This is a genomic window from Pseudorhizobium endolithicum (assembly GCF_902153245.2).
GTDB lineage: Bacteria > Pseudomonadota > Alphaproteobacteria > Rhizobiales > Rhizobiaceae > Neorhizobium > Neorhizobium endolithicum.
The window spans coordinates 129,959-174,426 of sequence record NZ_CABFWF030000011.1; the positions used below are offsets into that span (position 1 = coordinate 129,959).

Consider the following 44,468-nt stretch of genomic DNA (forward strand, 5'->3'; position numbering starts at 1 on the left):
CGGGAGACGCCCAGCGTGTCGGCGACGGTCTTCATCGGGAACCGTCCTTCGGCAACAAGATCGGCCGCGATATCCCATGTTTGGAGCCGGCTTTGGACAGTGCTTCGCGGAGGATTTCGACCTCCATCGTCTTGCGGCCGAGCATGCGCTCCAGCTCGCGAACGCGATCCTCCAGCTTCTTCACTTCCGAATTGCCGACGACCGGCTCGTCAGAACCCACGGCTGCAGCACCCCCCTCGCTGAAGAGCCTGCGCCACCGGTAAAGCAGATTAGGCGGAAGGCCATGGCGGCGAGCGGTAGACGATACCGTCTCGCCTGGTTCGAAACTCTGCTCAATGATTGTCAGCTTCTGCTCGGTTGTCCACCGCCTGCGGCGGACATCACCCGTCAGCAATTCAATATGTCGGTACTCGTTAGACATAAGCCTATACCCAAGTCTGTGCTTGAGCCTTTCTGCTTATGCCGACTGTCCGGTCGAAACGGGGGGCAGTTCACGTCCGGTTAAGCGCAGCTATATGAGTGGCTGTCCTCACACCAAGAGCAGCAAGTTGCTCGCGCAGATTCCGTTTGTGGTCGATGACATGATGAGTCGGAGAGGGTTAGGCCTCGGCGGTAGGTGATGGCATTAATTTGATTATCTCCATGTGGCTATTGCGGAGATAGCTACAGCCGCCTACTTCCGGGATACGGTTAAAATGCGTAGTCGCTTCCCTAAGGGGTATTTTGATGATGAAAAGGAAGCGGTATTCGAATGTGCTCGGATGCTCGGTAGAGGTGACCTTGGACCTTTTGAGTGGCCGTTGGAAAGGAGCGACCCTTTACCATCTGCTCGACGCCGGTTGTCTCCGCTTCAACGAGATACACCGTCGTCTGCCAGGCGTAACGCCAAGACTTCTTACAAAGCAGCTTCGTGAACTGGAGGAATCTGGTTTGGTCGAACGAACAGTCTACGCAGAGATGCCGCCTCGCGTCGAATACCGCGCAACCGAGGAAGGGAAGAGCCTACAGCCAGTGCTGGACATGCTTGCGAAGTGGGGTGATGCCCGTTTGGCGCGTCAGCATTCCTGACCATCATTTGCAGATCAGCAGCATCTCCAACTGGCTCCTTTTGGCGCCATCCGCACGTCTGGGAGTGGCGTTTTGCCTGGCTTGCGGCAGCCATACCTAGATTCGCGACCACTCCGTTGCGAGGACTATATGGGTTGTTGCAGTGGCCACCCCTTGCACGGACGCCACGACATCTCTGATGCGGCTGAGCGCTGCGTTTGATTCGCAGGAGACGTTCACCATCAGGTCGATTGATCCAGCAAGGGAATAGCAAGCAACAACCTCGGGTAAGGCAGTGAGGGTGGGTACGATCTGTTTGCAGCGGTATCCAGGTTGAAAGACGACTGCGATGATGGCGCGTACGGCGGGATCCCCTTTGGACGCGAGATCGACCGTATACCCCTTGATGATGCCGTCCCGCTCGAGGCGACGCATTCGTTCCTGAGTCGCGCTGCGTGATAAGCCCACTTTACGTGCAAGACCAACCAAGCTCTCGCGAGCGTTCCTGCGTAAGGCGGCGATCAGGATTCCGTCTTTCTCATCCAGCATTAGGACCACCCTGTCCCTTTCTACCGGTCATATAGTCTGTCTGACCGACCTCTTGTCTAGTGAAACCGGCATTTCTTCGAGCGCACAATGTGGCGAAAGGAGACCCTAGTATGGACCTCGCGAACTCAGTTCTTCTCCCAGTAGATATGCAGCAGGCGTTTGACCTGCCCTCATGGCCCCGACGGTGGAACGACGCCGTCGACAGCAACGGACTGGCACTGCTCGAAGCATGGCGGGCGTGCGCTTTGCCAATCATCCACGTCAGGCATGATTCTATCACCCCGGGATCAACCTTAGCACCGGGAGAACCCGGCAACGCCTTTCGGCCGGGATTTGGTCCCCGAGGTCACGAAGAAGTAGTCTCTAAGAGCGTGAATTCGGCATTCATCGGAACAGATCTCGATCTGCGCCTAAGACGTCTCGGCATCAGGACGGTGGTGGTGTTCGGTATCACCACTGACATGTGCGTCTCGACCACCGTGCGAACCGGCGCCAATTTCGGCTACAATATCGTCTTGGTGGAGGATGCCTGTGATTGCTTCGACCTGCCCGACCGATTGCAGGGAACGATACCCGCCAGAGATAGCCACCTGGTCCACGTGGCAAGCTTAAGTTTCGAGTTTGCCCACGTCACGACTACGCAGATGCTGATAGCCCAGCTCGCTTTATCGGGCCGTAACGGGGGTGTCTTGGAGCACCAACAGAGCGCAGCCAGATGAATAATCGTCAATGCCCGCATGATCCTCTAGCGGGACCGCTCAATGGCCTAAGCCGGGCGTCTCCGCTCTTGAAAGGATCTGAAACCAAGCGCACGTCTTGGCGGCACGTCTCGGCAAGCGCGATTCGGCGCTAGGGGATGAGAACAGGCAGCGTCCAGCCTGGGAAATGCGCCTAGCCGAGTCGGTGAAGACAGAATCGCGCTCCGGGAGCGAGATCCTTTCTGGTGGATTGACGTGGAACCAGACCTCAACCGGCTCCTCGTCAACGATTCATCCTCTGCCACTGTTTGACTGGCAGCAAACATAGCAAAGTGCCGGGATCAATCAAATCCGGGCACCACCTGTCGCATCAATCTTCTGGCCCGTCGTCCAACGCGCATCGTTCGATGCGAGGAATGCGATGACGTCGGCGACGTCTTCCGCCTTTCCGACACGGGAGAAGACCGAGAGGGCTTCGGCACCCGCGCGCGCATCCGGTGATGCCAGCCACTCAGCATTCATGTCCGTCTCCGTCACACCTGGCAGCACGGCGTTGACCGTAATCCCGCGAGCAGCATATTCAGGTGCCAACGCCAGTGTCAACGTCTCCAGCGCCCCCTTGGAAGCCGCATAGGCGGGATGGGTCGGCGCGGCGATGCGCGTAAACCCGGTGGACACATTGATGATGCGGCCGTTGTCTCGAATGTGATCGGCCAGTGCCTGGATCAGGAAGAAGGGCGCCTTGTAGTTGATCGTCATCACTTCGTCGAAAGCAGCTTCGCTCGTCTGCTTCAACGGCAGTGCGGGCGCGATGCCGGCATTGTTCACCAGTATATCGAGAGCGGAAGAGCCCGTCTCGGTACGCGCGGCTTCGCTGAACTGCGCACAGAGGCTGTCGGCGGCGTCCTTGCCCTGTCTCAGATCAGCCCTCACACCGACGGCCTTGACGCCAAGTGCCTCGATGTCACGTATGGTGGTATTCGCCGCATCGGCATTCGCGGTGTAGTGCACACCAATCAGTGCCGCGCCTTCCTTCGCGAACGCAAGAGCAACGGCGCGGCCGATGCCGCGCGAACTTCCTGTGATGAGGGCTATCTTGTTTGCTAGTCTTTGGGACATGGATCACTCCGTTGCTAAATTAAATAGTGATCTCTATAATAAGAAATGAGATCTGCCTGTCAACGATTTAATAGGGGTCACTATTTTAATGACGAATCCAACCCGCAAACGAGGCAGACCGCGCCTGCTCGATCGGGACGTGGGGCTCGATATCGCGGCACGGCTTTTCTGGGAACGCGGCTACGAAGGAACCTCGACCGCCGACCTCACGAAGGCCATGGGTATCAAACCGCCGACTCTCTATTCGATGTTCGGCTCTAAGGAGGAACTATACCGTCAGGCCCTCGACTTCAGCATTGCCCGTGAAAACAGCCGCCGATCGGAAATCTTGGCATCCCCTCTTCCCGCTTACGAGGCCCTAAGCCTCTACCTCTACGATATCGCCGATGGCGACACCCAGCCGGATATGCCGCGAGGTTGCATCGTCTCGACGGCCGTCCTCCAGCATGCAGAAGAACATGCATCCGTCGCGCGGATGACGGCGTGCCTGCGCGAGGCGTCGATGCAGACCCTTAAAGCCCGCTTCGATCGGGCCGTCGAGGAAGGCGAATTGCCTGTTCAGACCGACACCGATACGCTCGCACGCTTCTATGGTGCGATTATTCAGGGCATGTCAGCCCAAGCCTGCGATGGCGCCTGCAATGCGCGGCTGAAACGGCTGGTCGATCTCGCACTCACGGCCTGGCCTGGGAAGCGCAGCACCTAAAAGCGAGTTGAGCCAAAGATGTCGCTTTGCACTTAACCCGGTTCTTCCTCACTTTGTGTGGTTCATTCGCCGTTAGCGAGGTTTTGGCTATGGGCGGGCATGCGAACGAAATCGAAATGGTCGCCCGGTCCAGGGGTCAAAGTACTGGGTGTCGCGCTCACCGTTGATCACGGTTGGGTTGTTTCCGCAGCTGGATCCAAGATCGGAGTATGCCCCGATTGTGGATGTCGAAGCCGAAGTCGGCATGGCTGGTCCTGCCGCAGCCTCCAGGATCTGCCAGTCCAGGGCAAGCCCGTGACAGTGAAGCTCCTGCTGAGCCGCTGGCGATGTGCACATGGGGAATGCGCACGACGAACGTTCACCGACCGTCTTCCGATGGTAGCTGATCCATACGCGCGTCGGACAAGAAGGGTCGGAGAGATTGTTGGCTTGCTCGGCCATAGCACTGGCGGCCGTCCTGGCGAGCGGTTGATGCAACGGCTCGGCATACCGGTCAGCGACGACACTATCCTGCGGCAACTGAAACGGGATGCTGCAGTTGCCCAACGCAATTCCAAGATACGGGTGGTCGGTATCGATGATTGGAGTTGGCGGCGCGCGACGAGCTATGGGACCATCATGGTCGACCTCGAGCGCCGCTCGGTTATTGACATACTGGATGACCGTAGCGTCGAGAATGCGGCCAAGTGGCTTCGGAGTCATCCTTCCATCGAGATTGTCAGCCGCGACCGCTGCGGCCTGTATGCGCAGGCCACCCGTGAAGGCGCACCGCAGGCCCGGCAGGTCGCCGATCGGTTTCATCTGGTCCAGAACCTTCGTTCGGCCATCGAAGAACAGATGAGCCTTTCCGGGCGTGCCACCGGCAGGGCCATTCTTTCGGAGGACGCAATTGTTGACGCTGCGACACATCGCCGGCGCGCCCGTCTTGCGCATAGGCAATCTCGCCAGGAGATATTCGACATGCTCCATGCCTTGCGCCAGCAAGGGCTGTCCTACAGCGAGATCGCCAGACGGACCGGCTATGAGCGTCGCAGCATAACGAAGTGGCTCAAGTTCGAGGCTCCACAAGACAGGCGACGAGCAGCACTGAACCCCACATCACCATGGTATTTCGAAGCCTTCCTTGCGCAATGCTGGAAGGATGGGAACCGGCGCGGACGGCATCTGTTTCACGACGTCAAGCAGCGCGGCTACACCGGCAGCTTCGCCAATCTGGAGCGGTTGCTCGGAGCTTGGCGGCGGGCCGAAAGGGGACAGGCCGATGATGTACCGCCCGCCGCGTTGAAGTCGGAACCGGTTCGAGATCCCGAAACCGGTCATGCAATCTCTCCGGTGGTTGCCGCGGCGCTATGTATCAAGCCGCGAGGCCTGCTGACGGACCGGCAGGCAAGGAAGGTCGACGCCCTGAAGCAGGGATCTGAGGCGTTTGTCCAGATGCGACGCCTGGCGATGCGCTTCAACGGCATCCTTCGCGGCAAGAGATCGCCACCACTGGATGCATGGATCGACGATGCGATCGACTCCGAGCTCATCCCTATCATGCGGTTCGCTCGCGTCCTTCGCAGGGACATCGATGCCGTCAACAACGCCATCGAGCTGCCCTGGAGCAACGGGCAGGCCGAAGGCCAGATCAACCGCCTCAAGACCCTCAAGCGAGCAATGTACGGTCGGGCAGGCCCTGAATTGCTGAAGGCACGAATGCTGCCGCGGCTCCACACAAAGTGAGGAAGAACCAGATAATGCTGAACGGTACGCGGCCTGATATTGCTCAGCTCCGCTATCTCGTGCCCCACCTTGCCCTTGCTCACCCACGTCAAGCACAGGAGCTCACGCGGTGATAGGGCAGGTGCAGAATGCCGCCCAGCCTCGAACTTGAGGCCCTGAAGACGATAGTGGATAGCCAGCGCCGCTTGCTCGGCTTTGCGAGGCTGGATTGGCTCCAAACGGCCGGCGTCGGTATTGCGCGAGGAGAAGGTAAGCATGATCCGGCTGCCGAAGCTCCCCTCCACCGGGATCGTCAGCCCTGACCGAATGCCGTGTCTGGCGACCTCCTCCCAGAAGTCCCGTCCGCTCGAGCCCCGCGGCCTTCCCCAGGTCTCGCAAGACCAGCGGAAGGGTTCCATGCGGCGTCTGGCCTCGCTGATCACCGGATCCACGCGCTGATACAACTTCGTCAGATAGACCTTCTGCCATTCCGCCGGATAATTGCTCATCGTTCGCAGGCGCGAGCCTTCGACATTGATGTAGGCGAACCAGGAGAAGCCGGATCCGAGTGCGAAGTTCCTGAGTACCTGCTTGATCATCCGCTCGTCGCTGGCCAGATCTATCATGTCGATCAACTGGCAGAGATCTCCCATCATCTCCCATTCTCCCCCTGAAGCACGTGATGTTTCGTCGGAAGAGTTGGCACATGACTGGTGGACGCGACAGCTGCATTTTTGCGGTTTCGCGCTCGCATCAGGAGCGGCACGTCTCACCGTCCGCCATATGCGCCAGGAAGAACAACGTCCTGATCGACCAGAACATTGAATTGATAGCCCGGCCTGATGCGCAGGGTTGGCTGCCTGTTCAGGTTCCTGGAGATGGACTGTTCCGCCAGTCGGCCAAAGCTCTCAGCGAAATTCCGTCTCGCCGCGTCGGATGCCGTCTCCCGCATAGCAAGCGCCGGGCCCTGTGGCATCGACATATCGATGCCACTGCCGATCAGTGCGATCAATGCGGCTGTTCCGAAGGTTTGCAACAGATGGCGATCGGTCTTGTCGGAAAACCCTCCATAGCCCTCCTGATCGGCCCCAGCCATGCCGGCGATCTGCAGGCTTGCCCCGTTCGGGAAGATAAGGTCTGTCCAGACCACCAGCACCCGCTCCTGTCCGAAGGACAGCTTGGAATCATACCGACCGAAGAGCTTCGCGCCTTGCGGGATCAGGAGATGCAGGCCGGTGGCGCTGTCATAGACGTTCCGGCTGACCTGGGCGATGATGCGTCCCGGAAGGTCCGAATTCACGCCGGTGATGAGAGTGGCAGGAATGACCGATCCCCGCTTCAGCTCATAGGGCGAGACGGGCGGCTTGACCCGGTTTGCAAGATAGCCCGCCTCCCTGATCTCTTCATTGAAGAACAGCTCCTTTGAGGCCTGCCCATTTTCGTCGAGCTTCGCTGCAAGGATCCTGGAGCCTGTTCCGGCCGCGGAGTGGTCGAACAAGCCAGGATCTGGCACTCCATCCCGCGCGGAATCTGCGCTCGTCGCAGTGCTTTGAAGGTTGGAGACATCGACTGTCAGCGGTGAATCAAGCGCCGTTGCCCGGGCCTGGAGGCGAGCAAGCCGCTGACGCTGAACCTCACGAAGATATTGCTCGTCCTCGTCTCGCTTCAGTCTGGCTCGCCACTCGTCTTCAGGCTCTAGGTCCCGCCAGCCTTGCCCGTGGTCGGGTTCTGTGCCTTCAGTCCGCCTCTCCTTCACCCGCTCTTGCTCAGGCAGAGGGACCGGCGCCGGCTGTAATTTCTGGTGCTCGACCGGTTCTTCAATGATCCCGTCCGACACACCGTGCTTGAGCTGGTCACGGAAACTGGTGGCGGGCCTGCCGGAGGGAAGGTCCACCTCGTCACTGCGGCTGAAGGGAAGGCCCCGCCATGACAGGCCGATCACGACGATCGCGCCAAACAGAATGACGAGGACAATGACGACGACGATCGGAAGGCGATTGAGCCGAGGCATGGCTTTCGGATCAGCTGGCAGAAGGGAGCCTCCAGGCTGCAGCGAATGAACCACAGGTCTTTCTCCTCAATTGATCAGCAGGACCGAGAGCGGGCTTGCCGGTGCCGCAGCTGCTGCCGTGCGCGTATAGGCGCGGGCGAGGACCATGGATGATGTCGAAAGGCGCACCAGCACCTGACCGTCGATCTCACCGATCGAATAGGTGAGCCTTCTCGGCGTCAAAGATCCGCCCGATGTCTTTTCTGTAACGAGCACAAAACCGCGTTGCCTCAACGCCTCCTCAAGCGCGACGGAGAATGATGAACCGTCGGGTTCCATTTCTATGGCCGTGGCGCTGGCAGGTCCAAGCTGGTCGGCAAGACCGCCTGCTAGGTCGGCGGCGATCATCCCTGCGGCGGCGTCTGTCAACGATATCTGTGAACTGCCGGCACTTGGGCCGTCACCTGCACTCTGGCAGCTGGAAAGAACCGCCAGGGCAAGAACAAGAATGAGAGGCTTGAACATGATTCAGCCCTTTCGCTCGATGATGACTTTCTTCCGGTGCCAACCGCTGCCGGACAGCAGGATGGCCCTGTCGATCGCATAGTCGGCGATCATCATGTCCCCGTTCATCCGATAGTTGACGATGCGGTTTTCTCCGCCGGAAATCACGAACAGTACCGGCGCGTCCTGACTGGAGATCGACTGTGGAAACTGGATGAAGGTCTGCACACCGTCGGAATAGACCCGCGTCGGTTTCCACGGTGCTCTCCCCCGAAGCGAATAGGAGAAGTTGGGCCGACCGGCCGCTGTGCGGGCATGGCCCCCAGCCTGCAGCCGCGCGCTGATGTTGCTGATCCGGGCCGAGATATCTGACGGGTAATCAAATCCGATGCGAGCCATATACTGGCTTGCATGAGACTTGAGCTGGATGTGATAGGTGCGACGAGACGTGGTCACCACCATCGAGGTCGCCAGCGAGGGCTCGGCCGGCTTGACGATCAGATGGACCGCTTGGCGGGCGGTGGCGCCGGATGTCGCAGCTTCCACCTTCCAGCGGACGCTGTCGCCGACCAGAACGTCGCGGACCTCTTCCCCCGGCTCCAGCTCAATATCACAGACCTGAAGGGGCGCACAGACGACGGACGGCTGCGTTGCTCCGAACAGGAACACCACCTTGCCGTCCGGTCCCGTCGTCATCACGCCCGGCTTGGTTCGCCACTGGCCGGATAGTGCAGTCCCCTTTAGCTCATTGGCCGTCATGTCCTGTGCGTTTGCACCGATTGCAAGCGCAAGGACAATCATGCAAGCGCCTGCCGTCATTCCCGTTCTGCCCATCTGATGGCCTCCCTATAGCTGTGCCGTCCAGTCGAAATCTCGAACGTAAAGTCCGATCGGATTGAGCCGGATCGTCGCCTCGTCTTGCGGTGTGGTCAGAGCCACCGTCGCGATCGCCCGAAACCTGCGGGTCCCGATCTGCTTGCCCTTGCGGTCGCGTTCGTACTCGGTCCAGTCGATCTGGTAGGTCTGCTTCGACAGCGAGACGATATTGCTGACTTCAATAGCAACCGTTGCGATCCTGGCTTTTTCGAATGGGGAATCGCCGCGAAACCAGGCGTTGATCTTCTCCGTCGAAGGATCGGCGGCACGAAGAAACGCATAGGTCCTGTCAATGTGCTGCTTCTGTACCACCGCGTCGGGGGTGACCGAACGGAAGCTGGTGATGAAGCTTCCTAGCGTGGCGCGCACGACCCGCTCGTCGGCATAATCGATCTGCTCGGGATAGCCGGCGGCGACGGCAGTCCCAAGCTTGTCGACCTCGACGATATAGGGCACCAGCTTGACCTGCAGGCTAAGATAGAGCGCAAAGCCAAAGCCGATGACTGCCATGGCGAGGGAGAGAATGCCGACGATCTGCCAGGCTGCAGCCGCTCTCACATAAGATCCATAGCGTTCGGTCCATTCCTGGCGCGCGGCAAGATAAGGGTTTTCAGGGGCACGTTCGTGGCCATGGCTCAATCACCTTTGCGCCTGTTGTTCACTCTTTGCGTTCGGGGAGGGATGGTCGGCGATCATGGTTGCCGCGGGCTTCGTCAAGCTTGGCATTGGCCAGCCCTAGAATTGATCCCGCATAGGCACCCGGCGACCCGATTGCCTTATCCTTTGCGGAACTGCCGGCGGCCCTGCCTACCGAAGCCAATCCGGCGCCGATGCCTCGCAAAGCCGCACCTGGAAGGCTCGACCCAGCCGCGGTTGCAGACCGGCCTGCCGCAAGGCCGATGCCTGCCCCACCTGCGGCAAGGAAGCCTGCACCTGTGGCGAAGGACGCTGCCTGGCCACCGTGCCGGATAGTCTCCATGCCGTTGGTCACCGAGGCTCCCTGGACGACACCCTGGAGGATGCTCGGCACGTAGACGGAAATCAGGAAAACCACGACGGCAATGCCGGCAATGGCCAGGGCAGTCTGGAATTCGTCGCCGACCTGTGGCTCATCGGCCAGACCGATGAGCACTTCCGACCCGATGCGGGAGATCATGACCAGAGCCATGAGCTTCATGCCGACCGAGAAGGCATAGACCAGGTAGCGGACTGCGAAATCCTTGGTATAGGACGATCCACCAAGGCCGAGCATGATCATTCCCGCCAGCAGGCCGAGATACATCTCGACCATGACCGAGACGAAGATTGCCGCCACGAGCGAAAAGGAGACGACCACGATTACCATGGCGAAGGCAGCCGAGATCGCTAGCGCATTGTCCTCGAACAGACCGAACTCGATCTTCTCGGACATTTTGGTCGCAACGCTGAGGCCGGCATTGAAGACGTCTGCCGGTGAGGCGGCACCGCCACCAGCACCAATCTGAAAGAGGCTATCGACGATCGCCTTGGCGAATTCGGGTCCTTGCGAAAGGACGAAGGCAAAGAAGCCGACGAACATGACACGCCGCACAAGTTCAGCAAACCAGCCGTCAAGGGTTGCCGCCTGAAGAGCGAGCCATACCGCAGCGATCCCGATCTCGATGGTCGCAAGAATCCAGAACAGCGACTTGGCTGCCTCCATGACCGCGGCTTCCCAACCTTTGGCGGAGGCCGCAAGCTGGTTTTGAAGCGATGTCAGGACGGAGCCGTCCTGGGCCCAGCTGGATCGTGCAGCCAAAGCAACCGAGATGAAGACGGAGATAGCGAGTAGACGGCCAAGAAATCGTTGACTGAGGAACATGGCTTCACCATTCCACTGCCATCTTCTGGCCGCCCGACGTTGGGTAGTTTCGGGACGTGGCAAAGAACCTCTCCCGCCGCGCCTGAGCCAGATCCTTCTCGGTCTGCTCGCTCTGAAGCCAGGTTCCCATCATCGTCATCTGCTGCGAGAAAAGGCCGCGGAGCTTCTGCATTTGCGCGACCTGCTGTGCCGCGATCTGGTGGCCGACTTGCAACGCCTTCATCTGGCCGTCAGCAGTTTCCGACATGGAGCGTAAGGACGAGAGTGTAGCCTCCTCGCTGTCAAACTGCCGGGACGTAAGTCCTGCGGCCTTCAGCGCCGCGGCAATGGTTTCGCGGTTCGTGTCTGACCAGAGTTGATAGGTCGAAGAGAAGCTCTCCTCGCCGGCACGGTCGGCCTTCAGCTTGGAATAGCTGGCAAAGCGCTGCTGCAGCACGTCATCGGCATTGCCGAGCGAGAAGGCGATGCTTTGCCCCTGCTGAACGATCCCGCGGAGATGATCGAGATCGCGCTCCACCTGTCCCCACATATGCCTGGGAAGGGTTGCAGTGTTCTGAAGCATGTTCTGGTAGATGTTGAGCTGCGTCTCGATCTGTTGCGCGAGCTGGCTGATCTGGGTGAGCTGGTGCTGGATCTGCTGACCGGACCTGCCGACGAGGGTGACGAGTTCACCATTGTTGAGCAGTTGCGTCCACTCCGTCGCCGCACCCGTCGCTGTGCCCGCCACCCCCGGTGCTGCCGGGGCGGTCAGGAAAGCGACTGCGGCCATTGCCGTCAGCAGCCTGCTTGAGGTTGAGCAGTGATACAGCATCATGAATTCCCCGCATATGAAGCCAGTGCACGGGCCAGTCCTGACCATGTTTGCAGTAGAGTGAGCGGATGCGCTTCAGGTTCTCCCGGTCCGACACGCCGACGAAGCTGAGGGCAACCGGGCCAAGCGCCAAGTCGAAGAGGCGTCGGCCTTCTGGCGTCGCGATATAATAGTCCCGCTTGGGGACAGCGCCTGAAACGATCTCGATCTGTCGCTCATTGAAGCCGATCCGTTCATAGAACTCACGCGTTCCAGGCTCGCGGGCAGCGCCGTTGGGGAGGCAGATCTTCGTTGGGCAAGATTCCTTCAGGACGTCGATAATCCCCGAGCGCTCGGCGTCGGAAATCGACTGGGTGGCCAGCAACACGGCACAGTTTGCCTTGCGTAGAACCTTGAGCCACTCCCGGATCTTGGTCCGGAACACCGGGTGAGCGAGCATCAACCAGGCCTCGTCGAGCACGATCAGGCTCGGCGAGCCGTCAAGACGCTTCTCGATCCGCCGGAAGAGATAGGTGAGGACCGGCACGACATTACGCTCGCCCATGTTCATGAGGTGGTCGAGCTCGAAGGTCTGGAAACTGCCAAGCCTCAGTCCATCCTCCTCTGCATCGAGGAGATGGCCCATGGGCCCGTCCACGGTATAGGGATGCAAAGCGTCCTTGATCGCACGCATCTGAACACCGCTCACGAAATCGGACAGTGACCGACCGGCCGCACTTGCCATGAGCGCTATCTGACGCGAAATTGCGTTGCGATGATCGGGCGTGACGGTAACGCCCTGCAGCGCGACCAGCATCTCGATCCATTCGGCCGCCCATGCCCGGTCAGCCTCGCCGTCGATATCCGATAGCGGGCAGAAAGCGAGTGCCGGGCGAGGCATTTCGCCCTCCCCCCCGATCTCGTAGTGATCTCCACCGACCGCAAGCGTCAGCGGCAGGAGCGATCCTCCCTTATCGAAGGCAAATATCTGTGCGCCCGGGTAACGTCGGAACTGTGCGGCGATGAGCGCAAGAAGCGTCGATTTTCCAGAGCCGGTTGGCCCGAACACCAGGCAGTGCCCGACGTCATCGACGTGAAGGTTCAGCCGGAATGGGGTCGAACCGCTGGCAACCTGCATCAGCGGCGGAGAGCCAGCCGGGTAGAAGGGGCATGGGGCGAAGCCGTTCCCCGACCAGACAGTGTTGAGGGGGATGAGATCGGCAAGATTGGCCGTGTGAATAAGTGGTTCGCGGACATTGCAGTACCAGTTGCCCGGCAAGCTGCCGAGATAGGCGTCCGTGGCGTTGAGGGTCTCGATTCTTGCCCCAAAGCCTTCGGCCTGGATCAGGCGGCGGATCGCTTCTGCCCGTTCCAGTAGTGCGTCGCGATCATCATCGAAAAGGATGATCACGGGTGTGTAGTATCCGTAGGCCACGAGCTGCGACGAAGCCTGCGCGATCGCGTCCTCAGTCTCGGCAACCATGGTCATCGCGTCCTGGTCGACGGAGCGGCTCTGCGTCTGGAACAACTGGTCGAAGAATGGCCGGACCTTCTGCTGCCATTTCTTGCGCGTCCGCTCCAGCCTTTGACGAGCCTCTTCTGCATCCAGAAAGATGAAGCGAGACGACCAGCGATAGCTAAAAGGCATCACGTCCAGACTGTTCAGGATTCCGGGCCAGCTCTCTGCCGGCAGTCCGTCGATGGCGACAACGCCGATGAAACGGTTTTCAACCCGTGGTGTCAGTCCATGCTCGAGTTCGGCCGTCACCAGCCAGTCAAGATACATGGGCGTGTCGGGAAGCCGTATAGGATGGTTCTCGCCGGAGATGCAGAAGCGTACGAACTGAAGCAGTTCGTCATAGCGAGCCACACGCTCCCCTCCCCTCTCGAATACTTCCCTGGTCTCCATACGCCGGATCGAAACGACGTTTGCCAAATACTGCTCGATCTCGCGAACAGCATTCTGGAAGACGAGCAGAACCGTGTCGGCATAGGTCTTCTTGCGGCTTCCTTCGTCGGAATAGACGTATTTGCGCAAAGCGGACTTCCTGGCTTCCGGCGGGCGAAAGGTCAGGATGAGTGCATGCCGGCTCTCGAAATGGTGCCGTTCGCGCGAAAAGAAGATGCGTCGCTCCTCGTCGATCGCTCGGGTTACCGGATCGGGAAAATGGCAGCTTTCAGTTGAGGGATAGTCGAGGGCGCGGATGCGCACGGCCTCGACCTGCAGCATCCAGCCGGTTCCGAGCCGCGACAGGATGGCGTTGATCTGGCGCGAGAGCTCGTTGCGCTCTGTCTCCGTGGCACTGTCGCAATCCGGACCGGCAAAATACCAGCCTGCCATCAGGCTCGCGTCCTTCAAGAGCAGCACGCCGTTGTCCACGAGACCTGCATAGGGAACCAGATCAGCGAAGGAGGGCCCCGTGTGGCGGAATGTCTTCAGAGTGACCATGCCAGACCCTCAATACCTGCGCCACGGTGTTGGGGTGGCCCTGTAATATGACCTGTAGGAAATGTGCCGGAGATAAACCTTGCGCATCAGAGGGTCGGACTTCGCCATCATGCGAAGAAACCCGACGATCAAAAGCCAGACGGCGATTCCGATCAGCGCCGAATAGATGGTTAGCACCACGAAGATCAGGATCGTCGCGACAAGACCCGTAAGGAGAACCAGCTCCCGATCAGCGCCGAGCAACAGGTTTGGGCGCGAAAGAGCCCGCTGGATCCGGTGGCGCTGCAGCCCCTGCATGACCTCAGCCACGAGCCCCCTCCCCTTCCCTCGCACGCCAGTCGGATGACGTCGTTGGGTCCACGGGCCCGATCGACGCTCCCGTCGCGCCGAAGAGGCCGACAATGCTCGTGGCTCCCAGAAGGATGCCGGCGACGAGGACGATATACATGAGCCGTCGCGCGAAATCGTTGAGCTCGCCGCCGAAGATCAGCATGCCGCCGGCAATCGCTACCGCCGCCAGCGCGATGGCGCCCGCAACTGGACCGGTGATGGATTCCTGGATCTGCTGCAGCGGTGCCTCCCATGGAAGGCCTCCGCCGGTGCTTGCAAGGGCTGGTCCGCAAAGGGCAAACGCAAGGGGGATTGCAAGCAGCGCACCTGCGAGGTTCGGCTTCCTACGCACCATCGCCGGCCTCCTGTGCCTGTCTGACCTGAAGGGGAAGGACGTCGTATTGTCCGTCGCGGTAGCGTTCCACCCGAAGGATGTCGCAGACCCTGCGCCCGTGGGCGCTCCGCTCGATGGAGATGATAAGATCAACTGCTTCCCCGATCACCTCGCGCATCGGCTGCTGGCTGACTTCCGAAGTCAATTGCTCGAGGCGGCGGAGCGTGGACATGGCCGTGTTCGCGTGAAGGGTGGCCAGGCCTCCGGGATGCCCCGTATTCCACGCCTTCAGCAGCGTCAGTGCTGCCCCGTCGCGGACTTCTCCAACGACAATCCTATCCGGCCGCAAGCGCATCGTGCTTTTCAGGAGCCGAGCCATGTCTACCCTGTCGCTGGTGTGGAGAATGAGCGTGTTGTCGGCCAGGCATTGCAGTTCTGCGGTATCTTCGAGGATCACGAGCCGATCCTGTGGCGCCGTCGCTGCAATCTCCGCGAGGACGGCATTGGCGAGCGTAGTTTTGCCGGATCCGGTCCCACCGGAGATGATGATGTTGAGCCTCGACGAAATCGCGCTGCGGATCGTGTCGGCCTGATGCTGTGCCATCGCACCTGAGCGCACATAGTCATCGAGCGGGATGACCTGCGAGGCGCGCCGGCGGATGGTGAAGGAGGGTTTGGTCACCACCGGTGGCAGCAGGCCCTCGAAGCGGTGGCCGCCGATTGGCAGCTCTCCGGAGATGATCGGCTGGTTGAGGTCGATCTGGGTCTTAAGCGCGTGGGCAACGGCCCCGATCACCAGTTCCGCAGCGGCCGTGGGCATCTCGCCGGCGAGCGCCATCCCCAGGCCCAACCTTTCGATGAAGAGCTTTCCGTCGGGATTGAGCATGATCTCCACCACGCATGGGTCCTCCAGCGCCGTGCAAAGTCGATCACCGAGTGCCTCTTGGAGCTTACGGATAAGCCGCGGGTGAGAGCGGGGTTGGGTCTCGGCCTCGGTCGTCCCTGCTCTGGATAGGTCGGTTGACCTCGGGAGGCCGCTTGCAGCTTCTGCCGGCTTTGCCTGGATTGGCCCTTCCCGATGGTTCATCAGCGATAGGATCTGCGTCATCAAGTTCCCCCGTCGTGCTCGGCAAAAAAACCATCACAAATAGGCCGGCAGGTGGAGCTGTATGATTCTGCAGGAAAGGCTTGGATGCCGCTGCAGGTGCCGAGGGACCTGCAGAACCTGAAGGATTCACCGGAGAACAATGAATGACCGGCTTTCCCGCGACATGTGTTAAGTCTCTGAAAGGGAAAGGATATCGCTGAGACCGCGGCGAGCGGGCTGAAGGCCGCTAATTCTTTGTTAACCCTAACCTTCTGGACCTCTTGGGAGAATCGTGTTCTACCTTTGGCGGGCAATAGCCGGTAAACCGGCGGAAAGCCGCCAAGAGGAAATGATGGCGATAGCGCACCGGTCAGAAACGATTGTCGGAACAAAGGAAGACGCCGGCGCAAAGATACTGCGCCATGCGGGCCTTTTGTCCGGCCAATTGCAGCAGCTTAGGACGCGCATGTATCCGCCGAAGTCGGAAAAGTCCCTGCGGCCTTTTCTGACGAGCGAAGTCTCCAAGCTCACCTCCATACCCGATTCGACGCTGAAGCTCATGTCGACGGAAGGCCGTGGGCCGGTCCCAAGTCGGCTTGAGAACAACCATCGGGTCTATACGCTTTCCCAGATAAACGAACTGCGTGAGCTATTTGCCGCGCAGAAGCCGGCAGAGGCCCTGCGGTTCCTGCCTCGCCGTCGCCACGGCGAACACCTCCAGGTGCTGGCGATTGCCAACTTCAAGGGTGGTAGCGCCAAGACGACGACATGCGTGCATCTCTGCCATTATCTAGCCCTGCATGGATACCGCGTCCTGGCTCTGGACCTTGACCCGCAGGCGTCGCTCTCGGCGTTGTTCGGTGCTCAGCCGGAGGTCGATGTCGGTTCAAACGAAACCATCTATGCCGCCCTTCGCTATGATGAGGCTGAACGCCGGCCGATCCGTGACATCATCCGCAAGACCTATTTCGATGGGATCGACCTGATTCCGGGCAATCTCGAAGTGATGGAATATGAACACGAGACCCCTCGCATCCTGGCAAGCAAGCAGGATGCGGGTGCAATCTTCTTCGAGCGGCTGAAGCTGGCACTCCAGGACGTCGAAAGCGATTATGACGTCGTTGTTCTCGACACGCCCCCGTCGCTCGGCTTCCTGACACTGAGCGCGATCTATGCTGCAACGAGCATGATCATCACGGTGCACCCGGCCATGCTGGACGTGGCATCGATGAGCCAGTTCCTCCTCATGATGGGTGACCTGATCAGCGTCCTGAACGAAACGGGAGCCCAGCTGGATCAGGACTTCATCCGGTATCTTGTGACGAGACATGATCCCAATGATGCGCCGCAGTCGCAGGTGGTGGCGATGCTGCGCCACCTCTTCGGGACGGACGTGCTTCTGCCGACGGCGATCGAAAGCACCGCCGTCGAGGCAGCGGGCCTTGCCAAGCGCTCGATCTACGAGCTCGAGATGGGGCAGATTGGCCGCGAAACACACAAACGCGCCCGCGAAGCCGTGGATGCTGTGAACGAGGCGATCATTCGCCTCATCAATGACAGTTGGGGGCGGACATGAGCAAGTCATCTCGCAAGTCGATTGTTGCAAGCTTCGGCCTCCTGTCCGCGGAAATTGAAAACAAACCGGAAGTCGAGGAACAGACCGTACGGTCGGGGCCATCCCCCGCCAACCGTGTCGGCGCCGGCGTGATCGGTGCGGCCCATCGGGCGATTGACGATATCAGGACGGAACGGGACCGCCTGAAGGCAATGATTGAGGCGGGTGCGGGCGCCGTTCGGGAGCTGGATCCGGCACTGATAGACCCCTCCCCTTTTCCCGACAGGCTGCCTGACGACGACACGACGAGCTTTGAGGAGTTCAAGCGCTCCATCGAGACCGACGGACAGAAGGTCCCGATTCAGGTGCGGCGTCACCCCTCCTCCGCCGATCGCTACCAGATCGTTTACGGGCATCGACGCTGGCTCGCTGCCCAGCAGTTGGGACGGCCGGTGCGCGCGCTGGAGGTGCAGATCTCCGATCTTGACCTCGTCCTTGCCCAAGGCATTGAGAATGCCGCCCGCCAGGACCTGACCTGGATCGAGCGAGCGCTGTTTGCATCAAGGATGGATGCCGCCGGTATCAAGCCACGAGACATCTACGCCGCACTTTCAATCGAAGACGCTGAGCTTGCGCGGATGAGGAGTGTCTACCGCGTCATTCCTGCGGATGTCATCGAGGCGGTTGGCCGGGCTCCAAAAATCGGACGACCGAGGTGGCTGGACCTTGCCAAGATCCTGGCAACCAATCCTGATCTTCTGGGACGGGTGCGGGAGATCCTGGCGGGCAATAGGAGCCCAGGGGAGACATCCGACCAGAGGTTTCAGAGGCTTCTCACCGCGATCAAGCCGGCAGGTGCAAGGAGCACGGACGCGGTTGTCATCTCTGACGGGCGGGGCACCCAGTTGGGTGCCTTGGAAAAGCGCCCGAAGGAGGTTCGCATTTCTGCGGCAGGAGCCCTGGGAATGGACTTTTTGAGATTTGTTGAAGCGGAGCTGCCGGCGCTTGCTGAACGCTTTGCTCAACAGCGTCAACAATAGGATTCCTGACAGCTGTCAGGCGTATCGGAGCAAGAAAGGACTCGTTGCAAAAGAAAAAGGCCCCCAAAACGTTGCCGTCGTGGAAGCCCCTCTCTGATTTAGCACCTCGAGAATCGCATTTCCACGAATCCTAGTCAAGAGTCTTTGGCACCCTTTTTGGTGAGCGGATTTCTTTTGCCTATCAGAGGTGAGGGAAATGCAGAGTGGAAACGTAACGACGCCCTTTGGGCGGCGGCCGATGACGCTTGCCCTGGTCCGGCGGCAGATCGAGGCAGCCGAGATAAAACCCGGCAAGTCGGCTGACAAATGGAAGGTCTTCCGAGACGCGTCAACGGCGCGGGAAGTACTGGGGTTGCAGGACCGTAGTCTTGCGGTGCTGGACGCGCTTTTGAGCTTCTATCCTGAAAACGAACTACGTCAGGACGGCCAACTCGTAGTCTTTCCCTCCAATGCTCAGCTGACCTTGCGGGCTCACGGGATTGCGGGGGCGACATTGCGGCGTCACCTGGCGATCCTTGTCGATGCGGGGCTGATCGTCAGGAAGGATAGCGCCAACGGCAAGCGCTATGCACGCAAAGGCAAGACGGGCGATATTGAGACCGCTTTCGGCTTCGACCTATCCCCGCTCCTGCTGCGCATGGAAGAGCTTGCCGCCATGGCCCAGCAGGTGGCTGCCGATCGCGCCGCTTACCGACAAGCCAGGGAAAGCCTCACGATCTGCCGCCGCGATATCCGCAAGCTGATCTCGGCTGCGATGGAAGAAGGCGCACCAGGCGACTGGGACGCGGTCGAAGACAGCTATATCGCTCTGGTGGCCAAAATCCCCCGGACGCCGCGCATGCAGGACGTGGCACAGGCGTTGGCTGAGATGGAGGCCTTGCGCGACAAGGTGATCAAGCTGTTGGATTTGCAACAGAATGAAGAGAATAATAGCACCAATGATGCCCATAATGGACGTCACATACAGAATTCAAACACCGAACCCTTCAATGAACTTGAACCATGCTCTAGAAAAGAGCAGGGGGAGCGACGGGCGGAGCCTGTGGGGGCGAAAGGGTCCTATACGGTGAAGAGCTTCCCCCTTGGCCTTGTTTTGAAGGCCTGCCCGGAGATTGCGATGTATGGACCCGATGGTGCCGTGGCGAGCTGGCGCGATCTTATGTCGGCGGCTGTTGTGGTTCGGTCTATGCTGGGCGTCAGCCCGTCTGCCTACCAGGACGCCTGCGAGGCGATGGGTGCCGAAGACGCGGCGATCGCCATCGCCTGCATTTTGGAGCGGGCCGGGCACATCAATTCACCTGGTGGCTATCTTCGCGAGCTCACACGAAAGGCGCAACGCGGGGAGTTCTCGCTCGGCCCGCCGCTGATGGCGCTGTTGAGGGCTCGAGGAGTGGGCGATCGCGCGGTCGGATAACGGGTCTTAGACCCTGACAGCTGTCAGGGTTTTTACCGGTCGGGACAGGAGCCTAAGCGTTCGAGCGGTTAGATCATCCTCGGGGAGGCAAACATTCAAATGTGAATGAGCCCGTGCCTCCAGTGTCGTAAGCTTTGTCCTTGCAGCCCGCGGGAGGAATGATGACACCGGAGAAAAGGCGAGAGCTATTTGAGCGGGTCGTCGGCCGCGCTGCTAAGATGGGTTATCCATTTGAAAGCAGTCCGGCTTTCCTGGCGCACGTGGACGACTGGATTCAGGGGAAGATCACTCCTCCCGAGCTCCGCAGACAGTATGTGCTTTTCCTCAAGCAACGAGCCGCGGGGGCACACGAGCAGGCCGGGCTAGAAGTCCAGGGTTCGAGCGGGTCCGACAAATAATTTGCTGCAAACCCTGACAGCTGTCAGGGTTTTTGCCTCGGTCGCAACCTGGATGGTTGCCGTTCCTTATGCCCGCTGCAACCGCGAGGAGGGGAAAGAGATACCCGAATGGGCCGCTCGGCATCAGATCTCAGCAAGAGGCCAGGGATGCGGCCGCCCACAGGGACCTTGAGATCCCTTGGCTGCCGCCTGGCGTTCGAGAAGAACTACTCCTCGGGGACGAGTCCATCGAAAACCTCGAGAAGCGCATCGACAATAGCCTGTCCGAGTGCATTGCCGGTCTCGGCGATCTTTACCTCGTTCATATCGCGGGCGGCCAGCGCGAGATTGCGCCACGATTGCACGAGAGCGTTCAATGGCCCATTGAGCGAAATCTGCGCGATTGCTGATCGTGATGGTTTCCATGGTTCCCCACTCTTAGGTCATCATCAAGTTGCGGATGATTGTCCGCATGCCCGACGTTCTGCATGCGCGGCTCTCTCTATCCCTGTTCGAGGCATCCTGAAAGCCAGCGCACACGAAGAAGGGTAGAAATCGGCTCTGCGAGCATCCACGTGTGAGAATTGTCCTTACTGGCACCCGTTCTCGTACCGCTATCAACTAGATGGACGTGCAGCGCGTCAATCCTGCCTGCAGGCGGTGTTGTAGGTGCTGCGCTCATGTCACACCCATGGATGGCCGACGGCTCCATCGCCTCAGCAAGGCTCATCTCCCGCCTCGCCGCTTCAACAAGAGATCGCCAGACCGCCGTCCATCCGCTCAAAATAATGCGGGGGCTGCCCCACATGACCCCGCTTTGCTCGAGGAATCGTGGTGACGTTGGATCAACCGGCCACCCGGTGATAGTCTCAAAGTGTCGATCGCCCGGACCCGACGTGGGCGCTAGCCTTGGTGCGATGATCAGGCATTTAGTGCTTCCCTCCGGGCAGCCGGTGAGACCGGCAATCTCATCACCTTCGCCACGCTCATCTTCGTTTGCGAGAAAAGGAGTAAGCGAGGGCAGGGTGCCTGAACCCCAAGATGATTGGCGCCGCTACAATCGGTTGTTCTGCGCAAGCCGGCCATCTCCCTACTAAAGGGTTCGGTCCGAGGCAAAGCCACGATAAGACCGCACGACCGCGGACATCCCGAGCGTTGCTGGTCCTGTGGGACGCCGGGCCTCTGATTGAGCGCATGGGTGAAAGTCACCCTGACGAAGGACCGATGGTTTCTGGGTGTATGGCTTCGCGTTCGACCAGAGGTGACAAGTCCACTCAAGCGGGTCGTCAGCGCTAAGCCGGTCGCTGACAATCCATCAGCTAAAGAAGCATAGCAGCTCGGCCACTTCGCCTGGTGGCATTGTTGTAGTAGCTCGATGCTTGCTGCACAGATCTATGCCGGGACTGCTCCATGGCCTCTGGCAGTGGGATTCCGCGGTTAGCTGCCTCGGTGAGATAGCCTGAACGGAGGCCATGGGCTGAGAACTGGGTAGGATCGAGGCCGGCCAGTTCGGCGCGCTGTTTGACGATATCATTGATGGCCTTTGGATCCAGCGGACGAGGCGAGACATTGCCCCACCGATCAATCGCCCGGAACACGCTGCCTTTGTCGATCTTCGCAGCCTCGAGCCAGGCATACAGCGCTTCAACTGGACGGCCGTTGAGGTAGACAACTTCGTCTTCGTCCGTACCGCTCGTTTTGGTGCGGCCGAGGTGAATGGAAAGCGAGGGCAGGGGAGGGCCGCCGTCCACCCTGATCGGTTCCTCCGGGCTCAACTGCTCCTTTCTCAAGGTTGCGATCTCGCTGCGGCGTCGCCCACCGGAGGCAAAGGCGACCATCAGGATCGCCCGATCGCGGGTGTCGCGCAGGCTGTCGGTCCTGCAGGTCGCCAGCAGCCTGGCCAGGACATCACCGGTCACAGCCTTGGCGCTTCTGCGTTTCCTCGGCCGTGGCGTTGCGCGAACCGCGAGCCGAAGCGCGGATTTGAGCGCAGGGGAGCTGAAACTGCCATCAAGGCCGCGCCATTTCGTCAGCGTCGACCAGGTGGCGAGCCGACGGCGCACCGTGTCCGGTGCATGCGGCCCGGTCGACCTCAGGAACCCTTGGAGGCGTAGCCTGTCCTCTACGTCCGTTGGTATTCCGTGCTGCGGGTTGATCACGCGCCGTTCCGGATCCCAAAGATGATGAGCGACGAATTTGAGCAGCAAGGCTTCCGGCGCCGGCCAGGGCAGGGAGGATCCGTTGGCCGCCAACGACCAGGCCTGCAGATAGGCCAGGTCGCTGGCAAGCGCGCGGAGCGTGTTCTCGCCCATCCCCTGGTTTACGAGGTGGCGGAGTGTCTCGACGTCCTGGTCGCTGAGCAGCTCGGCGAGTTCGTCGCGTCGCTCCATCGGCAGCACGGCGGCAATGGTGTCCAGGCTTTCTACCCGGCGATCAACCGCACTTCTCCCCGGGCGATCAGTCGCCATGGGCGAAGGGTCCAAGCACAGTAACGCCTTCCTTGCGCGCAGCGGCGGCAAGCTTGCGATCGAGCGTTGCCAGCGGGACATTTCGATTAAGGGCAATCGCCAGATAGGCGGCGTCATAGGCGCTGAGTGCGTGATTGGCAGCCAGCAGCAGGACAAAACTGTCGCCGCCAATGCCGGCATCGTTGAGCGGCAGGCGACGAACCCGTTCCATGTTGACCAGCGCGCCGCCGGCAGAGACGCGACGGCGGCGTTCGGCCATGGCTAAAATGTTGCGGATTTCGAAGAAGAACAGCGACGGCACCGGGCAGGGGGCGTTGATCGAAGCAATGACGAGTTCGGCGGCGTCCGAATATTCCTCCGGCAACAGCCAGGCAGCTGCCATCGAGGCGTCAATCACAAACGCCATCAGCGACGGCCTTCGTCGCGCCAGGAGAGGACTTCCTCATGGGTGGAGGCGGCAGCTTTCTGTCGGGCGGCGCGTACCTCTGCCAGCAGCAACTGCATATCAGTTTCCTTGGCGATGCGCGCCAAACGAATGATGGGGTCGTTGCCGCGGGCGATAACGATATCTTCGCCGGCTTCCGCGCGAACAAGCAGATCCGAGAGATGGGTTTTCGCTTCCGAGATTTTTACCGTGGTGGTCATCGTGCGCCTTTTCGGACTGAACTCCGTAAAAAATAGGCACATCCAGGCGGTTGGTCAACCGGCTGGTCTACTCACCACCGATAAGGGATACTTATCGGTGGCGAGCCGCCACGGGCTTCTTTATGCCAGGTGACGAACCAGAGCCGAACGCTAGCTTTCGTTTAAGAGATCGTTTACCATGAAAACAATGGTTTACGATCTCGCCAAACTGCCCATCCACACTCTGCTGAAACCCGTCGCCGACGCCAGCAGCGCCATCACGCGTCTCGACGAGCGCATCGCCCGCTCAGCCGTCGGAGCCGGATGGCTCGAACGGCAAAATTTCACCGACGCCTGCGCCTCCCTCTGGATCGACGGCGAACTCGTCCACCTCGAAGACCTCGTCCTCCACGACAGTCTCCGAGACATCCGCACCCCCACCCACGAACTCACCATCGCCCGCGACGTCCTGCGCACCCGCCGACGCATCGCGTCCCAACCGGCAGCTTGGGCCTTGTCGGAAGAGGGCCTGCGCAGCCTCCGCCAGGCCCGGGCGTGGCCCGGTGCATCTTTGGGAGATCCTGGCGCCGGTGTGGCTAGCGAGACCGCGGCGGGTGTGACTGTCGTCGGAGGGGAGGGTCCGGAGGGCAGTGGGGTGGACGGCGGGGATGAGCAAGAAAGCGCGCTGGATGCTGAGCTCGCCGCCATCGATGCGCTGCTTGCCCGCTCCGAAGCGGCCATCGAGCAGGCCAGGAAGCCAGGCCGGGCTCCGCCCCCGACCGCGGGCGCGGCCCGGGAACGGGATCCTCTCGTGTATGATCTCGACTGGGACGAGGACGAGCGGCTGGAGGAATGGCGTGCCGTGCTACGCCAGGCCCAGGATTTGCCGGCGGTGCTGCAGGCGATCGTCGCCCTTGATGCCTGGAACGAGATTGGCGTCCTCCAACATGCATCCTGGATGGGCCGGCTGCTCGCCGCGTCCATCCTGCGCCAGGGTGGTGTTACCACTGGCATCAATCTGGCCGCGGTCAACCTCGGCCTGAAAACCATTCCCGTCGATCGCCGTCGGCATCGCAACCGCGAAACCCGGCTGCTCGCCATCGCCCAGGGGTTTTTGGCGGCCGCCGAGATCGGCCTTAAGGAGCATGACCGGCTGGCGCTGGCCCGGCAGATGATGGAACGCAAATTGGCGGGAAGACGAGCGTCATCAAAACTGCCGGAGTTGGTCGAGCTGGTGATGGCAAAACCGCTGGTGTCGGCGGGGATGGTGGCAAAAACGCTCGACGTCACGCCGCAAGGGGCGCGGCGGATTGTTTTGGAGCTGGGGCTCCGCGAGATGACGGGGAGGGGGAGGTTTCGGGCGTGGGGTGTTATCTAGCGCACCTCACTTTCCCGTTCGGCATCCTAGTGCAGTGCCGGCTGCTTCCTTGCTCACTGGTCGGCCTCGAGGGCCAGATCAAGGACGTGGTGCACCAGGAACGCGTCAATCAATGAAGCTGCATAATCCCGCGAGATCGGCAGCATGTCCTCCGTCAGCAGCAGCTTGTCGACGTAGTACTCCGGGCTCCAGAGACTGCGGGTGAGGTCTTCGTTCTGCGGCTCCATGCGTTCGACAACACGCTCGAACGCGTCCTTGGCTGCCTCCACGAGCACAGCCCGGTCCTCCCCGCGCAAGGGCAGGGATGCAATGATGACATGGGTTTCCATGACTCATCTTCCTTCTTCTGGATGGCGTTATCTTGCATCAGCATTATCGGCCGCCAACCGACGCTGGTTCTTAATGGGGTGGCCTCGTCAAGGCGCCAAGCGCCACCTTATGCTCACATGCGCAGGGGGATACTAGGGGGAGATTTGGAGGACGTCCAGAGGTCTCAGGAACACAGAAAGGCAGAACGCTGCCTTTATGGTTTGGCAGAAAGAACGGCGGCAACCTGGCTCTGGCTATCCACCCAGCGAGCGGTATCGGGCGAAATATAACGGATCAACGTCAGGATCGACGCGTAGTCCGCTGCAATGTTGCGGTTCAGGATCGGCTCGTGGTGCGCGATGCGGTTGCGGAGCCGGCGCAGATCATCGAGCGGTTGGAAGATATCAGCGCGGGTGAGGGGACCGTCGGCGTGGAACACCTGACGGAAGTGCGAGCGCCAGAGCTGCTCGTAGCGTTTGGCGAGCAGGCCGGTCCAGAACCCCCAGTTCAACTCGGCCACCACACGCCCATGGTCGGGAATGCTGCCGTGACGCCCGAGCTCGGTGCGGACCTTCAGCAGCATGTCGGGGAGCGGGTAATGCAGCTGGGGCCCAGGGTTGAGATCAAACCAGGTGGGGCCATAGGCTGCTCGCAGCCGGTCGCTCAAACCGTTGCGCAGCGTCACCTCGAGCCCTTGCAAGGGGGTGTACAGCGCCTGCGACAGAGCGCTGTTCCAGGCGTAAAGCTGGAATCCCAGCTCCTTGTCATTGCCGGCGAGGGCATAGTACGGTGCCAGCCGTTCGGGGGAGTGGGATGACTCCAGGTGCGCGATAATCGCCGGCGTGTAAGCAAAAACCACTTGAAAATCTCCTCGCTTTAATCCATCTTGTCTTTGTGAGCCCCGGTAGCGCCTCTGCATTGCAAGCGCCCGGGGCATTGCTTTTTCTAAGCCTGCCGCAGCACTGGGCCGGCTGTCCCGTCTGACGGACGGCCAGGTCAACATTCCTTCCAATCGATTGTGGGTTTGCCCCGCTTATGAGCCCGGCGTGTCGTTATTGACGACAAGCTTGGGCTTCTTGCGTTTGACCCGGGCCTTGTCCTCCTCCGCTTTCTTCTTGGCCGCGGCGACCTTTTCCTCAGCGAAGGGCTTGCACGCGGCGATCAGCCCGTCAAAACGGTAAAGGTTGGTCTGGCTTCCGAACTTACTGTGCCGGCGCTCCTCTCTGGTAATCAGGCCGGCAGCCTGCAGGGCTGTGACCCGCTTCTGGATGGCGCGCGGGGTCACGCCGATCGCCTCGGCAATGGTCGCGACAGAGGGGTGCGGCACGTTCTCCTCAAGCCACCAGTACTGCACCAGGTGCAGCAAGATGTTCATGTCCATCGCATCGAGACCGAGGGCCCGCTGTTTTTCGATGATGATATTCGGAAAGGCGCTCCAGCCTGCCTTCATCAAGGTCGGGGTCCACTTCTTCTCATTCTGCTTGAGCGCCTGGACGTCCGGCGGCTTTGCCTTTACAGTTTCTTCCATGTGCATGCCTCCTGCGTTCGTGTGTATGCCCTACATATCAGGCCCTCTCGCGCGATTGGCAAGGTTTGATGGGGCGAACCATAATTCAGACCAGGACGTCTGGCTGTTCACCCATCCCCTGAATCTCGGTTCGGGGACCCGGCGAAGCGGCGATCGCCCAAATAAGGATATACCGCTTAATCAGGAATATCCGGAAAACGATGAAGCGACAGTAGAGCAATAGGATGTAAAGGGGGTCTGTCTCATCGTTCACCCGGGCAGGGTTAAAATCCTCGCCTATACGTGCGAATGGGGTTTGTTATCCGACTGTGTGCGAGCGGCTTCGGCCTTCCGGGCCCGCCAAGTCTCAACCAGGAACGTGGCCATGGTGCCGGACAGATTCACGGCAAGCTCCGCGTGACGAGGTTGCGGCTTCGCCCTTTTGGGCCCGGGGCTGTGAGCGTCACCGAGTTTGCTGCGCAGCGACCCCAGCAGCTCCACGATCTGCTGGCAGCTGCCGAGGAGCTGCTTGAAAGTCTGCTCAGTATGGTCGTCTGGCGCAAGCCGGAGAACCTTGGCAAGCTTTCGGTACAGGACTGGTAGATCCGCAGTGTCAGGATACTCCGTTTCGGCCTCGTCGAGGATCCATTTGCAGACGTCCTCCAAAAGGGTGCGTGCAAGCGTGATGGCCCCGCGGGGATCGTCGGCACGTCTTTCCACCGCGGCTGTCCAACGGTCATGCACATCGTCAGGATTGAAGGCATGCAAGGCGACACTGATGCCCTGATCCGCAGGGCTTCCAAGAACCGCCCGCTGGACCTTGTAGACGGGTGAGCCTGATACCTTGCCAACCATGGCAAGGCGAAAACCGTCATGCTGCAGATGAGCATTCAGGTCAGCAACCAGCGATGCCTGTGCGTCGAGCGTTTGGACAACAGGCGCCGTCACCTCCTCGAGAAACCGGAATAGCTGGGCTTGGGAGCAGGTTAGGAAGCCGAGGTGGATCAGCGTCTCGTCGGGCTCCCAATCATAGTTCCGAACGGTATGCTGATAAATGTCCTCCAGAATTCCACCCGAAGACCCCAAGGGAGAGGGGATTTCAGCAACCGGCCAGGCACGCTGTATCAACTCAACCTCTTCCATTTCCGTTGCCAGTGGTCGCGTTTTGAACACGGATAACAGTCGCCGGCGGGTGATTTCTGTGACCGCGGGGCGCCCGAACTCCTCCAGCTTGGCAACGTGTTCAGACAAGCGGTAGCTCTCAACCTCCTGGAGGAGCTTTTGAGCGATGGGGAGAAGTTCTTCGGCCGGTACGCCTGCAAGTCTGCTCATGGCGTACTTGTACTTACTGTTGAAGGCCTCTGAAGCGTCCCCCTCCGCTAATCCCAGGCGCATGCATACCCCCGGCACGTCATAGGCTTTGAAGTCTGCGATCGCGTTCGCAATTTCAGCGCGCAGCTCTCGGACCAGGTGGGGTGGAGGTGTAGCCATCGTCAGTAGTCTGATCGAGCTCTCTGAATTTGCAATCAATCCGACGAAGTCCAGTCCGTGGTCCCCTCGATCGAAGCTTCCAATAAAGCAATCTCATCGGGCGTCAGCTTGAAGAGCCTGTAGACCAGCGTGTCGATCTCTTGCTCCGCAGCGGTGATCTCTCCAGTGAGCCTGGCGATTTCCAGTTTATCGCGACTAAACCAGTCCTCCCAGGCGGACCGCTCAGCAAGAGGAATGTCGGTCTTGAAGGTTTTCTCGATCTCAGCACGGAACGCTGCGAAATCCTCCAGCTCCCACCAATCCCGCAACTTCCTTGGGAGCTTGAAATCATCGCCTGAAACGCGCAGAACCGGGCCACTGCCGCGCATGTAAGAAAGATCGAGCGTTGTCGCGTGATTGCAGCCCATGAACCGCATCAGATCCGACGCGGACAAGAAGATCCGGTTTCCCTCAACAGTTCGCATTGCCGCCCCTCACAATCGAGCGCATCCCCGAGGAAACTTGCATCTCGACAGATTGCAGGTTCAGCCATAGCGTGTGTGGGTGTCAATATCTGACATAGTCCACGACCAGGATATGAACATGTCGTTTGCCAAGGCTCAGGATCTGATCAGGCTGGCACGTATGGCAGCCATGCGGCGCACGGGGATATGCCTCGATGACATCCGAGAAGAGTTCGGGGTTTCTCATCGCACGGCGCAGCGCATGACGGACGCGCTGGAGACAGTACTCGCTAACGTCGAGGTGGTAGATGGCCCCGACCGTCGACGGCGCTGGCGCGTCACCGATCCTGCTCGCGACAGGCTCCAGCCTCGCCAGGAGACTGCGATTGAGGCGTTGGAGATTGCCAGCCGGACGGCGCGGGGCGACGGCCGAGTACGGCACGCTGCTGCGCTAGATGATCTGCGCGATGGTTTGCTGGCGCGTCTAACACCCAAGGACGCCATGCGCACAGAAGCCGATGTTGAAGCGGTCCTTTTGGCGATGGGGTCGGTCACTCGACCCGGGCCGCGCGTTAACCTGGCGCCGGCGGTGCTGGATGCAGTGATCGAGGGTCTGCGTGGCCCATTCCTCCTGCGCATACGCTATGGAACAGAGGATGCTTCCGAACGAGTCATCGAACCACATGGCCTGCTGCTGGGCCACCGCAGTTATCTGGTGGCGCGCCAACCAGAGCGGGGTGATGCTATGCGGAATTTTCGCATGGACCGAATTCTCAGCGCTCAGACCTTGGACCAGAGCTTCAGCTTCGCGCCCGGCTTCTCGCTGCAGGAGTATGCGGCCCGTTCATTCGGCGTATATCAAGACCAAAGAGAGTACGGCGAAATCATCTGGCGTTTCGCTCCGCACGCCGCTGCGAGGGCGGCCGGATTTTGCTTTCACCCCGATCAAACCGCTCAGCTGCAAACGGATGGCAGCCTGATCGTCCGCTTTCATGCGTCAGGTTGGCTGGAGATGGCGTGGCATCTCTATCAATGGGGAGACGCAGTAGAGGTCATCGCCCCCGAGGGGCTCCGCAGGATGATTGAAGATCATCGTCGCGCCGATTTCGCCGCCTTCCCATAAGGCCGATGCTCAACTCGAGACAGCATCCGATTGCTTAGGCGGCCATTGAGGGTGACATGATCTGACACCCTCGCGTTGTAACTTTGGAATCGCCCGACTTAGTGGGTCTCTAAAGGAGCAAGCAGATGGCGAAAGGCAAAGGAGGCGGAAGCAACTCCCGCAGCGCAATCACTGGTCGGTTTGTAACCGCCAAACATGGATCAGCTAGCCCGCGGACGACGGTGCTGGAAGCGAAGGGTGGCGGGAGCACTGGCGGCACCCACCGGAGCGCCATCTCCGGAAGGTTCGTGACCACGAAGTACGGCAAGGCCAACCCGCGTACGACGATCAAGGACAGCTAACCCCAATATTAGATTAAAGAGAGATTTTCCCATGGCTCAATGCACAGCACCGAAAGAAGGCCACCGCTCAGCGAGTGCCGCAGCGAATTGCCCGGCATGCCGTGGCGGCAGATGGTATGGTGGCTACAGCAGGTACAGCAGTTATGGCGGCGGCTATGGGTCTGACTCGTCCTTCCCATCGCCTTCTACCTACTCGTCAGGTAGTAGCGGAAGCGGTTCCGGACGCGTACGAGCGAAATGGTCGAAAGCCGGTTCGTCCGTATTATATACTCCTACCGAGGTGCGAGCTCTCACGCCAGTCCGTCAGACTGTCGAAACCCGAGCGGAGCTACCCGATCTTCGTGATGTGTTCCTCTGCCATGCTTGGGACGACCGCCAGGGGGATGCAAAGGCGCTGCATGATCTCTTGGAAGCGCGTGGAGTATCGGTCTGGTTTAGCGAAAAAGACGTTGCTCTGGGATCGTCACTGCTTCGAGAAATCGATAAGGGGCTGGCAAAGTCCCGGGTTGGCGTCGTGCTGGTGACACCTGCGCTGCTTCGTCGTCTTCCAGCAGCGGGTGTTGCCGACAAGGAGCTCTCGGCACTCTTAGCAACCGAGCAGCTCGTACCCATTGTCCACAACACGACGTATGGCTCTTCGCAACGTTAGCCCCCTACTGGCATCGCGGAGTGGCCTGAGTACCGAAGATGATACTATGACCGTGGTGGCAGACAAGCTCGCTGAGCTCGTTACCATTTAGCTTCAGTTGGAACTCAGCGATGCTGAAAACCGATACCCGTCAGGCAAACTGGCGACGAGCGAATCCCGCCAAATATGACGCTCATCTTGCCGTGCAGCGGGCGATGAAAGCAGGTGAACTGGAAAAGCAGACATGTGAAGTGTGTGGGGCTCAGGCAGTAGATGCTCATCACGACCGATATGACGAGCCCCTGAGGGTACGTTGGCTATGCCGTCTACACCATACCCGTCTACACCACCGCGGCGAAGACATGTTTCCGATTCAACGCCGAGATGATTGATAGAAGGAACAAGCGAATATTCCACCTATAGGGCTATCGTTGCCTATCTTCAGCCTGGCACATAGGGTGCCGTCCACCGGTGCATTCTGATTGGAGCATGATGGTTTCACAACTCGATTTCTTCGCCTCCGCCGTTGCACCGACGGCTGCAAAGGCAGCCAGGGCACGCGTCGGTGTCAGGGGAGGGCAGGCGGAGACCGACCTGGATGAGGAAGCGATGGCCCGTCATCTGGAAGCGACCGGCAGCTACCGAGTCTTGCGAAAGCTTTTGCCGCGAGAAATTGTAAAGGATGCTCGGCCCGGGTTTCCGCGGCAGGCCATCATCCTCGACACCGAAACCACTGGCCTCAACCACCGATCCGACGAGATCATCGAAGTCGGCGTAATTGCCTTCACCTTTGACGACGCAGGCGAAATCGGCGATGTCACGGGTGTCTATGGCGGGCTTCAGCAGCCGACTGCTCCCATCCCGGCCGAGATCACACGCCTGACCGGGATCACCAATGAAATGGTGGCTGGGCAGACGATCGACATGGCGCGGCTCACACCCCTCATTGATTCAGCCGATCTGGTCATTGCCCACAACGCCGGCTTCGACAGACCTTTCTGCGAAGCCTTTTCTCCGATCTTTTGCAACAAGGCATGGGCCTGCTCCGTATCAGAGGTCGACTGGTCGGCGCGTGGGTTTGAGGGGAGTAAGCTCGGCTATTTGATCGGACAGTCGGGCTATTTCCACGATGGTCACCGGGCTGTCGATGACTGTTTCGCACTGCTCGAAGTGCTCGGGCAGACGCGGCCCCGCTCCACCGCGACTCCATTTGCGGAACTCCATCAGGCCAGCCAGCGATCACGGGTTCGCATCTATGCTGAGAACAGCCCATTCGACATGAAGGACCAGCTCAAGGCGCGCGGTTACCGGTGGTCGGATGGTTCCGATGGCCGTCCGAAATCCTGGTGGGTTGAGCTGCCGGAAGAGAAGCACGACGAGGAACTGCATTTTCTGCGGACAGAGATCTATTGCTGGGATGCCGACCCGCCCGTCAAGTATCTGACGGCGTTTGATCGCTTCTGCGCTACTTGAATGTTCCGAATGCAATGACGACCGTTCTGGGAATTGATGCAGCTTGGACGGCGAAACAACCGAGTGGTGTCGCTCTGGTTTCCTCCATGGGTGGCGTTTGGCGCCTGATCTTCGCTGGAGCGTCCTATCGTCACCTCTTGATCTATGCCGATGAAGGCGTGATCTCCACGTCCCGCCCTTCTGGCTCGGTCGCAGAACCCGCGGCTCTCCTTGCTGCCTCAGGAAAAATCGCTGGAGCACCTGTCGATCTCGTGGCCGTGGATATGCCTCTATCTCGCGAGCCGATTGCAGCGCGGCGCGTGTCGGACAATCTTGTTTCGGCAGCTTACGGCGCTCGTCACTGCAGCACCCACACACCAAGCGCGATCAGGCCCGGAAGGATCAGCGATGATCTCAGGAGAGGTTTCGAGCACTGCGGATATGGCCTGCTGACGAGGAAGGTTAGCCCGCCTGGCCTGTTGGAAGTCTACCCGCATCCAGCCCTGGTCGAACTGATGCGCGCCGACAAGAGGCTGCCTTACAAGCAGGCGAAGACGCGCAACTATTGGCCAACGGAGGCCCCTATCAATCGGCGCCGTAAACTTTTCGATTCCTGGCGTATGATCGTCACCAGCCTTGACCCAGAAATAAAAGGCGTTTCCGCTGTATTGCAGCTACCTCCGCTTGAGGCTTCATCATGGCAGTTGAAGGCGTTTGAGGACATGCTCGACGCGGTCATCTGCGCATGGGTCGGCATATGCGTTTACGAGGGATGCGCCCTGCCGTTTGGCGACGACACTTCTGCAATTTGGATACCTCACCCGGAGCTTCTGGGATCTCGGCCAAACCGATGATCGCGTTGGGGAAGGCCGGTGACCGCTGAACGTTTTGTTGGTGATTCTAGGAAAATGAACCATCCAGCACATTCAAGCGGTTGGGTGATCCAATAGATGTGGCGTTGGTTCGATTCCTTTCAAGGCGCCAGACGTTACTGAGGTATGCGCTCGCGCGGAGAGGCTGAGCTACCAACAAGTTCATGGACACCGTCTTTTGAGGAGCCGCGGGCTAAGCTAGAGCGACTGAGTATGTCCGGTTTGAAAAAGGAGTATCGTCGTGCCTGAAGTCCATGTTTTCTGCGCAGCAGGTCGACCGCCGCGAGCAGAAAGTCAAGCTGATGAAGAAGGTCACTGATGCTGTTGTCGAGGATTTGGTGCGGCAGCGGGATCAGTGACCCTACAGATCAGAGGCTCCACTGTCTGACAAGATGAAGGGCGGAGTTCCGTTCGATGAGCGCGGGCTTATCAGCACCCTGTGCAGACACTGTTTGACGTCAGCTTCACAATCTGAGCCTCAAGCATACGATCTGTTCATCAGTCCGTACTGGATTAAGTGGTCGGCAGGTTCAGCTGCGACCGAGATACTGGAGCAGGCCAATGCGGCAATCGCGGAAGATACGAGCTAGAGGAAAGTCTCCTCCATTGGATGCCATCCCCCATTGTCATGGCTGAACTGCGGGATGTGCGCCAGGCTGTGAATGAGCGACGCGTCAGCCCCCAGTTTCTCCTGCCAGTCACGTGCTTCTGTCAGAATGACGCCGATACCGACCACGTCGCCGCCAGCCTTCCGGACAAGATCGACCGATCCCTTGAGGCTCGATCCAGAGGCAACGACATCATCCACCACAACCACGCGCTTGCCGCTTAAGAGCGGGATGGCGCGGCGGTCGAGCAACAGCTTCTGGTCTCCTTTAGAGGTGATAGAGGTGATGGTCTGAACCAATGCGTCGCCGAGATGAATCTTCGGCGACTTTTGGAGGATCACGTAGTCGTCGAGACGAAGCGCTCGGCTGACTTCAATGGCGACGGGGATGCCGAGCGTCGCCGCTCCTACAACGACATCCGGTTCAAGGTGCGCGAGCTTCTTGGCGAGTTGCCTGCCGACATGTTCGCCGAAGCGCACGCCGAGGTCTATCACCATCATCAGCGAGATTGCGAAGTCAGGTGTGATCGGAACAATCGGAAGGTCGATCTTTAACCCGGCGACATCAACACTCCAAGTTTGGTCGGCGGATGAGGTGTCAGTCATTGTCATGCCTTGTGGTCCTTGAGGTTCAGCTTCGGCTCCACGAGCAGGCCGACGTTGCGCCAGGTTGTGCGTTTGTGCTTCATGTCGAAGCCATAGATGGATAAGGAAATCGAGATCGCGTGTGCCATCCGGATTGCCTGGACCAGTAGCGGTACACCTCTCGCGAGAGCGAAACGCAGCCGCGTCACGAATGGCACGTCATCGATCTCCATGCCCCTTGCGCGCTGCGCGTCAGCAATGCGTTCGAAATCTTCCCGAAGCATCGGAATGATGCCGAAGGTCAGCGACAGGACGAGCGTCACGATTGGCGGCAGCCGCGCCGCGCTTGCGGCTGCCAGGATGGAGCCGGGCGAACTTGTTTCCATCACGAAAAAGAACGCAGCGGTGGTCGTGACCAAGCGCGCAGCCATACCCGTGGCAATAGTTGATGCATTGGTCAATGACTGGCCTTGAAGGGCAAGATTCACGAGCCAGCTCGCAATTACTAGTACCACAAGTAGGACTGCACCCTTCAGATACGCCCTCAGGCCCGGCACCTTGACTGCTGCCAAGAAAACTACGGAAGCAATCGCAAGCGGCACGCCAAACTGCCAGCCGGGCACCATCCATGCGACCAGCATCACCAGGAACGCTGCAGCGAGCTTGAGGAAGAAGTTGACGTCATGAAAGCGCATGGGACGCCTCCATGCTCGGCTGAAAGCTTGGCTTGGGCCACTGGAGCATCTGATAGCTTTTGCTCTGCCAGGCCTCGTCGGTTGGACCATCGAAAGCAATGTATCCCTGATCTAACACTAGAACCCGCGATGCGGCTTCTGCGACAAGCTCAAGATCATGAGATATCAGCATGACCGCTCGTCCCGCTAAAGCTGCGTCGTCGAGGAAGAGGTCGAGCATCCGGCGCCCCTGTAGATCGCGCGCAAGCAGCGGCTCATCTAAGATTGCGATTGGAGAGCCCGCCGCATCGGCACAAGCAAGACCGAGCAGGGCCTGCTGACGCGAGGACAGAGCAAAGGGATTGGCTTCCTCGAATCCCGCCAAACCATACTTCGCTAAAAACCCCTTTGCTCTGTCGATCACCGTCGGATCTTTGGCTATCGAGGTTGATGCAGTGATAGCAAATGTCACTTCCTGAAGCAGCGTCATGTTGAACAATACCCGCCGCATGTTCTGCGGCAGGTAGGCGATCGAGCGTGCTCTGCGGGCAGGTGTCCACCCTGCCGCATCCTGTCCTCCTATGACGAGCGATCCAGATGCAATCTTCACCAAGCCGAGGATCGACTGAAAAAGCGTGGTCTTGCCAGCGCCATTGCGGCCGATCAGGCCAATAATCTCGCCGGCGCGAATGTTGAAATTGATGTTCTCGAGCACCGCCCGCCCATCAGTTCGAGTGAGCCTCGTCTTCAATCCGGATACCGACAGAAGTGTTGTCAACTGCAGCGTGCTTTGGCGGATCGCGCGGCGGCGCCGAGGCGGGAGCACACCAGCGTCGATCCACACTGCCTCCTGATCGAGAAGTGCAGCTTTCGGTGCCGCCGGCGACAGTGTACCGGATTGTAAGAGCGCAATTTCATCGACGACTTCTGAAACGGAGGCCGGATCCTGCTCCGAGATCAGCAGCGCGGGAATTTCGGCATGTAACTTCTGCAATATCCGAACCAGGCGTTGACGAGCAGCCGGATCAAGTCCGATCGTAGGCTCGTCGAGCACGAGTAGTCTAGGAGCCGCAGCCAAAGCTGCAGCGATGGCCACCATCCGCCGCTCTCCTCCGGATAGCGTCAGCACTCTTCGCCCGCGTAGGTCGCTGAGCTCTAGCGATGACAGGAGAGCCTTTATGCGCTCCCTAATCTGGTGTTTTTCGACCGACCTGTTTTCCAGAGGAAAAGCGATGAGATCCTCGACGCTCAGGTCCCATAGCTGGTCTTCCACGTTCTGTGTCACGATGCTGACAACGCCAAACCATTTATCGGTCGGAATGCTTCTCACCGGGCGATCATCGAAGTCAATGTTACCGGAAAAGACTTCAGGCCGAACAAGCCGCGGTATGATGCCGGCCGCTGCGTTGAGGAGCGTCGTCTTCCCGCTTCCGGCGGCGCCACAGATAAGCAGGCGACGACCTGAGCTCACTGCCAGAGAGGCCTCGATGACAGCTGGCGAGCCGCCACCAAAGCCAACACTCAAGTTTCTAATGCTAAGCACGTTACACAGTCTTTGTCAGAAGCGGGTAAAACCTGCCGGGTGAGCGCTCTTGAGGATCTTCAGTGCAGGGATGACGAGCAGCGGTGTCCCGATGATCATCGGGACGATATCAGAAAGGCCGAGATAGCCCATCGCCCACCAGAAGGGAAAGATACCGAGGTAGGCGAGGCTCGCCGATACGGCCAGAACCATGATCAGGCCAACGATCAGGCAAACCGCTGCAATTTTTAGCAGCGTAATACGGTTCATCTCTACCTTAAGCGGATTAAACAGAAGGCCTGGGATGAGGCCGGTCAGGCCGACCATGATGCCGTCAACGATTAGCGAATGCGCGGGGATGAAGGTGCCTGCCAGAAGCGACCAGACGATCGTGCCAAGGTAACCGCAGATGAACCCACTGCGCCACCCCAGAAGGATACCGACCAAGGGCGGCAGGAAGGCGAAGATGCGCCACTGAATGACGCCGGGCACCAGTTGGATAGGATTGGCGTAAGCCCACAGCACGCCGGTTGCGGCAGCAGCGACAATGGATAGAACAATCGGGAACAGGGTATTCCCTTCTCCCTGTGCATAAGCGGCATTTGACATCATGGTTCTCCGTAGACTAGTTCCTCCTGTTCTAATGCAAGATGCGTGCCTGTCCGGGGCGGCCTGTACGATCGGCGCCGATTGCAGCTCGTCTTCATCTGACAGGCAAGCTCTGCATCACGCGCAATGCTGCGATGCAACATAAGACGTAGGTGAAAGCTGTGGCTTCGGCTATTGTTCTGGTATCGAAGTGTGCACCTCCTCCCGCACCTTCGTGACATAAGGCGCTCACTCCTCCCGAGCGTCTGTCAGAGCAGCGGCATCCTCCTCCCAGTCGCTGTTCAGCATTACCAAAGCCTGCCGCACCTCCTCCCGCGGCAGGCTTTTTTGTGTCTTGAGACGGAACATAGGCGACAGAAGCCAATTGGTCTTTCGACAGAGACTGACGCCGACGCTTGATATGTGACGAGTCACTCTCCACTCAGCAGCTTCGCGTATCTCTGTTCGCGTTAAATCCGCCGATATGCAGAGGTGGCTTCTTGATGGGAGCGAAGTGTCGGCCATTAAGCTAAACGCCTATATCGACCAAGACATCATCCCTTTGAGGCATGGGCTGCCGGTTCAACCCCATCAAGGAGGACCATCATCCAGAAGAAGACGAAGCGGCCCGTGCAGTTCGAGGTCACCGAGCAGAACAAGATTGCGCTCGCGGCGTGGCTCCCCTTTGTTCGAAGGTACGGCGGCAGCTACCTGTTCCCCAGCCGCCGGACGACGTCGCACCAGCTGTCGATGAGGCAGTATTCGCGGATTGTCCTTCGGTGGGACATGACCTGTCTGAGCTATTGCAGATTTTCCCCCACGGTCGTGCACCGCCTCGGCTATTTACGAAATGCTCGTAGGCTGGGCCTTTTCTAGGTGATCGGTTGGTGTTGTGGTTGCGCCAGACATTGTGTTTCCTGCTGGAGCCGTTGTGCCGGTCATCAAACGCGGACCGCAGGCCATTAGATTATCATTTATTCCGTCGGTGTAGCCCTTCTATAACAGCCGTATTCTTATTGGTCGACGAACACCCGCCGTCCGGACGCACACCCGCAACAACTTCAGGTTCCAGCTTAGTTGATGATGACAGATCTAAGGCCGCGCTGATGGCCTACCAGCGCGCCGATCTGTCGTGACGTGACTGCGGAGAGAAGCAGGAGTGCTGCGTGTTCACCCCCTTTTGTCGGATCTGATGCAGGTGTGCGGTCTTAAGAATGGCCGCTGGCGATCCTCTCCACCGAAAGCCCCGGAGCGCCTCATCCCATAGAGGCGCGTGTCAGTGCTGAGCCGACTGGAAAGGGAGGGCCGGTGGGTGTAGGTGCGAGCTTTCGAAGAAAGGTTTACCTGATGAAGCATGAGATCCTTGAGATTCCTGTCGTTTCAGAAGCGATACGGCGGCTTGGCGCTCCGACTTCTGCCCTGACCCGGATCGGCGATACTCTCTACACCTGCGGCATGCCGCCGATCGATTTGAAGACGGGGGAGATCGTGAAGGGTGACATCACGGCTCAAACGCGTGCCTGCCTAGAGGCACTGTCCTTCACGCTTAACCGTGCCGGCTCGTCGCTTGACCACGTCTTCAAGTCGCTGGTGTTTCTGACCGACAACGCACTGGCGGCAGATATGAATAAGGTCTACCGCGAGTTCTTCACAAACGGGTTTCCCGCTCGCAGTTGCGTCGCAGTGAAGCCCTGGGCGCTCTTCGACATCGAAATCGAATGCATCGCAACGGTCGCAGAGGGATAAAGTCGAGGGTCTATAGGCCGTCCCTATAGCAGCTATTCGCAGCAGCTATTTGATGCGGAGCCACCGGCAGTGATTTATGGCTGCCAATAATTCGTGCAACAAAAGAGGGTGATACTAAAATGAGCGTACCAGCATTTTCCCGCCGTATTGCCGCCGGCCTCCTGGCCGGCATGATCGGCCTTTCCTCTGCAACAAGCGTTCTTGCGGATACGACCATCCGCCTCGGTCACGTGCTTGCGGATTCCCATAGCTGGCACAAGGCAGCAACGTCCTTCGCCAAGGAAGTGGCCGAGAAGACAGACGGACGCGTCAAGATCGAAATTTATCCGTCCGGTCAGCTGGGCACGGAAAAGGAAGTCATCGAAGGCATGCAGATCGGCACGATGGATGCCGGCGTGATCGGCAGCGGGTCCTTCCAGTTCGTCGAGCCGAAGCTCGGCATCATCGAAATGCCATATGCCTGGACGAGCCGCGAACAGGCCTTTGCCGCGCTTGACGGCAAGCTCGGTGAACAGCTCGCCGGCCTCTTGAAGCCAAAGGGCATCGAGGTTCTGGCCTGGTGGGAAAACGGCTTTCGCAACATCACCAACAACGTGCGTCCGGTCGAAAAGCCGGAAGATCTGAAGGGTCTGAAGATCCGGGTCACGCCAGACAAGGTACGGCTCGCGACCTTCGAGGCGCTCGGCGCCCAGCCGGCACCACTCGCCTTCGGTGAACTCTACTCTGCCCTTCAGCAGGGTGTGTTCGACGCTCAGGAAAACCCGCTGTCGATCATCGAATCCTCGTCCTTCTATGAAGTTCAGAAGTACCTCTCGATGACGGGCCACATCTGGGGCGCAGCCTGCCTGACTGTATCGACCATCGCATGGTCCCAGGTTTCGCCGGAAGACCAGGCAATCGTCAAGGAAGCTGCCGTCCGTTGGGGCAACGAGCAACGCAAGATGGTGGCTGAAAGCGAGCTCGAACTCCTCGAGAAGCTGAAGGCCAAGGGCATGCAGGTCAACGAAGTTGACAAGGCCGCCTTCGTCAAGGCGCTCGAGCCGATCTGGGAAAGCCAGAAAGAAACCTTCGGCGCGGATCTGCTCGCCACCATGGATACCTATCGCAAGTAAAGAAAAGCCGCCCGCCCGGCGAACCCGGGCGGGCAACTACACGCGCCGCCAACCCCGATTGCAGCCATTCCCGGTTCCGGAGCCTCCAATGCAAGATGCCTCGACGCGTTCTTCACGCATCGCCCGAACAATTGATGTCGCTGTAACATCGGTCGGCGCCCTCGGCGTCGCCTGTTTCACCACGCTGATCGTCTACGTCGTGGTGTGCCGCTATGCGTTTTCCTTCACGCCGCGGTGGTCGGAGGAAATCCCACGTCTGCTTCTGGTCTGGGTGACCTTCATCGGCGGCATTTCCGCCTTCATCCGTCGGACGCATCTGTCAGCCGGGCTGACGGACCTGCTCGTCAAGCCAGGCAGGCTCCGCACCGCACTCACGATGCTCGCCGCTGTGTGCTCGGCTTTCTTCCTTATCGTTCTTCTATGGACAGGTTGGAAACTCACGGCTCTCACATGGAGCCATGAGACAACCGCGTTGAGCTGGCCGGTCGGTCTCACCTACCTGGCACTGCCGGTCAGCGCCGCCTTGTCCCTTATTGCAATCCTCCTTGTGGAATGGCGCAAATGAGCATCGCCCTCATCGTACTCCTGAGCGTCTTTGTCCTGCTGATCCTGATCGACGCACCGATCATGATCGCGCTTGCGCTCTCCTCGATCGCCTATTTGCTTGTCGCCGATGCTATCCCGGTCATCGTTGTGGCCCAACGTATGGTTGCCGGCATCGACAGCTTCACGCTGCTCGCAATCCCACTCTTCCTGCTCGCGGGCGTATTGATGGTGCATGGCGGGCTCGCACCACGCATTGTCAATCTCTGCGCCGCTGTCGTCGGGCGGCGTACCGGCGGACTTGCGATCGTCATGATCGCGGCCTGCATGATGTTCGGTTCGCTCTCCGGGTCTGGTGTCGCCGACGTCATCGCCATCGGCACGATGATGCTGCCGGCCATGCGCGAGCGCGGATATCATCCCGGCTTCTCCGCGGCCGCACTCGGTTGTGCCGGTTCGCTTGGCACCGTAATCCCGCCTTCCATTGTCCTCATCGTCTACGGAACAGCCACCGGCACCTCGATCGGCAAGCTCTTCGTCAACTCGATCGGCCCGGGCATTCTTTTGGGTCTTGGCCTGATGGTTGTGGCCTGGTGGATCTCCCGTAAGAACGGCTGGAAGGGCGGCGAAGCCTTCTCCTGGGCACGGCTCGGCACGGCGCTGCGGGAATCAATCCTCGCGCTTCTTGCGCCCGTCATCATCGTCGGCGGCATTCGCTTCGGCATCTTCACCCCAACAGAAGCAGCCGGCGTCGGTGTCGCCTATGCGCTCCTCATCGGCGCCTTCGTCTATCGCCAGTTGAGCTTTTCCAAGGTCTTCAGCCTGCTCCGCGACACGACGGAGATGACCGGCGGCATCCTAATGGTCATCGCTGCGGCATCCGTCTTCGGCTGGATCCTGACGGTTGAGCAGGTGCCGCAGATGGTGGTCAACGCGATCACTGGAACGACGGAAAGCGCCACCCTGGCACTGATCATGATGATGGTCGCAGTGCTCATCCTCGGCACGTTCATGGAGTCGATTGCGATCATCCTGATCCTTGCCCCGGTCTTCTTGCCAGTGCTGCGCGCCTTTGAGATAGACCCCGTCTATTTCGGGGTCCTGCTGACCATCAACCTGGCGATCGGTGCAAATACGCCACCGCTTGGCATCGACCTCATGGCCGCGTGCCGCACCGGTGGCATCCCAATGTCCGCCTCATTCCGCTACCTCCTGCCCTTCCTTAGCGTGATGACGCTTGTCTTGCTCGCTCTGGTGCTCTTCCCGGGCCTGATGACGCTGATGTCTTTCGGCTCCTGATGCGGGCTCACCTTCCAATGAGAGAATGACCATGACTTTTTCTGCCGACCAACGCGCCAACATCGATCGCTATTGGTCAACCATCGAAAGCTCGGCCGAGATCGGCAAGGGACGCACGGGAGGCTTGTCGCGGCTGACTCTGACTGATGACGACCGGCGGATGCGGGACCTCTTTGTCAACTGGTGCCGGGAAGCTGGACTTTCCGTCGAGATCGACGAGCTTGGCAACATCTTCGGGCGCCGCGAGGGCCGCGATCCGACGCTTGCACCGGTCATGATCGGTAGCCATCTCGACACGCAGATCAACGGCGGCCGCTTTGACGGCATTGCCGGCGTCCTGGCCGGCCTGGAAGTCGTCCGCAGCCTCAATGATTGTGGCCACGTCACCAAGCGGCCGATTGTTATCGTCGACTGGACCAACGAGGAAGGCGCACGCTTCTCGCCCCCAATGGTCGCCTCTGGCTGTTTCGTCGGCGCCTACGAGGTGGATTGGGTCAAGCAGTTGGTGTCCGATGACGGTGCCCGGTTCGGCGACGAACTGCACAGGATCGGCTACGACGGCCACAAGCCGTGCAAGGCAGGCGACATTGACGCCTATTTCGAGCTTCACATCGAACAGGGCCCGATCCTTGACCTTGAAAAGCGTGACGTTGGTGTCGTGACCGGCGGCTATCCCAGCTATGGCATGCGCGTGCGGTTCAATGGCAGGACTGCGCATACTGGCCCAACTCCGATGGATCTTCGCCATAATGCCCTCATTGCCGGGGCACGGTGGCTGACGGCCGTTGATGACATCGGCTGGGATTTCGCGGTTGGCGACGGGAAAGCGACCGGCGCACGGCTAGCGGCATGGCCGAACAAGCCAGGCATTCTCTCCGACACAGCGCAGGCGATCTGCGACGTGCGTCATCCCGACCCTGCAACCGCCCGCGTCATGGCGGAAAAGATGCGCCGCGCCGTTTTCGAAAGCGCTGCCCGTGCCGGATGCGAGGCGGAGATCGAGGACGAGTGGTTCTGGGGTGGCGATATCTTCGACGGCGAGATGGTCGGCCAGATCCGCGCGGAAGCAAAGCGAATGAACTACAACTGGCGGGACATCCAGTCACAAGCCGGGCACGACGCTTATTTCCTCGCTCGTCATTGCCCGACGGCGATGATCTTCACGCCCTGCAAGGGCGGCATAACCCACAACAACGAAGAGTCGTGTGATCCCAGTGATCTGGCCCCTGGCCTGAACGTGCTGCTGCACTCGGTTGTCGCTCGGGCGGATCGATAAACGCGTTGATGTTAGATGCTGAAAGAGGCCATCCAGTGGCCTCCTTCGAGAAGCCCAGCGGCAGCACAAACCTGACGCGTCGTGTCAGGCCATGTCGGGGTAGAGCGACTTCAACTCGTCGAGGAGTTCCAGGAACCGCCGCTCCGCACTTGTGAACGCACAACCTGGATAGGAGACCAAAAAGACATCAGCCCCGAGTGGGAAGTCCAGGATCTCCAGCGGCCATAGCTGACCATTGTCGACATAGGTTCGCACGGCCGTCGGCGGGAGTATCCCGATGCCGAGGCCGGCGATGATCATGCGCCGGACCTCTTCCAGATTGGCGCTTCGCCCACTGATCCGTTCTCCAAGGCCAATGCTTTCGCTGAGAACCGCCATGGGTTCCAGCCCCAAGCCCTCGCCCGCACAGGTGAAGGAGATGAAGGATTCTTGGCGCAGCTCGCGTTTCTCAACCTGAGCCCGTCCGTAGAAGGGATGTTCTGCACCGCAGAAAACGCTGAACTCCTCGCGGAAGAGCAGCTTGCAATCGAGATTGAAGACCGGGCGCGGCAGGAGGCAGATGCCGATGCCGCTCTTATCAGCCAAGATCCGCCGCACCGTCTCCTGGCTGTTCTGGACCTCCATCATCCACCGGACGGACGGGTGACGCTGGTGATAAACCCTCAGCGCCTCGTTGATCAGCGGCGATTCCAGATTGCTGATGATCTGGAGCTTGATCTCGCCACCCTCTTCCGTGAGCGCATCCTTCGTCAGGACGCCGATCCGCTCGACCGAACGGTAGATCTCTGCGCATTCCTCGTAAATCTTCTGGCCAGGAACCGTGAGCTCGAACCTTCGGCTGTCGCGAAAGACGAGTTGGCAGCCGAGCTGTTCCTCCAGTCTTTGCAGCGCCTGGCTGACCGAGGGCTGCGTCATGTTGAGCCTTGATGCCGCGCGTGTGAGACTTCGCTCTTCGGCGATGATGTAGAATGAACGCAGGAGGTTCAGATTGAAATCGCGTAGCATGACGGCAGCACTGCGTTTGGGATGGGTCTCCCATAGCTTGCTTGTCGACATCAAGGCAATCTTGTTTCGCGTCGGTGGGCTCTGTTCGACCACGCCGCGCCGCCGGTTCATCTCCGCTTTGGCCGTCTCGAACCTGTCGCTCGCTCAAGCACATGTATCACTGACATCAGGCTCATTCCGCGAGCGATCTAGCGAGGCCCAGGACAGGGTTTGGGCAAGCCGATCTCTCGCTCCGTCGTAAGCGAGAGCGCATGGATGCTACAGCGCGTACCGCCGCCACGCCAGAACGTGCCATTGCCGTCACGCTTAGTACCGCGCTGGCCGTGCAGGTCGATTTCAAAAGCACCGATCCCGCGTCGCCAGAGTACGCCGCCTTCTCAGATTAACTGGTTCTTCCTCACTTTGTGTGGAGCCGCGGCAGCATTCGTGCCTTCAGCAATTCAGGGCCTGCCCGACCGTACATTGC

45 protein-coding genes and 2 pseudogenes are annotated in these 44,468 nt (G+C 59.7%); 19 read left to right on the top strand and 28 right to left on the bottom strand.

Going from position 1 to position 44,468, the window contains the following annotated elements:
* Nucleotides 1–31 precede the first annotated feature (31 nt).
* Nucleotides 32–421 (bottom strand): transposase, encoded by a 390-nt coding sequence (locus tag RTCK_RS08660; RefSeq protein ID WP_211181445.1) that lies wholly within the window; start codon nt 419–421, stop codon nt 32–34.
* 308 nt (nt 422–729) lie between these two features.
* Here RTCK_RS08660 and RTCK_RS08665 point away from each other — a divergent pair, with 308 nt between their 5' ends.
* Complete coding sequence (locus RTCK_RS08665) at nt 730–1,068, top strand: winged helix-turn-helix transcriptional regulator (protein ID WP_142592661.1); 339 nt, start codon at nt 730–732, stop codon at nt 1,066–1,068.
* A gap of 96 nt (nt 1,069–1,164) precedes the next feature.
* Here RTCK_RS08665 and RTCK_RS08670 read toward each other — a convergent pair whose 3' ends face one another.
* Nucleotides 1,165–1,596, bottom strand: a complete 432-nt coding sequence (locus RTCK_RS08670; RefSeq protein ID WP_142592511.1) for an Lrp/AsnC family transcriptional regulator — start codon at nt 1,594–1,596, stop codon at nt 1,165–1,167.
* 110 nt (nt 1,597–1,706) lie between these two features.
* Between RTCK_RS08670 and RTCK_RS08675 the strand changes: the two genes are divergently transcribed.
* Nucleotides 1,707–2,315, top strand: a complete 609-nt coding sequence (locus RTCK_RS08675; protein ID WP_142592512.1) for a cysteine hydrolase family protein — start codon at nt 1,707–1,709, stop codon at nt 2,313–2,315.
* Between the two features lie 324 nt (nt 2,316–2,639).
* On the opposite strand, the gene RTCK_RS08680 is transcribed toward RTCK_RS08675, so the two are convergent.
* Nucleotides 2,640–3,413: an SDR family oxidoreductase gene (locus tag RTCK_RS08680; RefSeq protein WP_142592513.1), complete on the bottom strand. Its 774-nt coding sequence runs from the start codon at nt 3,411–3,413 to the stop codon at nt 2,640–2,642.
* Nucleotides 3,414–3,501: 88 nt separating this feature from the next.
* On the opposite strand from RTCK_RS08680, the gene RTCK_RS08685 reads away from it, so the two are divergent.
* On the top strand, nt 3,502–4,119 hold the full coding sequence (locus RTCK_RS08685) for a TetR/AcrR family transcriptional regulator (RefSeq protein ID WP_142592514.1): 618 nt from the start codon (nt 3,502–3,504) through the stop codon (nt 4,117–4,119).
* A gap of 99 nt (nt 4,120–4,218) precedes the next feature.
* Complete coding sequence (locus RTCK_RS20825) at nt 4,219–5,844, top strand: ISL3-like element ISRsp8 family transposase (RefSeq protein WP_235988650.1); 1,626 nt, start codon at nt 4,219–4,221, stop codon at nt 5,842–5,844.
* Nucleotides 5,845–5,864: 20 nt separating this feature from the next.
* Here the strand turns inward: RTCK_RS20825 and RTCK_RS21185 are convergent.
* From RTCK_RS21185 to trbB, 11 genes and pseudogenes are all read right to left on the bottom strand, one after another.
* A pseudogene (locus tag RTCK_RS21185) lies at nt 5,865–6,479 on the bottom strand (autoinducer binding domain-containing protein); the annotation flags it as partial.
* Between the two features lie 113 nt (nt 6,480–6,592).
* Complete coding sequence (gene trbI, locus RTCK_RS08695; protein ID WP_142592516.1) at nt 6,593–7,888, bottom strand: IncP-type conjugal transfer protein TrbI; 1,296 nt, start codon at nt 7,886–7,888, stop codon at nt 6,593–6,595.
* A gap of 12 nt (nt 7,889–7,900) precedes the next feature.
* Nucleotides 7,901–8,338 carry a conjugal transfer protein TrbH gene (locus RTCK_RS08700; protein ID WP_142592517.1) on the bottom strand — a complete coding sequence of 146 codons (438 nt, stop codon included), beginning with the start codon at nt 8,336–8,338 and terminating at the stop codon, nt 7,901–7,903.
* A 3-nt stretch (nt 8,339–8,341) separates the two neighbouring features.
* Nucleotides 8,342–9,151, bottom strand: a complete 810-nt coding sequence (trbG, locus tag RTCK_RS08705) for a P-type conjugative transfer protein TrbG (protein WP_142592518.1) — start codon at nt 9,149–9,151, stop codon at nt 8,342–8,344.
* Nucleotides 9,152–9,163: 12 nt separating this feature from the next.
* Nucleotides 9,164–9,832, bottom strand: coding sequence for a conjugal transfer protein TrbF (gene trbF / locus RTCK_RS08710; protein ID WP_142592519.1), 669 nt, complete (start codon nt 9,830–9,832; stop codon nt 9,164–9,166).
* 19 nt (nt 9,833–9,851) lie between these two features.
* Nucleotides 9,852–11,033, bottom strand: coding sequence for a P-type conjugative transfer protein TrbL (trbL, locus tag RTCK_RS08715; RefSeq protein ID WP_142592520.1), 1,182 nt, complete (start codon nt 11,031–11,033; stop codon nt 9,852–9,854).
* Nucleotides 11,034–11,037: 4 nt separating this feature from the next.
* Nucleotides 11,038–11,802, bottom strand: a complete 765-nt coding sequence (gene trbJ / locus RTCK_RS08720) for a P-type conjugative transfer protein TrbJ (RefSeq protein ID WP_142592521.1) — start codon at nt 11,800–11,802, stop codon at nt 11,038–11,040.
* Nucleotides 11,702–14,272, bottom strand: a complete 2,571-nt coding sequence (locus RTCK_RS08725; protein ID WP_142592522.1) for a conjugal transfer protein TrbE — start codon at nt 14,270–14,272, stop codon at nt 11,702–11,704. The genes trbJ and RTCK_RS08725 overlap by 101 nt, the downstream gene beginning before the upstream one ends.
* A gap of 9 nt (nt 14,273–14,281) precedes the next feature.
* Nucleotides 14,282–14,569 (bottom strand): conjugal transfer protein TrbD, encoded by a 288-nt coding sequence (locus RTCK_RS08730; protein ID WP_142523412.1) that lies wholly within the window; start codon nt 14,567–14,569, stop codon nt 14,282–14,284.
* A 4-nt stretch (nt 14,570–14,573) separates the two neighbouring features.
* Nucleotides 14,574–14,957, bottom strand: coding sequence for a TrbC/VirB2 family protein (locus RTCK_RS08735; protein WP_142523385.1), 384 nt, complete (start codon nt 14,955–14,957; stop codon nt 14,574–14,576).
* Nucleotides 14,947–16,002: a P-type conjugative transfer ATPase TrbB gene (gene trbB / locus RTCK_RS08740; RefSeq protein WP_408004518.1), complete on the bottom strand. Its 1,056-nt coding sequence runs from the start codon at nt 16,000–16,002 to the stop codon at nt 14,947–14,949. The genes RTCK_RS08735 and trbB overlap by 11 nt, the downstream gene beginning before the upstream one ends.
* A gap of 373 nt (nt 16,003–16,375) precedes the next feature.
* Here trbB and repA point away from each other — a divergent pair, with 373 nt between their 5' ends.
* From repA to repC, 3 genes are all read left to right on the top strand, one after another.
* Nucleotides 16,376–17,599: a plasmid partitioning protein RepA gene (repA, locus tag RTCK_RS08745; RefSeq protein WP_142523033.1), complete on the top strand. Its 1,224-nt coding sequence runs from the start codon at nt 16,376–16,378 to the stop codon at nt 17,597–17,599.
* Nucleotides 17,596–18,618, top strand: coding sequence for a plasmid partitioning protein RepB (gene repB, locus RTCK_RS08750; RefSeq protein WP_142592524.1), 1,023 nt, complete (start codon nt 17,596–17,598; stop codon nt 18,616–18,618). Before repA ends, repB begins: the two co-directional genes overlap by 4 nt.
* Before the next feature lie 196 nt (nt 18,619–18,814).
* Complete coding sequence (gene repC / locus RTCK_RS08755; RefSeq protein ID WP_142592525.1) at nt 18,815–20,032, top strand: plasmid replication protein RepC; 1,218 nt, start codon at nt 18,815–18,817, stop codon at nt 20,030–20,032.
* Between the two features lie 604 nt (nt 20,033–20,636).
* Here repC and RTCK_RS08760 read toward each other — a convergent pair.
* From RTCK_RS08760 to RTCK_RS08775, 4 genes and pseudogenes are all read right to left on the bottom strand, one after another.
* Nucleotides 20,637–20,835: pseudogene (locus RTCK_RS08760) on the bottom strand (hypothetical protein).
* 893 nt (nt 20,836–21,728) lie between these two features.
* Nucleotides 21,729–22,877, bottom strand: a complete 1,149-nt coding sequence (locus RTCK_RS08765) for a site-specific integrase (RefSeq protein WP_142592526.1) — start codon at nt 22,875–22,877, stop codon at nt 21,729–21,731.
* Entirely contained in the window at nt 22,867–23,283 is a 417-nt protein-coding gene (locus RTCK_RS08770) for a type II toxin-antitoxin system VapC family toxin (RefSeq protein WP_142592527.1), read from the bottom strand. Before RTCK_RS08770 ends, RTCK_RS08765 begins: the two co-directional genes overlap by 11 nt.
* Nucleotides 23,283–23,522 carry a type II toxin-antitoxin system Phd/YefM family antitoxin gene (locus tag RTCK_RS08775; RefSeq protein ID WP_142592528.1) on the bottom strand — a complete coding sequence of 80 codons (240 nt, stop codon included), beginning with the start codon at nt 23,520–23,522 and terminating at the stop codon, nt 23,283–23,285. The genes RTCK_RS08770 and RTCK_RS08775 overlap by 1 nt, the downstream gene beginning before the upstream one ends.
* Before the next feature lie 178 nt (nt 23,523–23,700).
* On the opposite strand from RTCK_RS08775, the gene RTCK_RS08780 reads away from it, so the two are divergent.
* Nucleotides 23,701–24,879, top strand: coding sequence for an RHE_PE00001 family protein (locus tag RTCK_RS08780; protein WP_142592529.1), 1,179 nt, complete (start codon nt 23,701–23,703; stop codon nt 24,877–24,879).
* A 53-nt stretch (nt 24,880–24,932) separates the two neighbouring features.
* Here the strand turns inward: RTCK_RS08780 and RTCK_RS08785 are convergent, their stop codons facing one another.
* The 5 genes from RTCK_RS08785 to RTCK_RS08805 form a co-directional block, all read right to left on the bottom strand.
* Nucleotides 24,933–25,208 carry a hypothetical protein gene (locus RTCK_RS08785; RefSeq protein WP_142592530.1) on the bottom strand — a complete coding sequence of 92 codons (276 nt, stop codon included), beginning with the start codon at nt 25,206–25,208 and terminating at the stop codon, nt 24,933–24,935.
* Between the two features lie 194 nt (nt 25,209–25,402).
* Entirely contained in the window at nt 25,403–26,047 is a 645-nt protein-coding gene (locus RTCK_RS08790; RefSeq protein ID WP_142592531.1) for a hypothetical protein, read from the bottom strand.
* Between the two features lie 174 nt (nt 26,048–26,221).
* Nucleotides 26,222–26,722 (bottom strand): MarR family transcriptional regulator, encoded by a 501-nt coding sequence (locus RTCK_RS08795; protein WP_211181446.1) that lies wholly within the window; start codon nt 26,720–26,722, stop codon nt 26,222–26,224.
* 270 nt (nt 26,723–26,992) lie between these two features.
* A complete protein-coding gene (locus RTCK_RS08800) occupies nt 26,993–28,186 on the bottom strand; it encodes an abortive infection family protein (protein WP_142592532.1) in 1,194 nt (397 codons plus the stop codon).
* Nucleotides 28,187–28,221: 35 nt separating this feature from the next.
* The gene (locus tag RTCK_RS08805; protein ID WP_142592533.1) at nt 28,222–28,650 is read right to left on the bottom strand and encodes a hypothetical protein; all 429 of its coding nucleotides are present in this window, start codon (nt 28,648–28,650) and stop codon (nt 28,222–28,224) included.
* A 118-nt stretch (nt 28,651–28,768) separates the two neighbouring features.
* Between RTCK_RS08805 and RTCK_RS08810 the strand changes: the two genes are divergently transcribed.
* From RTCK_RS08810 to RTCK_RS08830, 6 genes are all read left to right on the top strand, one after another.
* A complete protein-coding gene (locus RTCK_RS08810; protein ID WP_142592534.1) occupies nt 28,769–29,752 on the top strand; it encodes a helix-turn-helix transcriptional regulator in 984 nt (327 codons plus the stop codon).
* Between the two features lie 125 nt (nt 29,753–29,877).
* Nucleotides 29,878–30,093: a hypothetical protein gene (locus RTCK_RS08815; protein WP_142592535.1), complete on the top strand. Its 216-nt coding sequence runs from the start codon at nt 29,878–29,880 to the stop codon at nt 30,091–30,093.
* Nucleotides 30,094–30,124: 31 nt separating this feature from the next.
* Complete coding sequence (locus tag RTCK_RS08820) at nt 30,125–30,742, top strand: toll/interleukin-1 receptor domain-containing protein (RefSeq protein WP_456239059.1); 618 nt, start codon at nt 30,125–30,127, stop codon at nt 30,740–30,742.
* Nucleotides 30,743–30,852: 110 nt separating this feature from the next.
* Nucleotides 30,853–31,113 carry a hypothetical protein gene (locus RTCK_RS20835; protein WP_142592536.1) on the top strand — a complete coding sequence of 87 codons (261 nt, stop codon included), beginning with the start codon at nt 30,853–30,855 and terminating at the stop codon, nt 31,111–31,113.
* A gap of 100 nt (nt 31,114–31,213) precedes the next feature.
* Nucleotides 31,214–32,194: a 3'-5' exonuclease gene (locus tag RTCK_RS08825; protein WP_142592665.1), complete on the top strand. Its 981-nt coding sequence runs from the start codon at nt 31,214–31,216 to the stop codon at nt 32,192–32,194.
* 14 nt (nt 32,195–32,208) lie between these two features.
* A complete protein-coding gene (locus RTCK_RS08830; protein ID WP_142592537.1) occupies nt 32,209–33,027 on the top strand; it encodes a DUF429 domain-containing protein in 819 nt (272 codons plus the stop codon).
* 604 nt (nt 33,028–33,631) lie between these two features.
* Here RTCK_RS08830 and RTCK_RS08835 read toward each other — a convergent pair.
* From RTCK_RS08835 to RTCK_RS08850, 4 genes are read right to left on the bottom strand one after another with little or no spacing between them, the layout of a single operon-like run.
* Entirely contained in the window at nt 33,632–34,264 is a 633-nt protein-coding gene (locus RTCK_RS08835) for a phosphoribosyltransferase family protein (protein WP_235988625.1), read from the bottom strand.
* Complete coding sequence (locus RTCK_RS08840; protein WP_142592538.1) at nt 34,261–34,932, bottom strand: energy-coupling factor transporter transmembrane component T family protein; 672 nt, start codon at nt 34,930–34,932, stop codon at nt 34,261–34,263. The genes RTCK_RS08835 and RTCK_RS08840 overlap by 4 nt, the downstream gene beginning before the upstream one ends.
* Nucleotides 34,919–36,436, bottom strand: a complete 1,518-nt coding sequence (locus RTCK_RS08845; protein ID WP_235988626.1) for an ABC transporter ATP-binding protein — start codon at nt 36,434–36,436, stop codon at nt 34,919–34,921. Before RTCK_RS08845 ends, RTCK_RS08840 begins: the two co-directional genes overlap by 14 nt.
* A 33-nt stretch (nt 36,437–36,469) precedes the next feature.
* Nucleotides 36,470–37,042, bottom strand: coding sequence for an aminotriazole resistance protein (locus RTCK_RS08850; RefSeq protein ID WP_142592540.1), 573 nt, complete (start codon nt 37,040–37,042; stop codon nt 36,470–36,472).
* Between the two features lie 1,326 nt (nt 37,043–38,368).
* On the opposite strand from RTCK_RS08850, the gene RTCK_RS08855 reads away from it, so the two are divergent.
* The 5 genes from RTCK_RS08855 (at nt 38,369) to RTCK_RS08875 (ending at nt 42,997) form a co-directional block, all read left to right on the top strand.
* A complete protein-coding gene (locus RTCK_RS08855; protein WP_142592667.1) occupies nt 38,369–38,767 on the top strand; it encodes a RidA family protein in 399 nt (132 codons plus the stop codon).
* A gap of 119 nt (nt 38,768–38,886) precedes the next feature.
* Complete coding sequence (locus tag RTCK_RS08860) at nt 38,887–39,879, top strand: TRAP transporter substrate-binding protein (RefSeq protein WP_142592541.1); 993 nt, start codon at nt 38,887–38,889, stop codon at nt 39,877–39,879.
* Between the two features lie 88 nt (nt 39,880–39,967).
* Nucleotides 39,968–40,444 carry a TRAP transporter small permease gene (locus RTCK_RS08865; protein WP_142592542.1) on the top strand — a complete coding sequence of 159 codons (477 nt, stop codon included), beginning with the start codon at nt 39,968–39,970 and terminating at the stop codon, nt 40,442–40,444.
* Nucleotides 40,441–41,721 carry a TRAP transporter large permease gene (locus RTCK_RS08870; RefSeq protein WP_142592543.1) on the top strand — a complete coding sequence of 427 codons (1,281 nt, stop codon included), beginning with the start codon at nt 40,441–40,443 and terminating at the stop codon, nt 41,719–41,721. Before RTCK_RS08865 ends, RTCK_RS08870 begins: the two co-directional genes overlap by 4 nt.
* Nucleotides 41,722–41,752: 31 nt before the next feature.
* Nucleotides 41,753–42,997, top strand: a complete 1,245-nt coding sequence (locus RTCK_RS08875) for a Zn-dependent hydrolase (protein WP_142592544.1) — start codon at nt 41,753–41,755, stop codon at nt 42,995–42,997.
* An 84-nt stretch (nt 42,998–43,081) separates the two neighbouring features.
* Here the strand turns inward: RTCK_RS08875 and RTCK_RS08880 are convergent, their stop codons facing one another.
* Complete coding sequence (locus tag RTCK_RS08880; RefSeq protein WP_235988627.1) at nt 43,082–44,053, bottom strand: LysR family transcriptional regulator; 972 nt, start codon at nt 44,051–44,053, stop codon at nt 43,082–43,084.
* Between the last annotated feature and the right edge of the window lie 415 nt (nt 44,054–44,468).

Bases quoted from the DNA above. Each gene is read 5' to 3' on its own strand.
- RTCK_RS08660 (WP_211181445.1), bottom strand. From the start codon at position 421: ATGTCTAACGAGTACCGACATATTGAATTGCTGACGGGTGATGTCCGC.
- RTCK_RS08665 (WP_142592661.1), top strand. From the start codon at position 730: ATGAAAAGGAAGCGGTATTCGAATGTGCTCGGATGCTCGGTAGAGGTG.
- RTCK_RS08670 (WP_142592511.1), bottom strand. From the start codon at position 1,596: ATGCTGGATGAGAAAGACGGAATCCTGATCGCCGCCTTACGCAGGAAC.
- RTCK_RS08675 (WP_142592512.1), top strand. From the start codon at position 1,707: ATGGACCTCGCGAACTCAGTTCTTCTCCCAGTAGATATGCAGCAGGCG.
- RTCK_RS08680 (WP_142592513.1), bottom strand. From the start codon at position 3,413: ATGTCCCAAAGACTAGCAAACAAGATAGCCCTCATCACAGGAAGTTCG.
- RTCK_RS08685 (WP_142592514.1), top strand. From the start codon at position 3,502: ATGACGAATCCAACCCGCAAACGAGGCAGACCGCGCCTGCTCGATCGG.
- RTCK_RS20825 (WP_235988650.1), top strand. From the start codon at position 4,219: ATGCGAACGAAATCGAAATGGTCGCCCGGTCCAGGGGTCAAAGTACTG.
- RTCK_RS08700 (WP_142592517.1), bottom strand. From the start codon at position 8,338: ATGTTCAAGCCTCTCATTCTTGTTCTTGCCCTGGCGGTTCTTTCCAGC.
- trbG (WP_142592518.1), bottom strand. From the start codon at position 9,151: ATGGGCAGAACGGGAATGACGGCAGGCGCTTGCATGATTGTCCTTGCG.
- trbL (WP_142592520.1), bottom strand. From the start codon at position 11,033: ATGTTCCTCAGTCAACGATTTCTTGGCCGTCTACTCGCTATCTCCGTC.
- trbJ (WP_142592521.1), bottom strand. From the start codon at position 11,802: ATGGCCGCAGTCGCTTTCCTGACCGCCCCGGCAGCACCGGGGGTGGCG.
- RTCK_RS08725 (WP_142592522.1), bottom strand. From the start codon at position 14,272: ATGGTCACTCTGAAGACATTCCGCCACACGGGGCCCTCCTTCGCTGAT.
- RTCK_RS08730 (WP_142523412.1), bottom strand. From the start codon at position 14,569: ATGCAGGGGCTGCAGCGCCACCGGATCCAGCGGGCTCTTTCGCGCCCA.
- RTCK_RS08735 (WP_142523385.1), bottom strand. From the start codon at position 14,957: ATGGTGCGTAGGAAGCCGAACCTCGCAGGTGCGCTGCTTGCAATCCCC.
- repA (WP_142523033.1), top strand. From the start codon at position 16,376: ATGGCGATAGCGCACCGGTCAGAAACGATTGTCGGAACAAAGGAAGAC.
- repB (WP_142592524.1), top strand. From the start codon at position 17,596: ATGAGCAAGTCATCTCGCAAGTCGATTGTTGCAAGCTTCGGCCTCCTG.
- repC (WP_142592525.1), top strand. From the start codon at position 18,815: ATGCAGAGTGGAAACGTAACGACGCCCTTTGGGCGGCGGCCGATGACG.
- RTCK_RS08765 (WP_142592526.1), bottom strand. From the start codon at position 22,877: ATGGCGACTGATCGCCCGGGGAGAAGTGCGGTTGATCGCCGGGTAGAA.
- RTCK_RS08770 (WP_142592527.1), bottom strand. From the start codon at position 23,283: ATGGCGTTTGTGATTGACGCCTCGATGGCAGCTGCCTGGCTGTTGCCG.
- RTCK_RS08775 (WP_142592528.1), bottom strand. From the start codon at position 23,522: ATGACCACCACGGTAAAAATCTCGGAAGCGAAAACCCATCTCTCGGAT.
- RTCK_RS08780 (WP_142592529.1), top strand. From the start codon at position 23,701: ATGAAAACAATGGTTTACGATCTCGCCAAACTGCCCATCCACACTCTG.
- RTCK_RS08785 (WP_142592530.1), bottom strand. From the start codon at position 25,208: ATGGAAACCCATGTCATCATTGCATCCCTGCCCTTGCGCGGGGAGGAC.
- RTCK_RS08795 (WP_211181446.1), bottom strand. From the start codon at position 26,722: ATGCACATGGAAGAAACTGTAAAGGCAAAGCCGCCGGACGTCCAGGCG.
- RTCK_RS08800 (WP_142592532.1), bottom strand. From the start codon at position 28,186: ATGGCTACACCTCCACCCCACCTGGTCCGAGAGCTGCGCGCTGAAATT.
- RTCK_RS08805 (WP_142592533.1), bottom strand. From the start codon at position 28,650: ATGCGAACTGTTGAGGGAAACCGGATCTTCTTGTCCGCGTCGGATCTG.
- RTCK_RS08810 (WP_142592534.1), top strand. From the start codon at position 28,769: ATGTCGTTTGCCAAGGCTCAGGATCTGATCAGGCTGGCACGTATGGCA.
- RTCK_RS08815 (WP_142592535.1), top strand. From the start codon at position 29,878: ATGGCGAAAGGCAAAGGAGGCGGAAGCAACTCCCGCAGCGCAATCACT.
- RTCK_RS08820 (WP_456239059.1), top strand. From the start codon at position 30,125: ATGGCTCAATGCACAGCACCGAAAGAAGGCCACCGCTCAGCGAGTGCC.
- RTCK_RS20835 (WP_142592536.1), top strand. From the start codon at position 30,853: ATGCTGAAAACCGATACCCGTCAGGCAAACTGGCGACGAGCGAATCCC.
- RTCK_RS08825 (WP_142592665.1), top strand. From the start codon at position 31,214: ATGGTTTCACAACTCGATTTCTTCGCCTCCGCCGTTGCACCGACGGCT.
- RTCK_RS08830 (WP_142592537.1), top strand. From the start codon at position 32,209: ATGACGACCGTTCTGGGAATTGATGCAGCTTGGACGGCGAAACAACCG.
- RTCK_RS08835 (WP_235988625.1), bottom strand. From the start codon at position 34,264: ATGACAATGACTGACACCTCATCCGCCGACCAAACTTGGAGTGTTGAT.
- RTCK_RS08840 (WP_142592538.1), bottom strand. From the start codon at position 34,932: ATGCGCTTTCATGACGTCAACTTCTTCCTCAAGCTCGCTGCAGCGTTC.
- RTCK_RS08850 (WP_142592540.1), bottom strand. From the start codon at position 37,042: ATGTCAAATGCCGCTTATGCACAGGGAGAAGGGAATACCCTGTTCCCG.
- RTCK_RS08855 (WP_142592667.1), top strand. From the start codon at position 38,369: ATGAAGCATGAGATCCTTGAGATTCCTGTCGTTTCAGAAGCGATACGG.
- RTCK_RS08860 (WP_142592541.1), top strand. From the start codon at position 38,887: ATGAGCGTACCAGCATTTTCCCGCCGTATTGCCGCCGGCCTCCTGGCC.
- RTCK_RS08865 (WP_142592542.1), top strand. From the start codon at position 39,968: ATGCAAGATGCCTCGACGCGTTCTTCACGCATCGCCCGAACAATTGAT.
- RTCK_RS08870 (WP_142592543.1), top strand. From the start codon at position 40,441: ATGAGCATCGCCCTCATCGTACTCCTGAGCGTCTTTGTCCTGCTGATC.
- RTCK_RS08875 (WP_142592544.1), top strand. From the start codon at position 41,753: ATGACTTTTTCTGCCGACCAACGCGCCAACATCGATCGCTATTGGTCA.
- RTCK_RS08880 (WP_235988627.1), bottom strand. From the start codon at position 44,053: ATGTCGACAAGCAAGCTATGGGAGACCCATCCCAAACGCAGTGCTGCC.